The organism is Jongsikchunia kroppenstedtii DSM 45133, assembly GCF_000380485.1.
GTDB lineage: Bacteria > Actinomycetota > Actinomycetes > Mycobacteriales > Mycobacteriaceae > Jongsikchunia > Jongsikchunia kroppenstedtii.
In genome coordinates, this window is the sequence record NZ_AQYG01000038.1 from 57,672 (window position 1) to 110,148 (window position 52,477).

39 protein-coding genes (1 of these 39 running past the window's edge) are annotated in these 52,477 nt (G+C 67.5%); 13 read left to right on the top strand and 26 right to left on the bottom strand.

Going from position 1 to position 52,477, the window contains the following annotated elements:
- Both G341_RS0104030 and G341_RS0104035 read right to left on the bottom strand, forming a co-directional pair.
- On the bottom strand, positions 1-14,681 hold the 5' end (the start) of the coding sequence (locus G341_RS0104030; protein ID WP_018177826.1) for a non-ribosomal peptide synthase/polyketide synthase. 25,141 nt of this gene lie to the left of the window's left edge; the window shows 14,681 of its 39,822 coding nt (coding positions 1-14,681); its start codon is at positions 14,679-14,681; its stop codon lies beyond the left edge, outside the window.
- On the bottom strand, positions 14,678-22,795 hold the full coding sequence (locus G341_RS0104035) for an amino acid adenylation domain-containing protein (protein WP_081622417.1): 8,118 nt from the start codon (positions 22,793-22,795) through the stop codon (positions 14,678-14,680). Before G341_RS0104035 ends, G341_RS0104030 begins: the two co-directional genes overlap by 4 nt.
- Before the next feature lie 494 nt (positions 22,796-23,289).
- On the opposite strand from G341_RS0104035, the gene panD reads away from it, so the two are divergent.
- Entirely contained in the window at positions 23,290-23,718 is a 429-nt protein-coding gene (panD, locus tag G341_RS0104040) for an aspartate 1-decarboxylase (RefSeq protein ID WP_026303227.1), read from the top strand.
- A 205-nt stretch (positions 23,719-23,923) separates the two neighbouring features.
- On the opposite strand, the gene rpsQ is transcribed toward panD, so the two are convergent.
- Genes rpsQ through rpsJ form a run of 11 tightly spaced genes read right to left on the bottom strand, consistent with a single transcriptional unit; the run spans position 23,924 to position 29,295 of the window.
- A complete protein-coding gene (rpsQ, locus tag G341_RS0104045) occupies positions 23,924-24,217 on the bottom strand; it encodes a 30S ribosomal protein S17 (RefSeq protein ID WP_018177829.1) in 294 nt (97 codons plus the stop codon).
- Positions 24,214-24,444 (bottom strand): 50S ribosomal protein L29, encoded by a 231-nt coding sequence (gene rpmC / locus G341_RS0104050; protein WP_018177830.1) that lies wholly within the window; start codon positions 24,442-24,444, stop codon positions 24,214-24,216. The genes rpsQ and rpmC overlap by 4 nt, the downstream gene beginning before the upstream one ends.
- Positions 24,444-24,860: a 50S ribosomal protein L16 gene (rplP, locus tag G341_RS0104055; protein WP_018177831.1), complete on the bottom strand. Its 417-nt coding sequence runs from the start codon at positions 24,858-24,860 to the stop codon at positions 24,444-24,446. Before rplP ends, rpmC begins: the two co-directional genes overlap by 1 nt.
- Positions 24,861-24,863: 3 nt before the next feature.
- On the bottom strand, positions 24,864-25,679 hold the full coding sequence (gene rpsC, locus G341_RS0104060) for a 30S ribosomal protein S3 (RefSeq protein WP_018177832.1): 816 nt from the start codon (positions 25,677-25,679) through the stop codon (positions 24,864-24,866).
- Between the two features lie 3 nt (positions 25,680-25,682).
- Positions 25,683-26,096 carry a 50S ribosomal protein L22 gene (gene rplV / locus G341_RS0104065; RefSeq protein WP_018177833.1) on the bottom strand — a complete coding sequence of 138 codons (414 nt, stop codon included), beginning with the start codon at positions 26,094-26,096 and terminating at the stop codon, positions 25,683-25,685.
- Positions 26,093-26,374, bottom strand: a complete 282-nt coding sequence (gene rpsS, locus G341_RS0104070) for a 30S ribosomal protein S19 (RefSeq protein WP_018177834.1) — start codon at positions 26,372-26,374, stop codon at positions 26,093-26,095. The genes rplV and rpsS overlap by 4 nt, the downstream gene beginning before the upstream one ends.
- A gap of 12 nt (positions 26,375-26,386) precedes the next feature.
- Positions 26,387-27,223 (bottom strand): 50S ribosomal protein L2, encoded by an 837-nt coding sequence (rplB, locus tag G341_RS0104075; protein ID WP_018177835.1) that lies wholly within the window; start codon positions 27,221-27,223, stop codon positions 26,387-26,389.
- A 34-nt stretch (positions 27,224-27,257) separates the two neighbouring features.
- Positions 27,258-27,563, bottom strand: a complete 306-nt coding sequence (gene rplW / locus G341_RS0104080; protein ID WP_018177836.1) for a 50S ribosomal protein L23 — start codon at positions 27,561-27,563, stop codon at positions 27,258-27,260.
- Between the two features lie 5 nt (positions 27,564-27,568).
- Positions 27,569-28,276, bottom strand: a complete 708-nt coding sequence (gene rplD / locus G341_RS0104085) for a 50S ribosomal protein L4 (protein WP_018177837.1) — start codon at positions 28,274-28,276, stop codon at positions 27,569-27,571.
- Positions 28,273-28,929 carry a 50S ribosomal protein L3 gene (gene rplC / locus G341_RS0104090; protein WP_018177838.1) on the bottom strand — a complete coding sequence of 219 codons (657 nt, stop codon included), beginning with the start codon at positions 28,927-28,929 and terminating at the stop codon, positions 28,273-28,275. The genes rplD and rplC overlap by 4 nt, the downstream gene beginning before the upstream one ends.
- Before the next feature lie 60 nt (positions 28,930-28,989).
- Positions 28,990-29,295: a 30S ribosomal protein S10 gene (gene rpsJ, locus G341_RS0104095; RefSeq protein WP_018177839.1), complete on the bottom strand. Its 306-nt coding sequence runs from the start codon at positions 29,293-29,295 to the stop codon at positions 28,990-28,992.
- Positions 29,296-29,823: 528 nt separating this feature from the next.
- Between rpsJ and G341_RS0104100 the strand changes: the two genes are divergently transcribed.
- Entirely contained in the window at positions 29,824-30,309 is a 486-nt protein-coding gene (locus G341_RS0104100) for a hotdog fold domain-containing protein (protein WP_018177840.1), read from the top strand.
- Between the two features lie 63 nt (positions 30,310-30,372).
- Here G341_RS0104100 and G341_RS22895 read toward each other — a convergent pair whose 3' ends face one another.
- Together G341_RS22895 and G341_RS0104110 are read right to left on the bottom strand one after the other, a co-directional pair.
- Positions 30,373-30,789: a hypothetical protein gene (locus tag G341_RS22895; protein ID WP_018177841.1), complete on the bottom strand. Its 417-nt coding sequence runs from the start codon at positions 30,787-30,789 to the stop codon at positions 30,373-30,375.
- A gap of 261 nt (positions 30,790-31,050) precedes the next feature.
- Positions 31,051-31,470, bottom strand: coding sequence for a hypothetical protein (locus G341_RS0104110; RefSeq protein ID WP_155826762.1), 420 nt, complete (start codon positions 31,468-31,470; stop codon positions 31,051-31,053).
- A 252-nt stretch (positions 31,471-31,722) separates the two neighbouring features.
- Between G341_RS0104110 and G341_RS0104115 the strand changes: the two genes are divergently transcribed.
- The 3 genes from G341_RS0104115 (at position 31,723) to G341_RS20915 (ending at position 34,727) form a co-directional block, all read left to right on the top strand.
- Positions 31,723-32,679 (top strand): daunorubicin resistance protein DrrA family ABC transporter ATP-binding protein, encoded by a 957-nt coding sequence (locus G341_RS0104115; RefSeq protein ID WP_018177843.1) that lies wholly within the window; start codon positions 31,723-31,725, stop codon positions 32,677-32,679.
- A gap of 3 nt (positions 32,680-32,682) precedes the next feature.
- Positions 32,683-33,495, top strand: coding sequence for an ABC transporter permease (locus G341_RS0104120; protein WP_018177844.1), 813 nt, complete (start codon positions 32,683-32,685; stop codon positions 33,493-33,495).
- 410 nt (positions 33,496-33,905) lie between these two features.
- The gene (locus G341_RS20915; protein WP_051092640.1) at positions 33,906-34,727 is read left to right on the top strand and encodes an ABC transporter permease; all 822 of its coding nucleotides are present in this window, start codon (positions 33,906-33,908) and stop codon (positions 34,725-34,727) included.
- A gap of 7 nt (positions 34,728-34,734) precedes the next feature.
- Here G341_RS20915 and G341_RS0104130 read toward each other — a convergent pair whose 3' ends face one another.
- The 4 genes from G341_RS0104130 to mftE are packed head-to-tail and all read right to left on the bottom strand — an operon-like array spanning position 34,735 to position 38,853.
- Complete coding sequence (locus G341_RS0104130; RefSeq protein WP_018177846.1) at positions 34,735-35,370, bottom strand: class I SAM-dependent DNA methyltransferase; 636 nt, start codon at positions 35,368-35,370, stop codon at positions 34,735-34,737.
- A gap of 47 nt (positions 35,371-35,417) precedes the next feature.
- A complete protein-coding gene (gene mftG, locus G341_RS0104135; RefSeq protein ID WP_018177847.1) occupies positions 35,418-36,725 on the bottom strand; it encodes a mycofactocin system GMC family oxidoreductase MftG in 1,308 nt (435 codons plus the stop codon).
- Complete coding sequence (gene mftF, locus G341_RS0104140; protein ID WP_018177848.1) at positions 36,722-38,155, bottom strand: mycofactocin biosynthesis glycosyltransferase MftF; 1,434 nt, start codon at positions 38,153-38,155, stop codon at positions 36,722-36,724. Before mftF ends, mftG begins: the two co-directional genes overlap by 4 nt.
- Entirely contained in the window at positions 38,152-38,853 is a 702-nt protein-coding gene (mftE, locus tag G341_RS0104145) for a mycofactocin biosynthesis peptidyl-dipeptidase MftE (protein WP_018177849.1), read from the bottom strand. Before mftE ends, mftF begins: the two co-directional genes overlap by 4 nt.
- Positions 38,854-39,009: 156 nt before the next feature.
- On the opposite strand from mftE, the gene G341_RS0104150 reads away from it, so the two are divergent.
- The gene (locus tag G341_RS0104150; protein WP_018177850.1) at positions 39,010-40,101 is read left to right on the top strand and encodes a CaiB/BaiF CoA transferase family protein; all 1,092 of its coding nucleotides are present in this window, start codon (positions 39,010-39,012) and stop codon (positions 40,099-40,101) included.
- 66 nt (positions 40,102-40,167) lie between these two features.
- Here G341_RS0104150 and G341_RS0104155 read toward each other — a convergent pair whose 3' ends face one another.
- The 6 genes from G341_RS0104155 to mftA form a co-directional block, all read right to left on the bottom strand.
- Positions 40,168-40,977, bottom strand: a complete 810-nt coding sequence (locus tag G341_RS0104155; RefSeq protein ID WP_018177851.1) for an endonuclease domain-containing protein — start codon at positions 40,975-40,977, stop codon at positions 40,168-40,170.
- Between the two features lie 113 nt (positions 40,978-41,090).
- The gene (locus tag G341_RS0104160; RefSeq protein ID WP_018177852.1) at positions 41,091-41,894 is read right to left on the bottom strand and encodes a mycofactocin-coupled SDR family oxidoreductase; all 804 of its coding nucleotides are present in this window, start codon (positions 41,892-41,894) and stop codon (positions 41,091-41,093) included.
- Positions 41,895-42,012: 118 nt separating this feature from the next.
- Positions 42,013-43,194 (bottom strand): pre-mycofactocin synthase MftD, encoded by a 1,182-nt coding sequence (gene mftD / locus G341_RS0104165; RefSeq protein ID WP_018177853.1) that lies wholly within the window; start codon positions 43,192-43,194, stop codon positions 42,013-42,015.
- A gap of 129 nt (positions 43,195-43,323) precedes the next feature.
- Positions 43,324-44,553: a mycofactocin radical SAM maturase gene (gene mftC, locus G341_RS0104170; protein WP_018177854.1), complete on the bottom strand. Its 1,230-nt coding sequence runs from the start codon at positions 44,551-44,553 to the stop codon at positions 43,324-43,326.
- Between the two features lie 13 nt (positions 44,554-44,566).
- Positions 44,567-44,866 carry a mycofactocin biosynthesis chaperone MftB gene (mftB, locus tag G341_RS0104175; protein ID WP_026303233.1) on the bottom strand — a complete coding sequence of 100 codons (300 nt, stop codon included), beginning with the start codon at positions 44,864-44,866 and terminating at the stop codon, positions 44,567-44,569.
- The gene (mftA, locus tag G341_RS20920) at positions 44,866-44,955 is read right to left on the bottom strand and encodes a mycofactocin precursor MftA (protein WP_018177856.1); all 90 of its coding nucleotides are present in this window, start codon (positions 44,953-44,955) and stop codon (positions 44,866-44,868) included. The genes mftB and mftA overlap by 1 nt, the downstream gene beginning before the upstream one ends.
- Before the next feature lie 148 nt (positions 44,956-45,103).
- Here mftA and mftR point away from each other — a divergent pair, with 148 nt between their 5' ends.
- From mftR to G341_RS0104205, 5 genes are all read left to right on the top strand, one after another.
- On the top strand, positions 45,104-45,733 hold the full coding sequence (gene mftR / locus G341_RS0104185; protein ID WP_018177857.1) for a mycofactocin system transcriptional regulator: 630 nt from the start codon (positions 45,104-45,106) through the stop codon (positions 45,731-45,733).
- A 95-nt stretch (positions 45,734-45,828) separates the two neighbouring features.
- A complete protein-coding gene (locus G341_RS0104190; protein ID WP_018177858.1) occupies positions 45,829-46,866 on the top strand; it encodes a ferredoxin--NADP reductase in 1,038 nt (345 codons plus the stop codon).
- A 116-nt stretch (positions 46,867-46,982) separates the two neighbouring features.
- A complete protein-coding gene (locus G341_RS0104195) occupies positions 46,983-47,957 on the top strand; it encodes a DUF2804 domain-containing protein (RefSeq protein ID WP_018177859.1) in 975 nt (324 codons plus the stop codon).
- A gap of 82 nt (positions 47,958-48,039) precedes the next feature.
- Complete coding sequence (locus G341_RS0104200; RefSeq protein ID WP_018177860.1) at positions 48,040-48,876, top strand: SDR family oxidoreductase; 837 nt, start codon at positions 48,040-48,042, stop codon at positions 48,874-48,876.
- A 28-nt stretch (positions 48,877-48,904) separates the two neighbouring features.
- The gene (locus G341_RS0104205; protein ID WP_018177861.1) at positions 48,905-49,507 is read left to right on the top strand and encodes a TetR/AcrR family transcriptional regulator; all 603 of its coding nucleotides are present in this window, start codon (positions 48,905-48,907) and stop codon (positions 49,505-49,507) included.
- Between the two features lie 6 nt (positions 49,508-49,513).
- Here the strand turns inward: G341_RS0104205 and G341_RS0104210 are convergent, their stop codons facing one another.
- The gene (locus G341_RS0104210) at positions 49,514-51,175 is read right to left on the bottom strand and encodes an AMP-binding protein (protein WP_051092637.1); all 1,662 of its coding nucleotides are present in this window, start codon (positions 51,173-51,175) and stop codon (positions 49,514-49,516) included.
- A gap of 89 nt (positions 51,176-51,264) precedes the next feature.
- On the opposite strand from G341_RS0104210, the gene G341_RS0104215 reads away from it, so the two are divergent.
- Both G341_RS0104215 and G341_RS0104220 read left to right on the top strand, forming a co-directional pair.
- Positions 51,265-52,155 (top strand): oxidoreductase, encoded by an 891-nt coding sequence (locus G341_RS0104215; protein WP_018177863.1) that lies wholly within the window; start codon positions 51,265-51,267, stop codon positions 52,153-52,155.
- On the top strand, positions 52,152-52,477 hold a 326-nt coding region (locus G341_RS0104220), incomplete at its 3' end, for an SDR family NAD(P)-dependent oxidoreductase (RefSeq protein WP_018177864.1). The genes G341_RS0104215 and G341_RS0104220, both read left to right, overlap by 4 nt.

A 52,477-nucleotide genomic window follows, 5' to 3' on the forward strand; every position in this document is an offset into this window, starting at 1 on the left:
CCAAACGAGATGAGCTCACGCGCAAGGATATTGACCCGGGCCGCAAACTCTGCGTATGAAAGTTCACGACCGGAACACGTCACCGCCACGCGCTTCGGCGAACGAATCGCCTGCGCGGTCACCAGATCCGCCACCGTTCCTTGTGGCACTTCAACCGCTGGCCCGGTCGAAATCTCCAGCATTCGATCGGCCGAATCGTCAGACAGCCACAACGCGTCCCCGACCGGCACGGTCGGATCCGCCGTCAGTTCAGACAGCAACAAGACGAGTCGATCCATCATCGATTCGACCGTGCCGACATCGAAGAGATCAGTCGCAAAGATCGCCGAGCCACGCCAGGCGCCGGTAGCCGCGGTGGCTACCGTGACCGAAAGATCCAGTTGTGCCGGGACCATCGGCGGATCCATCGGTTCGACGCGCAGCCCTGCGACGGTGGTCGGCGCATCACCAGCCGATGCTGCCGGATCGAACGACAACATCACCTGTGCCAACGGCGAAAATGCTTCGGACCGCACCGGATCCAGGGCTTCGACCACAGACTCGAACGGAACGTCAGCATGCGCGAACGCATTCAGGTCGGTTACGCGAACCTGTTCAAGCAACTGGTCGAACGACCGCCCGACATCCACCCGCGCCCGCAGCACCAGGGTGTTCACGAACATGCCGACGATCGGGTCGAGCACCGCCTGGCCACGACCGGAGATCGGGGTGGCTACCGCGATGTCGTCCGTCGCGGACAGCCGAGCCAGCAACACCGCCAGCGCGCCATGTACCACCATGAACGGGGTCATCCCGTGCGCTTGTGCAACCTCGGTGATGCGGTCGACGACCTCCGCGGGGATCTCGAACGTGATGTCGTCGCCGCGATGCGAGGCGACGGCCGGCCGCGGACGATCCGCAGGCAGCTCCAATACTGCCGGGAGTCCGAGCAGCTGCGACTTCCAATACTCGACCTGTTGTGCAACAACAGAATTCGGGTCACTGACGGAACCGAGAACTCGATGCTGCCAGATCGCGTAATCGCCGAATTGGACTGGCATCGGCGAGAACTCCGGTGCGTCGCCCGAAACGCGGGCCGCGTACGCCGCCACCAGGTCCGAAATCAGCGGAGCCAGCGATTCTCCATCGGCACCGGCGTGGTGCACGACCACAGCAAGAACAGTCTCATTCGCGCTGCGCCGCCATACGCGCACGCGCAGTGGCCACTCTGAGGTGAGGTTGAAACCTGTTGTCGCGGCGGTCACCAGGTCTGCCTGCGAGGCGACGACATCGAATATGCCACGCCTGCCGTACTCGGCGAGGTCGCCGACCAGCTGTTGCGGCTCGCCGTCGAGCGCAGGGAACGACGTCCGCAACACTTCATGACGCTCAATGACGTCACGGACCGCGACGCGTAGCGCCGCAATATCGAGCTCACCCATCAGCTGCAGCACGGCGGGAATGTTGTATGTCGGCTGATCCGGCTCGAATTGGTTGATGAACCACATCCGCTGCTGTGCGAACGACAACGGAATCCGCTGCGGCCGCGGCGATACCGCGACGACGGGCGCCAACGCCGCCGCATTGCCGGCGACCTTGATCGCCAACTCACGCACCGACGGCGCCTCGAACACGTCCCGGACCGACACCTCGACCCCGAGCGCGTCAGCCACCCGCGCCGCCAGGCGCGTCGCGGACAGCGAGTTGCCGCCCAGGTCGAAGAAGCTTGTCGTCACACTGATCTCGTCGATCCCGAGCACATCGGCGAATACCTGCGCCACAACCGTCTCATCGGCGGTCGCTGGCTCGACGATCTCGTCGACCATGACAACCGCATCCGGCAGCGGCAACGCATCCCGGTCCAACTTGCCGTTCGCGGTCAGTGGCAGCATCGACACCGTCATGATCAGGTCGGGCACCATATAGCCGGGCACAAACCGACCCACAGCCGCCCGCACATCCGCCGAATCGGGCTCGGGTGCACCGGCTTCCGGAATCACATAACCGATCAGCTGCTCCCCCCGGCCGGGCAGCTCGACGACCCGAGCGGCGCCGGCCGTGATGCCGTCGACACTCAACAGCGCGGCCTCGATCTCACCGAACTCGATGCGATAGCCACGCAACTGAACCTGCGCATCGCCGCGCCCGAAGTATTCGATGTCATCGCCGACGCGCCGCGCGAGGTCACCGGTGCGGTACATCCGGGTCCCGGCCAGCCCATACGGCGACGCCACGAACCGGGTGGCGCTCAGTTCGGCGCGATCAAGATAAGACTGCGCCAACTGGCCACCGGCGACATACATTTCGCCGACGACGCCCTCGGGCACCGGCCGCAGGCGGTCGTCGAGGACGTGGATCGCCAACGACGACAGCGGCCGGCCGATGAAGCTCGCATCGTTCGCGCCGACCGTCGCCCGGTCGAGCGGCCGGTAGCTGACATGCACCGTGGTTTCGGTGATGCCATACATGTTGACCAACTGCGCCGTGTCCGCCGGGTTGTCGTCGAACCAGCGCCGCACCTGGTCGAAGCTCAGCGCCTCGCCACCGAACACGATGTAGCGCAACGACAGCGGCATCGCCGAGGCGCGTCGACGCGCCTCGGCGAGCTGATAGAACGCGGACGGCGTCTGGCTGAGCACGGTCACGCCCTCGCGCGACAGCAACGCCAGGAATTCCTCCGGCGCCCGCGCCACATCGCGGTCGATCAGCAGCAGCCGACCGCCGGACAGCAGCGGGCCCCACAGCTCCCACACCGAGAAATCGAATGCATAGGAGTGGAACATCGTCCACACGTCATCGGAACGGAACTCGAAGTCCTCCGCGGCCGCGTCCATCAGGGTGACGACGTCACGATGCGTGACTTCCACACCCTTCGGGCGACCGGTCGAACCCGAGGTGTAGATCACGTAGGCCCGCGAATCCGCGAGCGCCGCACTGCCTTCGAACGGCTGCGCCGCACCTTCGGCAACCAGGTCGGCCACCGTCGCGACCGCCACCGAACCGTCGAGCTCGCCCCACAGCCCCAGCCCGGCGGTGGACTCGTCCGTGACCACCGCGGTCGGAGCCGCGTCGGAGACGATGAACTTCAGGCGCTCGACCGGGTTCGTCGTGTCCAACGGCAGATACCCGGCACCCGCCCGCAGCACGCCCAGGATCGCGACGACCAGGTCGGCCGTGCGCGCCGGCGCCACCGCGACCAGATCGCCCGGCCGGACACCCCGACCGCGCAGCGCCGCGGCCGCGGCCGCCGACCGCTCCGACAGTTCGCGATAGCTCAGAGTGCGCACCGGATCGGTGACCGCGGGACTGTCGGCGAAGGCCTGCGCGCGCGCGTCGAACAGCTCGACCAGCGTCCGCCCCGAATGGGCGGTGTCCACGCGCGGAAGCGTCAGTGTGCGAACGTATTCGGCCTCGTCGGCGAGACTGATCGCCGACACCGTCGTCGCCGGATCGGTCGCCAGCGCCCGCAGAATCCTGACGAGTGCATCGGCGAAGATGCCGACCTGTCGATCGCTGAACGCGGCCGGTAGATACTTCAGCTTCAGCTCGAATCGGCCACCGGTGACACCGGTGACGAGATTCAGCGGATAGTGCGTGGCATCGGTCGCCTGCAGGTCCTTGACCTCCAGGCCGCCGACACCCCCGCTCTGCTTGAGGGATTCGGAGTCGACCGGGTACGACTCGTGCACCGCCAGGGTGTCGAACAATTGGCCGCCGCCGACCAGTGACATCAGATCCGGGATGCCGATGTGCTGATGATCGAGCACGGCCACCTTGGACGCCTGCAGCCGGTCGAGCACCTGCGCGATCGATGCGGTCGGGTCGACGTCGACCACCGCGGGCAGCGTGTTGATGAACAGACCGACCATCGATCCGACCCCGTCGAGATCGGCGGGGCGACCGGAGACGGTCTCTCCGAAGGCGACGACGCGATCACCGGTGATTCGCGACAGCAGGACGGCCCAGGCGAACTGCATGACCGTCGAGACCGTGACGCCGCGGGTCCGGGTGAGTTCCTCGATGGCATCGCTGAGCTCGGAGTCGAGCATCGTCGAGTGGTCGCGGGGCAGCTGGCCTGCGGTGGCCTCCAGGCCCGGCGCGACCAGGGTCGGCCCGTCGATGATATCGAGCACGGACCGCCAGGCCTCGATGCCGGCCGCGCGATCGGACCGAGCGATGTAACGCAGGTAGTCCGCGTAGTCGCCGCCGGCGCTGTTCATCGTGCCGGTGTATGTGCGGCCCGTCGTGTAGATCGCGAACAGGTCGGCCAGGATCAGCGGGCTCGACCAGCCGTCGATCAGAATGTGGTGACTGGTGACGACCAGTGTCGACTCGGATCCGTTGCGCACCAAAATGAATCGCATGAGGGGTGCGGATTCGAGGTCAAAGGGCAGCGCCCGCTGCGTCCGGGCGATCTCCTCGATCCGCGCCGCCGCATCGGCGTCGCCCGGATCGATGTCGACGATCTGCCAGGGCACATCCACCGACTCCGGGATCACGGCGACGACATCGCCGCCACCGACCCGGACATAGGAAGACCGCAGCACCCGATGCTCGACGAACACCTGCTCGACCGCGGCATGCAGCCGCTCGGCATCGACGACGCCGCCGAGCGTCAGGACCGCCTGCGCCACATAGACATCGACCGCGCCGTGCTGTCGACCGCCGGCCGCCAGCTCCGCCTGGAACTGCAGGCCGCGCTGCAGCGGAGACAGGGGCCACACATCCGCCCTCGGGAACCGCCGGGCCAGCTCGTCCAGGTCGTCCTGCGTCAGCTGCGCGCCGACCACATCGGACGGTGACAGACCCGGATCACCCTCGCGGACAACCGAATCGACCACGGCCGACAGCTCGCCCTGCCAGCGCTGCGCCAGATCGGCAACGGCATCGGCGTCCAGCACCGATGCCGGGAAGCCGAACTCGGCGCGGAACTCACGCCCCTGATCGGTGATCGTGGTACCGGCGTTGATGGTGATGATCGCCGGCACCACCATCGCGCCATCGACGCTTCCGGGCAGTCGCGGGGCGTCCGGGTCCGGCATGAAGTCGCCCGGGCCGTCCGCGGCGAGGTCTCCCCCGCCGGCGACGTTGCCGAGGTAGTTGAATGCGATACTCGGCAGCGGCCGCCGGGACAGCTCGGTGTCGGTGCTGTAGCGCAGCAGACCGTAGCCGATGCCGTTGTCCGGCTGCGCGACTCGTTCTTCCTTGGCGGCCTTCACGGTCCGGATGACGTCGCCGTCGACATCGATCGACATCGGCGCCACCGTGGTGAACCAGCCGACCGTGCGGGACAGATCGGCGCTCCGCGGTGCCGAGCCCCCAAGCAGTGCCTCCTCGTACCGGCCGTGGCCTTCGAGAAGCATGGTGACCGGCCGCTCGTCGGCGATGCCGCGATCGCGCTGCCACGACCGCACCGCCCGGGCCAGCGCAGCCACCAGCGCGTCGTTGACGTTGCCGCGGAACGCCGTCGGGATGGCCGACAGCAGCGGCTCGGTGATCTCGGCCGGAATCCGCTGCACGACGACGGACGCCGTCGCGGCGCGGTCGCGGCCGCGATCGATCTCGACGCCGAAGTCGGTCGGCCGTTCGGGCGACCGCGCGAGCCAGTAGCCGAGTTCGCCGCGCCGGTCGTCGGCCAGTTCGGCGAGCGCGCCGGCGAATGCCCGCTGCGACGTGTTCTCGGGCCGCAGGGCGTACTCCTGGCCGCCGAGCCGCTGACCCCAACCGGTCAGCAGATCTTCGATGATCGGGCGCCAGGAGACCGCGTCCACACCCAGGTGATGAATCACCAGAACCAGTCGCTGCTGTCCGGCCGGATCGGTGACCAGCACCGCCTGCACGAGACGACCCGCCGCCGGGTCCAGCCGGCCCGATGCCTCCACGAATGCGGTCTGCAGCACGTCCGCGAAGGAATCGCCGGACACGGCGATGTCGGTATGCATCTCCGTCACGGCGGCGGCCGCGTCGAACTCCGCTGCGCCGGAGACCAATTCCCATTCCGCACCATTGCGCGACAACGAGGCGCCGAGCATCGGGTGCACGGCGACGGCCGCGGACAGCACGTCCCGCAGGCCATCGAGTGTCAGCTCGCGCGGGGCAACGAGGACCATCGACTGCGAGAAGTCGGCGAAATCGGCTGCCGTATCGGCCTGTTCGAGCATGTAGTGCACGATCGGCGGCACCGGCATGGCGCCCGCGCCGCCGCCCTGCGGCTCCTCCAGCACCGGCACCGCGGCGCCACGGCCGCTGATCGCGCGCGCCATCGACCGAATCGACTTGTGCTCGAAGATGTCTCGGGGCGAGATCTCGATCCCCGCCGCCCGCGCCGCGGACGCCAGCTGAATCGACATGATCGAATCGCCGCCGAGCGCGAAGAACGACTCGGTGACGCTCACCCGTTCCAGCCCGAGCAGACCCGTCATGATCGCGGCCAGCTGCTGTTCGGCCGGGGTCTCGGGGGCGACGTAGTCGACGTCGACAGCGAGCTTCGGGGTCGGCAGCGCCCGCCGGTCGAGCTTTCCGACCGGCGTCAACGGCAGAGCGTCGAGCGGGGTGATGCTGCCCGGCACCATGTACAGCGGCAAGCGGGTTCCGACATGCTCGCGCAGGGCCGCCATGTCGACGTCGGACCGCAGCACAACATAGGCCGACAGCGTCGCCACGACCGACTCACCGCTTCCGGCGAGCTCACCGTCGGCACGGACGCCGACCACCACCGCGGTATCGACCGCCGGATGTTGACTGAGAGCGGACTCGATCTCGCCCAATTCGATACGCAGACCACGCAGCTTGATCTGATCGTCGCTGCGCCCGCCGTATCCGATCGACAGCACGCCGTCATCCGCGCGCATCCACCGCACGACGTCGCCGGTGCGGTACATCCGGTCGCCCGGTGCGCCATACGGATCGGTGACGAAACGCTCGGCGGTGAGACCCGGTCGATCGAGATAGCCGCGCGAGAGGCCCATGCCCGTCACATAGAGCTCGCCGAGGACGCCCACCGGCACCGGACGCAGGCGGTTGTCCAGCACCTGCAGGCCGATTCCGTTGATCGGCGGCCCGGTGAGGACCGGCGCCCCCTCGGTCATCGGCGGGCTGATCGTCACTCCGATGGTCGTCTCGGTGGGGCCGTACAGGTTCTGCAGGCGGACCGATCGGGACCACTGATCCTTCAGCGTCTCCGGAACCGCCTCGCCGCCGGCGTACACGGTTCGCAGCGCGGGCAATTCGGTGGGGTCGAGCGACGCCAAGACGGTCGGCGTCAGGAAGGTATGAGTGATCCGGCTCGCCTGGATGTACTCCTGCAGCGGCGGGCCCGCCACAGCGTCTGCCGGTCGGTACACCAGCGTGCCGCCCACGGTGAACGCCAGCAGATACTCCAGCACCGAGGCGTCGAAGCTGGGTGAGGCGAATCCGAGCACGCGCGACTGCGCGTCGGCCTGCGAACGGACCGCTTCCTCGACGCCGAAGTTGCGCAGTCCCCGGTGGGTGACGCTGACCCCCTTGGGCCGACCCGTCGAGCCCGACGTGTAGATCACGTAAGCGACATTGTCGATGCGCGGCTGTCCATGAAGATCGTTGGCCGCCACCGGTTCCGCCCGTTCGGCCGTGATGTCCGCGCTGATCTCCGGGGCGTCAAGCGTGATCCAGTCGAAGTGCGCGGTGACATCACCGGCGGCCGCGTTCGTCAGGCCGATCGTCGCGCCCGAATCCTCGATCATGTTCGCAACACGATCGGCCGGATAGTCCGGGTCGATCGGCACATAGCCGGCACCGCACTTGGCGACGGCCCAGATCGCGATCATCAGGTCGACCGATCGCGGAACCGCCAGTGCCACCAACGTTTCCACCCCGACACCGCGGCGCAGCAGATACCGGGCCAGCCGGTTCGACGCCTCGTCGAGCTCCCGATAGGTCAACGACCGCTCGGGATCCTCGACCGCCACATGCTCGGGCCTACGAAGCGCCGCCTCGGCGAAGATGTCGGCGAGCAGCTCCGGCGGCGTGCCCGCGACGTCGCCGACCGGCGTCAACCGCTCGACCTCCGCGGCACTCAGCAGCGGCGCATCGCCGATCGGACGGGTCACATCCGACGTCAGCGCCACCAAGATGTCGGCGAACCGATTCATCATCTGGCGAATGCTGTTCTCGTCGAACAGATCCGTGGCGTAGTTCGCCGTGCCGACCCACCCTCCGTCGCGGGCGCCGCGCAGGCCGACCGTCAGGTCCACCTTGGACGTGGTCTCCTCCACCTCCACGATGCCGACGGCGAGGTCGTCGAGGTCGGCCACCACCGCCGACGGATCGATCGTCGCCGGGGTGAAGGTCAGCAGCACCTGGACCAGCGGCGCGAAGGACTCTGAGCGGACCGGTTGCACCGCCTCCACGACGGTCTCGAACGGCGCCTCGCTGTGCGCGAACGCATCCAGATCGACGATCCGCACCTCGTCGAGGAGGTCGACGAAGGATTGCGCCGGGTCGACCGCGGTCCGCAGCACCAGGGTGTTGACGAACATGCCGACGAGCGGGTCGAGAACCGCGTCGCCACGGCCGGCGATCGGCGTGCCGATGGCGACGTCGTCGGTCGCGGCCAGCCGCGACATCAGCACGGCGAGTGCGGCATGCACCACCATGAACTCGGTCACGCCGCTGGACGCCGCGACCTGCCGGACGGCCTCGGCCGTCGCGGCCGGGATCTCGAACGGGATTTCGGCGCCGCGCATCGTCGCCACCGTCGGACGCGGGCGGTCGGTCGGCAGGGCCAGCACATCGGGCAGTCCGGCGAGTTGATCCCGCCAGAACGACAGCTGATGCGACACAACGGAATCCGGATCCGACGGCGATCCCAGCTCGCGCTGCTGCCACAGCGCGACATCGGCGAACTGCACCTCCAGCGGCGCGAACTGCGGCGCATTTCCGTGCGAGCGCGCCACGTACGCCGTCACCATGTCGCTCACCAGCGGACGCATCGACCCGCCGTCGCCGGCGATGTGATGCAGCACGATGAGCACGACATGCTCGAGGTCGTCGACCCGATGGATACGGACCCGCACCGGGCGCTGCACCGCGACGTCGAATCCCGCCGACGCCGCGGCGATCAGCTCCGACTCGTCCTCGACGATCGCCCAGTCGAGCTCGTCGGCGGAACTCTCACCGACGACCTGGCGGGCCGCCCCGTCGATCGACGGGAAGGTGGTGCGAAGCACTTCATGCCGATCGATCACGTCGACCATCGCGGCGTGCAGCGCCGCGAGGTCCAGCTTTCCGCTCAGCCGCAACGCGATCGGGATGTTGTAGGCGCCCGACGTGGTGTCGAACTGGTTGATGAACCACATCCGCTGCTGCGCATACGACAGCGGAACAGCATCGGGGCGTGGACGTTCCGCACGGATCGGCGGCAGACCGGCCTCGCGACCAGCGACGCGGAGCGCCAGCTCCCGCACCGTCGGCGCCATGAACAGGTCGCGCACGGCGACCTCGACGCCGAGCGTGGAACCGGCGCGGGCCGCCACCCGCATCGCCGCCAGCGAATTGCCACCCATGTCGAAGAACGACTCGACGACCGAAACCTTCTGGACACCAAGTACTTCCGACACCACCGCGGCGATGGCTCGCTCGGTGGGCGTCGCGGCCTCGACCATGGCGACCGCGACCGAGTCGGTGGACGGAGCCGGCAGCGCGCGGCGGTTGATCTTGCCCGCCACACTGCGCGGCATCGCGTCGAGGACGATCCAGGATGCCGGGCGCAGATGGCTCAGGAGACGACCGTTCACGAAGTCGCGCACGGCGTCGGTGTCGACCTGTTCGCCCGGGCGGCCGACCAGGTAGCCGACGAGCGAATCGCCCGCCGGGGTCGCGACGACCGCGGCCGCCGCCTGGGCCACCCCGGGGGCCGCCGACACGACGGCCTCGATCTCGCCGAGCTCGATGCGCTGGCCGTGCAGCTTCACCTGGAAGTCGGTGCGGCCGACGTACTCGATCTCGCCGTCGTTGGTCCAGCGGACCAGGTCGCCGGTGCGATACAGGCGATCGCCCTGCGTACCAAAGGGGTTGGCGATGAACCGCTCGGCGGTCAGCGCCGGGGCCGACGCGTAGCCGCGCGCCATCTGCACGCCGCTCAGATACAGCTCACCCGGAACCCCCGGCGGCACGGCGTGCAGTCGCGAGTCGAGGATCTGCGCCGCGACATTCGGCGCCGGGCGGCCGATCGTGACGACATCGACCGGCTCGGTGATCTCCTGCATCGTGACGTCGACCGTCATCTCGGTCGGACCGTACTGGTTGACCACCACACCGCCGGGCATGGCCGCCAGCGCCCGCTGCACCACCGCCGGCACCAAAGCCTCACCGCCGGTGAGGATCTGCCGCACCGATGTCAGCGCGGAAGCGGCGTTGAACGACTCGTCCAGGAAGACCGCCAGCAGCGACGGGACGAACTGCACCATCGTCACGCCGCTCTCGGCGATGACCCGGCCGAGGTAGGCCGGGTCCCGATGGCCCTCGTCCTCGGCCACCACCGCGCGCGCACCGACGACGAACGGCCAGAACAGCTCCCACACCGACGCATCGAACGTGAACGGGGTCTTCACCAGCACTCGCTCGTCGCGGCGGTCGGCGCCCGACGGCCCGAACCAGCCGAGCATGTTCGCGATGGCGCGATGGCTGACGGTCACGCCCTTCGGGCGGCCCGTCGAGCCGGAGGTGAACAGGGTGTAGGCAGCGTTGTCGGAATGCAACGGCGCCAACCGATCCCGGTCGGTGATCGGCGCCGCGTCCGCGGCGGCCAGTGCCGCCGGATCGATCGTGATCACCCGGAACTCGCTCTCGAGGCCGGCCAGCCACTCCGGCTGCATGCCGGCGGGCACCACGATGACGCGCGCACGTGAGGTCTCCAGGACATGCCGCACCACGGTCACCGGCGCGGCCGGGTCGACCGGCACGTACTGGCCACCGGCGACCACCGCGCCGTGGAGGGCGACCAGCATCTCCGGCGACCGCGGCACGCACACTGCCACGGCGACATCCGGGCCCACGCCGAGCCCGATCAGCTGGCGGGCGAACGCGTCGACGAGTGCCCCATGTTCCCGATAGGTCGTGGTCCGGCCGTCGGCATCGACGGCCACCCGGTCGGCGTTCTCGACGAACGCCGCGGGCAGCGCGTCGGCCAGCGTCGCGGTCTCCGGCGCGCGCCGCACGCCCGCGGTCCAGCCGGACACCACCGACGCCTCAGCATCGGTCAGCACCGGCGCCTCGCCGACGGCGACATCCGGCTCGGCCGTCAAGGCATCGAGCACCCGGACGAAACGGTCGGCGAACAGCCGCATCGTGTCGACGTTGTACAGGTCGGTCGCGTAGACGACCGAGGCGCGCCAGCCCTGTCCGGTATCCGAAATAACCAGCGTCAGATCGACTTTCGTCGGGACCTCGGCCGGCTCGATCGGCGTCACCCGCAGCCCGCCGGCCTCGTCGACCGACAGCGTGTCGGACGCGAGCGCCGCGATCGACGACTGATCGAACGACAGCCACACCTGGGCCAGCGGCGCATACGCCTCGGAGCGAACCGGGCTGACCCGCTCGACGACCGCCTCGAAGGAGATGTCAGCGTTGGCGAATGCCGCCAGGTCGGTCTGGCGCACCAGTTCCAGCAGATCGGTGAAGCCGGCCTGCTGATCGATTTCGGTGCGCAGCACCAGGGAGTTGACGAACATGCCGACCATCGGGTCGAGCACCGACTGGCCGCGGCCGGCGATCGGCGTACCGACCGAGATGTCCTGCGTGCCCGACAATCGCGCGAGCAGCACCACCAGGGCCGCGTGCGCCACCATGAACGGCGTCAGCCCGCGATCGCGGGCCATGCCGGTGACCCGGGCCGACAGATCGGCCGGCACCTCGAATTCGACCCGCGCGCCGTGCTGCGACGCGACGGCCGGCCGGGGACGATCGGCGGGCAGCTCGAGGACATCGGGCACGCCGGCGAGTTGCTGCGCCCAGTACGACAGCTGCGCGCCGATCAGCGACGACTCGTCATGCACCGATCCGAAGACCCGCTGCTGCCAGAGCGCATAGTCGACCATCTGCACCGGCAGCGGCGTGAAGACCGGCGTCAGACCGTTCGCCCGCGACGAATACGCGGTGATCAGGTCCGCCATCAGCGGCGCCAATGACTCACCGTCACAAGCGATGTGGTGCACCACCAGCTGCAGGATGCGATCGGTGTCGGACACCGTCACCAGGCGCACCCGGACGGGCAGCTCGGCGGTGAGGTCGAATCCGGCGAGCAGCACGCCCGGCAGATCGTCCTGGGTCATCTCGCGCCAGTCGAGTTCCTGATCGACGGCACCGCGTTCGAGCACCCGCTGGAACGGCACACCCTCGACGGCGGGGTAGATCGTCCGCAGCACCTCGTGCCGGTCCATCACGTCGATCAGCGCCTCGCGCAGGGCGAGCTCATCGACCTCGCCCTGCAGCCGGAGCACCATCGGGATGTTGTAGGCCGGGGACGCCGGATCGAAGCGGTTGATGAACCACAACCGCTGCTGCGGCAACGACAGCGGCGGCTGCGCGGGCCGCTCGACGACGGGCTCGATGGGCGGCAGACCCGGGCGCTTGGATCCCGCGGCGATCGCCAGATCCCGCACGGTCGGCGCATCGAACAGGTCGCGCACCGTCAGGTCGACGCCGAGCGTCTCCGCGGCGCGACCGACGATCCGGGCCGCGAGCAGCGAGTTGCCGCCGACATCGAAAACCGATGCCGTGACGCTGATCTCGTCGAGCCCGAGCACTTCGAGGAAGATCGCCTTCAGCGTCTCTTCGGTCTCGCCCTCGGCCGGAACGATCTCACCGTCGGCGGCGAGCACCGGCCGCGGCAGCGCGGCGCGGTCGAGTTTTCCGTTGCGGGTCAACGGCAATTGGTCGATGGTGGCCACCACATCGGGGACCATGTATTCGGGGACGGCCCGTCCCACCCGGCGCCGGATCTCCTGCGCGTCGAATTCCGCGTCGCCGTCCACGACCACGTAGCCGGCGAGGATCTCCCCGCGATCATGCATGTCGACGACGTTCGCGGCGGCCTCGACGACGCCGGGCACGCCCAGCAACGCGGCCTCGATCTCGCCGTATTCGATTCGGAAACCACGCAATTGGACCTGGGCGTCGCCACGGCCCAGATATTCGATGTCATCGCCGACCCGGCGCGCCAGGTCGCCGGTGCGGTACATCCGGGTGCCGGACCGGCCGAACGGATTCGGCACGAACCGCACCGACGACAGCTCGGCACGATTCCGATATCCCTGAGACACTTGGGATCCGGTCACATACATCTCGCCGATGACGCCCTCGGGCACCGGCCGCAGCCGCTTGTCGAGGATATGAATCTCGAGCGACGACAGCGGGCGGCCGATGAACGACACGTCGCCCGCGGAGACCGTGGCGCGGTCGAGCGGCCGGTAGCTGACATGCACGGTCGTCTCGGTGATGCCGTACATGTTGACGAGTTCGGCACGATCGGCCGGGTTCTCGTCGAACCACCGGCGCACCTGCTCGAAACTCAACGCCTCGCCGCCGAAGACGATGTAGCGCAAGGAGAGCTCGACCGGACGACGGCTGCGAGCGGTGACGAGCTGATAGAAGGCCGACGGCGTCTGACTCAGGACGGTGACCCGCTCGGCGGCCAGCAGGTCGAGGAACCGCTCGGGGTCGCGCGTGGTGTCATGGTCGACCACGATCAGCCCGCCACCGGTCAGCAGCGGACCCCAGATCTCCCATACCGAGAAGTCGAAGGCGTACGAGTGGAACAACGTCCAGACGTCCTGCTCGCTGAACGTGAACTCCTCGCAGGCGGCGACCATCAGCGCCACCACTTCGCGATGCGCGATCACCACGCCCTTGGGCGTGCCGGTCGAGCCCGAGGTGTAGATCAGGTAGGCCGGCACCCGATCATCGACTCGCGCGGGCAGCGCGCCGGCGGCTGGGTACGCCTCGAGGAGCTCGGCCGGGGTGGTCACCCGAGCCCCGAGTCCGCCCCACTCCCCGACCAGCTTCTCGTCGGCCAGCAGCACCAGCGGCGCGGCGTCGTCGACGATCGCCTGCACGCGGGCCGCGGGCTGGCTGCGGTCGATCGGCAGGTAGGCGGCGCCGGTCTTGACGACCGCCACCAGGGCGACGATCAGGTCCGCATTGCGCGGCAGCGAGATACCGATCAGCGTGCCGGGTCCGGCGCCGGCTGCGGCGAGCGCGCCGGCCAGCCGCTCCGACTGCTCGTCGACGTCGGCATACGTCAGGCTCCGGCCGTGCTCATCGGTGACGGCGGTCCGCTGCCCATGCCGGGCGACCGACGAGCGGAACAGGCCGGGCAGCGACCCGAGGTCGTCGCTGCCGATGATGTCGAGCGCCCGCCGGCGAGCGGTGCCGATCGCGCGCTGGGTCGCGTCGGCGATGTCGGCGGGCGCGGTGCCCTGCGCCATGAGCGCCTGGGTGATTCCGGCGCCGACGGCGGCCTCGGTATCCATCCCCTGCGCCTCGAACACGCCGGCCATCGCCGACACCCGGGCATTCAGCGTGGAGAAGGTGATCGGGCCCGCGACGGCGTCGACGGCGGTGGCTTCCGGCGCGGCAACGGCGGCAAAAGCGAGCAGGGCGAGGGTGGAAGGGCGAGGGCCCCAGGTCCGTGACATGTCGGAGGTCATCGAGTCGACATCGGTCACGTCTGAGTCATTCCTTCGCTTGTGGGTGTCTTGGATTCGCCGGCCGCTGTCAATGCATTGACTCGGAGCTGCCCCAGCACCTCCCCGAGGGTGTCCGGGCCGGATGCGGCCACCTCGGGTATCAAGCTCATCAACGCCGTCGTCAACGCCGAATCGGCGTCCGGCAGCGTCCCGACCATCGCCTCGCTAATCGACGACAGGACGGCAAACGTGACATCGGTGCCGTTGTGGCTGGTCGCCACGCGGTCCGGCACCGCACTGGCCGCGAGTCGCACGAGTTCGGGCAGCGCCAGCTGCTGGTGCCCGTTCGGCGACTGCACACCCGACCGCTGATCGGCGGCCTCGGACTCGGTCGCGATGGAGATATCCCCGACCAGCACATGCGGATTGTCCGACACCTCTTCGAGCACCCGCAGATAACGCTTCGCGTACAGCTCGACGGTGTTCTGGGTGAACAGGTCGGCCGCGTAGATCAACTGACCCCGCATCGAGCCGTCGCCTGTTGCGGCGAATCCGCCCGAGTCACCGGGGAACACCGTGAGCTGCAGGTCCACCTTGGCGGTGATCAGCTGTTCGGACACCGGGGTGATCGTCAGGTTCTCCAGGTCAAGGGTGGGAACGGTGAAGTTCTGGTACGCGAACATCACCTGGTAGATGGGGTTGTAACTGATCGGTGGCGACTGCAGCACCGATGCCACGATCGTATCGAATGGGACATCGGCGTTCGCCATGTCGGTCAGGTCGTCGTCGCGCACGCGTTGCAGAAGTTCGGCGAACTTCTCGTCGTCGTGCAGCTGGGTGCGCAGCGCCAGCGTGTTGACGAACATGCCGATGACGCCCTCGAGCTGCGGCTGGCTGCGCCCGGCGAACGGCGTGCCCACGACGATGTCGTGCTGCGCCGTCAGCCGGCTCAGCAGTACGACGAGCGCCGCCTGCATCACCATGAAGACAGTGGCGTTGTTGTGCCGGGCGACCGCATCGAGCTTGCGCGCGAGTTCGGCATCGACCTCGAAGGTCACCTCGCCGCCGGCGAAGCTCGGGGTCCGCGGCCGCACCCGATCGGACGGCAGTTCGAGCTTGGCGGGGGCGTTCGCGAGCCGCGACACCCAATAGCCGAGCTGCCGCTTCTCCTCACTGACGTCGTCGGCGGCGACCGTGTCCAGCCAGCCGCGCTGCCAGACGGCGTAGTCCGCGTACTGCACCTCCAGCGGCCGCCAGCCCGGCTCGGTGTCGTGCACGCGCGCCGAATAGGCCGTCATGATGTCGGCCGCCAGCGGCAGCATCGACGAACCGTCGGCGGAGATGTGGTGCACCACGAACACCAGGATGTGCTCGCCGGGCGCGACCGCCAGCAGCACCATCCGCAGCGGCGGCGCGACCGTGACGTCGAAGCCGCGCTGCGTGAATTCGGCGATCACCGCCTCGGGGTCGCGGCCGCTGACGTCGACGATCGGGCGCTCGATCAATGCCAGCGCCTCGGCCGTATCCAGCACCAGCTGCACCGGCTGGCCGTCGACCATCGGGTACCGGGTGCGCAGGGACTCGTGGCGGTCGATCAGATCCTCGATGGCCCGCTGGATCACCGACCGATCCAGATCACCGCTGAGCCGCAACGCCATCGCGAGGTTGTAGACGGGCGAGGCCGGGTCGGCGCGGTTCAGCAGCCACATGCTGCGCTGGACGCTGGACAGCGGCGCGGTCGCACCACGCTCGGCCGGCACCAGCGGCGGCCGGCGGTGCGGGGTGTCCATCTGGCCGGCCAGCTCGGCCATCGCCTCGACCGACGGCGCATCGAAGAGAGCGACGACCGGGACCTCGACGTTCAGTTCGGCCGACAGCCGCGCGGCGACCTTGGTCGCGCTCAGCGAGTTGCCCCCGAGGTCGAAGAAGGATTCGACGACGCTGACCCGGTCGACGCCGAGAACATCGGCGTAGACGCCGGCGATGACGGCCTCGACCTCGGTGCGCGGACCGACGAACGGCGCGGTGGTCAGGACCGGTTCGGGCAGTGCGCGGCGATCGACCTTGCCCGCCGAACTGACCGGCATCGACTCCAGCGGCATCCAGATCGACGGCACCATGAACTCCGGCAGGTGCTCGACGACATGCGCCCGAACGGTTTCCGGCGCCACGGACGCCGGCGAGTAGTAGGCGACCAGGCTCTGCCCGCCGGCCAGATCGGCGACGGTCGCGGCGGCGTGCACGACACCGGGCACGGCCATCAGCGCCGATTCGATCTCGCCCAGTTCGAGGCGCTGGCCTCGCAGCTTCACCTGGAAATCGTTGCGGCCCAGGTATTCGATCTCTCCGGCGCTGTTCCAGCGGGCCAGGTCGCCGGTCCGGTAGAGGCGGTCGCCCGGCGCTCCCAGGGGATCGGCGACGAACCGCTCGGCCGTCAAGCGCGGCCGGGACGCGTACCCGCGCGACAACTGGATGCCGCCGAGGTACAGCTCGCCGGGCACACCGGCCGGCAGCGGACGCAGGTGCTGGTCGAGCACATGGGTCGTGGTGTTCTGCACCGGCGCACCGATCGGGATCACGGTATCTGACTGGTGCACTTGGTATTCGGTCACGTCCACGGCCGCCTCGGTGGGACCGTAGAGATTGTGCAGCCCGACGGTGGGCAGCGACGCCAGCACCGCCTGCGCGGTCGCGGCGGCCAGCGCCTCACCGGAGGTGAACAGATGCCGGATCGAGCGCAGCGCGGCGACGTGCGCCGGTCCGAGAACATCGACGAACGCCGACAGCATCGACGGCACGAAATGCAACGTCGACACCGATTCCCGCTCGATCAGATCCGCCAGATAGCGCGGATCGCCATGCCTACCGTGCTCGGCGATTGCGAGGGAGGCGCCAACGGAGAAGGGCCAGAACAGCTCCCACACCGATACGTCGAAGGTGATCGGCGTCTTCTGCAGCACCACGTCGGTCGGGGCGAGGTGATAGTGGCGCTGCATCCAGTCAAGTCGGTTGATGATCGCGCGGTGCGAGACCGTCACGCCCTTCGGCTGCCCGGTCGAGCCGGACGTGAAGATCGTGTACGCGGCATGTTCGGGGCGCAGGACGGCGAGCCGTTCCGCGTCCGCCACCGGCGGGGTGCGCGGATCGACATCGACCGACGCGTCCACGTGCACCACCGGGAGCCGATCGGCGAGCCCCGCGACGACCGCGGGCGCCTCTCCCCGACCGACGAGAACTGCACTCACGCCGGCCGTTTCGGCCATGTATTCGCCGCGGTCGAGCGGCGTCTGGGTGTCGACCGGAACGTATTGCCCGCCCGCCACGATGACCGCGTGCACGGCGACGAGAAGCTCCACTGAGCGCGGAATGCATACCGCGACAGCGCTGTCCGGACCGATCCCCAACGAGATCAGCTGTCGCGCAAGCTGATGGACCCGAGCGCCGAACTCCCCATACGTCACCTGGCGCGAACCGAAGACCAGTGCCGTCAGGTCGGGGTCGGCGGCGTAGTCGTCGAAGAACAGATCCGGCAGCACGGTGCCATGACTCTCGACGTCGGGACCGGCCGACCAGCCCTGCACCGTGGCCAGTTCCGCCTCGGGGAACCGGAACAGTTCGTCGACGGTCGGCTCGAGCCCCGGCACGGAGTCGCACATCGTCGACAGCACCTGCTGGAAGTGGCCGGAGAACCGCTCGATCGTGGATCGGTCGAACAGGTCCGTCGCATAGGAGAACGACAGGCCGATCTCGTTGGCGTTCCGGCCGGTGTCGGCGAACTCGATAATGCTCAGGGACAGATCGTATTTCGCAAACGGCGGGCGGGCATCGATCAGCTCGATCCCGGCCTCGTCGCCGAGCCGGCGCATGACCTGATCGTGCTGCATCACCAGTTCCACCTGGAACAGCGGCGAGTGCGAACGTGATCGCCGCGCCCCGACCGCGCTGACCACCTGCTCGAACGGGACGTCGGCATTGCTGAGCGCCTGCGCGCGGGTGTGATGCACCGAGTGGAGCAGCGTCGACAGATCGTCGTCGGGGTTCACCCGCGTGCGCAGCACGAGCGTGTTGACGAACATCCCGACCAGGTCCGCCAGCTCCATCTCGTCGCGGCCGGCCACGGCCGTTCCGACGGCGATATCGGTGCCGCCGCTGACGCGCGCCAGCACCACCGTCAGCGCCGCATGGAACACGGCGAACATCGTCACGCCGTGTTCGGCGGCCAGCATCCGCAGCCGCTGCACGCTGTCGGCCCCCAGGACGAGGTCGAGGTACTCGCCGGCGCCGTCGCGGTTGGTGGGGCGCGGCCGATCGGCCGGCAGCGCGATGAGTTCGGGCATCCCCTGTAGTTCGTTGCGCCAGAAGGTCAATTGCTGACCGGCCGCCGAGCCCTCGTCGCTCTCGTCGCCGAGCACCTCCCGCTGCCACAGCGTGAAGTCCGCGTACTGCACCGGCAGCGGGGACCACTGCGGCTCGGTCCGCTGCGCACGGGCGGCGTAGGCGGTCAGAACATCCGTGATCAACGGCCCCAGCGACGCACCATCGCTCACGATGTGGTGCATCACCAGTACGAGCACGTGATCGACCGCGCCCTGTGCATCCACCGAGCGGAGCAGCCGCACCCGCAAGGGCAGTTCGGTCGCCAGATCGAAGCCGAGCGCCGAGATCGCCCGGATCCGACGGTCGATGTCGCCGGCCGGCACATCCTCGATCACGAAGAGGTCCGCCGACGCGATCGCATCGACCGGATGAATCAGCTGATAGGTGTCGCCGTCGTCGTCCGGGAATGTGGTGCGCAGCGGTTCATGCCGGACCGCCACGTCGTGGACGGCGTCCCGGATCGCGTCGACATCGACGTCCGGACCCAATCGCACGGCGCCCGGGATGTTGTACGCGCCGAGCGTCGGGTCGAGACGATTGATGAACCACAGTCGGGTCTGCGGGGCCGACAACGGAATCCGATCGGGCCGGGTCACCGCCGAGAGGTCGGGCCGCTGCCGACCGAACCCGTCCACCGGCTTGGCCGCGTCGATCAGATCCTCGATCGTCGGGCTGTCGAAGACGTCGGCCAACGTGACCTCGAGCCCGGTCAGCCGGCGGAGCCGCGACACCAGTCGGGCCGCGACCAGCGAATCGGCGCCCAACGTGAAGATGTTGTCGCGCAAGCCGATCCGCTCAGCCCCCAGCAGCTCGGAGATCAGCGCGACGACCTCGATCTCGAGCGGGGAGGTCGGGGCGACATACGGCGTGTCGTCGGACCAGACGAGGGTCGGGGCAGGCAGCGCAGCGCGGTCGAGCTTGCCGGAGTTGTTGACCGGGAAGTGCTCCAGGACCACCACCGCGGCGGGCACCATGTGCGAGGGCAGCCGGCGCCGGCACCATTCGATGACGGAGTTGAGGCTGATCTCGCCGCCGCCGGAGGTCAGGTACGCGACGAGGCGCGGGGCGGCCGACGCCTCGGTCTGCGCGATCACTACCGCGCCCTCGACCTCCGGCATCTCCGTGATGACCGTTTCGATTTCGCCGAGCTCGACGCGCTGACCGCGGATCTTGATCTGGAAGTCCGAACGGCCGAGATACTCGATCTCGCCATCTTCGTTCCACCGCACCAGGTCGCCGGTGCGATACATTCGGCCGCCGGGCTGACCATATAGGTCGGCCACGAACCGGTTCGCCGTGAGTTCGGGGCGGCTCACGTAGCCGAACGCCAACTGGCAACCGGCCAGGTACAGCTCGCCGGCGACGCCGGTCGGCACCGGGCGCAGGGCCGGATCCAGCACGTAGACATGCGAATTGGCGACCGGTCGGCCGATCGGCACGACCGTGGCGCGCCGGTCCACGACATGTTCGGTGATGTCGACGGCGGCCTCGGTCGGACCATAGAGATTCACCAGCTCGGCGGCGGAGTGGTCCAGCACCTTGTCGGCCAGCTGTCGCCCGATCGCCTCGCCCGATACGAAGATACGGCGCACGAACTCGGGGAAGAGCTCCTTCGTTCCGTCCAGCAGCGTGACGTCCACATAGGCGTGCAGCATCGACGGAACGAAATGGAAGACGCTCACCCGCTGCGCCCGGATCAGCTCCGCGAGGTACTCGGGGTCGCGGTGCCCGCCGGGGCGCGCGATGATCATGCGCGCTCCGATCTGCAAGGGCCACAACAGCTCCCACACCGACACGTCAAAAGTGAACGGCGTCTTGTAGAGAACCCCGTCGGCGGCGGCGAGCGGATAATTCCGCTGCATCCAATCCATCCGGTTGACGATCGCGGCGGTGCCGACCTCGACGCCCTTGGGCATGCCGGTGGAACCCGACGTGAAGATCACGTAGGCCGACGCATCCCCGCTGGGCGACAACGTAATCCGCGACGCCGACCGATCCGGGACGCCCGCACGATCGGCGAAGCCGACACGCTCCAGATAGGCGTCGTCGATGATCAGCGACGGCCGCGCCGTGTCGACGATGTACTTCTTGCGCTCGTCGGGGAACGCCGGATCGACCGGAACATATGCGGCGCCGGCGCCGAGCACGGCGTAGATCGCGCAGACCTGACGGAAGCCGCGATCGAGCGCGACCACGATCCGGTCACCCGGACCGGCGCCGTCCGCAATCAGCTGATGCGCCAACGAGTTTCGCAGCCGATCGAGTTCGCCGTACGACCATGCCGTGTCGTCGAAGACCACGGCCGTGCGGCTCGGGTCCTCGTCGACGCGGGCCTCGAACTCGCCGAGCACCCCGCGGCGCGGGACGGCGAACTCCACGTCCGCTCCCCGTCCCACGGCGAGCAGGCCGTCCTGCTCGCCGGGCAAGAGGAGGTCGATATCGTCCACCCGGACATCGACGTCGCCGATGAAGCGCTCGAGGAACCGCGCGAATCGCCGATGGTGCGCGGCCATCTGTTCGTCGGTGTACAGATTCGGGTTGCCGTGCAGATCGACGACGAGCGGCGCACCCGGACTCGACTGATAGAGATTGATCAGCAGATCCTCGAGGATTCCCGAGCTGAGGATCCGGTACTCCATCGTCGTGCCGTCGATCGCGACCTCGTTGTCGAAGAAGACCATGTTGATGGTCGGGCCGAACGACACCGATCCGCCGTCGAGCCCGGCATCGCGGCGAATGTCGTCCGACCGATATCGCTGGTGGCGCAGGGCGCCGGTCAGTTCCAGCTGGGCGTCGCGAACCAGTTCCCGCACCGTCCGCGACTGCACGCCGCGAAGCCGGATCGGGAGGACGTTGGAGACCATGCCGCCCGACGCCTTGATCTTCGCGGTGGCCCGGCCGGTCACCGGCAGGCTCATGACGATGTCATCGGTCCCGGTCATGCGGGACAGGAAGGCGCCGAACGCCGACGTGAGGAGAACGGCGATCGAGCTGTTGAGCTCGGTTGCCAGCTCTTCCAGGGCCGACTGCAGTGCCGGGCGCAGTTCCTCGCCGGCGACCTTGTTGTCGAACGAGAGCGGCGCAGTCGATGCCGACTGCGCCAGCGTGACCCGTTCCGGCAGATCCGCGACCCGCCGCAGCCAGTGCTCGCGGTCGGTCTCGCGGCGGGAACTGCGCTGGTACGACTCCTCGTATTCGACGATCTCCGCCATGTCGGCGGACGGCTTCTCCTTGGGCTCCTGGCCGCGGCGGATGGCGTTGTAGCGGTCGACCGTCCGTCGCATGATCGACAGCGCCGCATACCCGTCGAGAATGATGTGGTGCGTGCGGTTGTACCAGAAGGTTCGCTCATCGGAGATCTTCAGAATCGAAATGACGATGAACTGGTCGGTCAGCAGATCGACGGGCCGCCGGTATTCGGCCTTCATCCACGTCATCGCGGCGGCTTCGGGATCCGCGTGGGCCCGGAAATCGATGACGTCGACGTGCTGGTCGTATTCGAGGTCCACATACTGCACGGGCACACCGTCGACCTCGGCGAGCCGGACGTAGCCGAACTCGCTCGCCTTGCCCACCTCGTAGACGCACTGCTCGAGCAGCGCGTAATCGAGGCCTCCGGGTTCATGCCGGATATCGACGTACTGGGCGATGTTGACCGAGTAGTCGGGTGAGAGCGTCTCGGCGAACCACATTCCCCGCTGCGCGGCGGTCAGGGGCAAGACATCTCGACGGTCGGCAGCGACTATTTCGTCGCCTCGCTGACCAGCCGTAGCCATCTCGCCTCTACCTCCGTTCGCACGTCTAAGCACCTCACCGTCCGCCGGGTAAGTGTGCCATTCAGACCCCCGCCCAGCGCAAAGGCGCCCCGCACATGCCCGCACTCTCGCGGACCGCGCTAGGCGCCGACGCATGCCTGTGCTGTCCCACAACGTTCAATTGTGACTCACCTGATACTCCTGTTGCACATGAACGACGGCCGTGCGACGGATTACCACATAGCTACGTCGCAACCACCGTCACGGGCGTTACAGGATCAGCCGCCATCCGGGCTGGTGAAGCCCGGGCTGACCTGCCCGGACACGCGCATCGCTAACACTGCCCCGGCCCCCGCCGATACGTAGCAAGCACCGTTATTGCAAACGATCGTGTCCATGTCAGTCAAACGACCGGCATACCGGCCAGACCCGCCCACCGGCGCTTCGGCAAATCGCGATCGCGGACCACAACATGTAAGATTCACAGGAAATATGAGGAAGGTCCCACCACAGTCATGCTCCGAACAATGATGAAGTCGAAGATCCACCGTGCGGTAGTTACGCAGGCCGATCTCCACTACGTCGGATCTGTCACCATTGACGCGGACCTCCTCGATGCCGCCGATCTGCTCGAGGGCGAGCAGGTCTGCATCGTCGATATCAACAACGGCGCACGCCTCGAGACCTACGTCATCGCCGGCGAGCGCGGCACCGGCGTCATCGGCATCAACGGCGCCGCGGCGCACCTGGTGCACCCGGGCGATCTGGTCATCATCATCGCCTACGGGATCATGAACGAGTCCGAGCTCCGCGAGTACTCACCAAAGGTCGTGTTCGTCGACAACGACAACCGCGTCCTCACCAGTGGCAGCGACCCCGCCGACGTACCGGCCGGCTCAGGTCTCCGCGACCCACGGCAGCTGGTCCAGCTCGTCGACGCCTGAGTCAAGCAACGCATACAGCGCGGCCGCAGGAACCCGATCCGGGACCTGCGGCCGCGCTGTTTCTATCTGGGGCCGTTCCCTGGCCGTATCGCGTTGGCGGTTGTGTCACCAGCACTCCCGGACACCGGGAACCAGCCATCGGACGAACAAAAGCGGCTCAGCCTCCTTACGGGGGCTGAGCCGCTTCGTCAGATGATGACCGGTCTTACTTGGCCTTCTCCAGGACCTCGACCAGACGCCAACGCTTGGTGGCCGACAGCGGACGGGTCTCCATCAGCTGCACGCGGTCACCGACGCCGGCGATCTCCTGCTCGTCATGCGCCTTCACCTTGGTGGTGGTGCGGATGATCTTGCCGTACTTGGGGTGCTTCACGCGGTCCTCAAGCTCGACGACAATGGTCTTCTGCATCTTGTCCGAGACGACCAAGCCGACCCGGACCTTACGACGGCCGCGCTCTTCTGCAGCGTCTGCGGTCACGTTGTTCTCCTCGTTGCTCATGCGTCACCGTCCGGGGCACCGGCCAGGCCGAGCTCGCGCTCACGCATGACGGTGTAGACACGGGCGATCTCGCGGCGCACGGTGCGCAGCCGACGGTTGTTGTCCAGCTGCCCGGTCGCCATCTGGAAGCGCAGGTTGAACAGCTCTTCCTTGGACTCGCGCAGACGCTCGAGAAGCTCTTCGTCGGTGAGCTCACGCAGCTCCGACGCGGCGATTCCGATAGCCATCAGAACTGCTCCTCTCGGGTCACGATACGGGTCTTGATCGGCAGCTTGTGCTGCGCGCGGCGCAGGGCCTCGCGAGCGGTCTGCTCATTCGGGTAGCTCATCTCGAACAGCACACGACCCGGCTTGACCGGGGCGACCCACCACTCGGGCGAACCCTTACCGGAACCCATGCGGGTTTCGGCCGGCTTCTTGGTCAGCGGACGGTCCGGGAAGATGTTGATCCACACCTTGCCGCCACGCTTGATGTGCCGGTTGATGGCGATACGAGCGGACTCGATCTGCCGGTTGGTGATGTAGCCCGACGACAGCGCCTGGATGCCGTAGTCACCGAAGGTGACCTTGGTGCCGCCCGATGCGGTGCCCTTGAGGCTCGGGTGGTGCTGCTTGCGGTGCTTGACTTTGCGAGGGATCAGCATGTCTTAGCTCTCCTCTGTGGTGGCGGCCGGAGCCTCGGCAGCAGCCGGGGCCTCAGCCGTGGCGGTCGCGGCGCGACCGGCCTCGGTGCTGGTCGCCGTGGTGCCCGAGGCACCGCTGCGACGCGGACGGGACGGACGACGGTTACGACGGTCATCGCTCGGCGCAGCCGCGGCGGCCACCTCACGACGGCCACCGACGATGTCGCCCTTGTAGATCCACACCTTGACGCCGATCCGGCCGAAGGTGGTCTTGGCTTCGTACAATCCATAGTCGATGTCGGCCCGGAGGGTGTGCAGCGGCACCCGACCCTCGCGGTAGAACTCCGACCGGCTCATCTCGGCACCGCCCAGACGACCCGAGCACTGCACCCGGATGCCCTTGACGTTCGGCTGCCGCATGGCCGACTGAATGGCCTTGCGCATTGCGCGACGGAATGCCACACGGTTCGACAGCTGCTCGGCGACGCCCTGCGCCACCAGCTGAGCCTCGGACTCGGCGTTCTTGACCTCGAGGATGTTCAGCTGGACCTGCTTACCGGTCAGCTTCTCCAGGTCACCACGGATGCGCTCGGCCTCCGCGCCGCGGCGGCCGATGACGATGCCCGGCCGGGCGGTGTGGATGTCGACGCGAACCCGGTCACGGGTGCGCTCGATCTCGACCTTGGCGATGCCGGCGCGCTCGAGGCCCGTCGACAGCAGTTTGCGGATCGCGACGTCTTCCTTCACGTACTCCGCGTACTGCTTGTCGGCGTACCACCGGGACTTCCAGTCGGTGGTGATACCGAGCCGGAAGCCATGCGGGTTGATTTTCTGACCCATGAATCAGGCTCCCTTGCTAGCAGTTTTACGAGCGTTGCGTCGATTGCCCGCGGCCTTCTCGGGCAGGCTCTCGACGATCACGGTGATGTGGCTGGTCCGCTTGCGGATCCGGAACGCGCGGCCCTGTGCCCGCGGCTGGAAACGCTTGAGCGTGGCGCCCTCGTCGGCGTAGGCGGTGCCCACGACCAGACTGCGGCGGTCCAGGTTCAGGTTGTTCTCCGCGTTCGCGACGGCGCTGGCGAGCACCTTGGCGACCGGCTCGCTGGCGGCCTGCGGCGCGAACTGCAGGATGTCCAGAGCCTCGTCGATGTTCTTGCCCTTGATCAGCGCAAGCACCCGACGTGCCTTCATCGGCGTGCAGCGAACGTGCTTGGCAGTCGCCTGTGCGGTGGGGTTCTCGGTGGTGAATGCGCTCATCGCCGCTTAGCCTTCCGATCGTCCTTGATGTGGCCCTTGAAGGTCCGGGTCGGCGCGAACTCGCCGAGCTTGTGCCCGACCATGTTGTCCGAGACGAACACCGGCACGTGCTTGCGACCGTCGTGGACGGCGAAGGTGTGGCCGATGAAGTCCGGGGTGATGGTCGAACGCCGGGACCAGGTCTTGATGACCTGCTTGGTGCCCTTCTCGTTCTGCACGTCGACCTTCTTCAACAGGTGGTCGTCGACGAACGGGCCCTTTTTCAAGCTGCGTGGCATGTGGGTCGCTCCTTATCGCTTGTTCTTGCCGGTGCGACGACGGCGCACAATCAGCTTGTCGCTTGCCTTGTTCTTACGGGTACGGCCCTCCGGCTGACCCCACGGGCTGACCGGGTGGCGACCACCCGAGGTCTTGCCCTCGCCACCACCGTGCGGGTGGTCGACCGGGTTCATCACGACACCACGGACGGTCGGGCGCTTGCCCTTCCACCGCATACGGCCGGCCTTGCCCCAGTTGATGTTGCTCTGCTCGGCGTTGCCCACCTCGCCGACAGTGGCGCGGCAGCGCACGTCGACGCGACGGATCTCACCGGACGGCATACGCAGGGTCGCGTGCTGACCCTCCTTGCCCAGCAGCTGGATGCCGGCGCCGGCCGAGCGAGCCATCTTGGCGCCGCCGCCCGGACGCAGCTCCACCGCGTGCACGGTGGTACCGGTCGGGATGTTGCGCAGCGGCAGGTTGTTGCCCGGCTTGATGTCGGCGGTCGGGCCCGACTCGATGATGTCGCCCTGCGAAATGCCCTTCGGCGCGATGATGTAGCGCTTCTCGCCGTCCAGGAAGTGCAGCAGTGCGATCCGCGAGGTGCGGTTCGGGTCGTACTCGATGTGCGCGACCTTCGCGTTCACGCCGTCCTTGTCGGCACGACGGAAGTCGATCACGCGGTAGGCGCGCTTGTGGCCACCGCCCTTGTGGCGGGTGGTGATGCGGCCGTGAGCATTTCGGCCACCGCGGCCGTGCAGCGGGCGAACCAGCGACTTCTCCGGATGATCACGGGTGACCTCGGCGAAGTCCGATCCGCTCGAGCCACGACGGCCCGGGGTGGTCGGCTTGTACTTACGAATAGCCATGAGTCTTTGTCCTTATCTGAAGATCCAGTCGGGGTCAGCCGACCGGGCCTCCGAAGATCTCGATGGGCTTGCTGTCGGCGGAGAGCGTCACGATCGCGCGCTTGGTGCTCTTGCGCTGGCCATAGCCCGTGCGGGTGCGCTTGCGCTTGCCCTGCCGGTTGGCGGTGTTCACCGAGGTGACCTTCACGTCGAAGATCTTCTCGATGGCGATCTTGATCTGCGTCTTGTTCGAGTCCGGGTGAACGATGAACGTGTAGACGTTGTCCTCGATCAGTCCGTAGGACTTCTCCGAGATCACCGGCGCGAGGATGATGTCGCGCGGATCTGCCTGGGTAGCCATGAAACTCAGGCCTCCTTGTCTGCTGCAGTCGCGACGGTGTGCGATGCCAGGAACGCGTTCAGCGCCTCGACGCTGAAGACGACCTCGTCGGCATCGAGCACGTCGTAGGTGTTGATCTGATCCGGCGCGATCGGCAGCACGTGCGGCAGGTTCGCCACGCTCTTCCACGTGGTGACGTCCTCACGGCCGACGACGACCAGGAACTTCTTCCGGTCCGACAGCTCGGCGAGGAAGGTGCGCGCCGACTTGGTCGACGGCGTCTGACCGGCGACCAGTTCGGTGATCACGTGGATCCGGCCGCCTCGGGCCCGGTCCGACAGAGCGCCGCGGATGGCGGCGGCGATCATCTTCTTCGGGGTCCGCTGGCTGTAGTCACGCGGTTGCGGGCCGTGGACGACGCCACCGCCGGCGAACTGCGGGGCGCGGGTCGAACCCTGACGGGCACGGCCGGTTCCCTTCTGGCGGTAGGGCTTACGGCCACCGCCGCGGACCTCGCCGCGGGTCTTGGTGGCATGCGTGCCCTGTCGCTTCGCGGCCTGCTGGGCCACGACGACCTGGTGCAGCAACGCGATGTTGGCCGGGGCGTCGAAGATCTCGCCCGGCAGCTCCACGGTGCCGTCGGTCTTGCCGCCGGCGACCTTCACGTCGACGGTGCGGGTCACGCGCTCTGCGGCAGCGGTCCCGGCCTTCTTGTCTGCGCTAATGGCACTCACTGTGCGCCACCACCTTTCACTGCATCGCGAACGATCACGATGCCGCCCTTACGACCGGGGACGGCGCCCTTGATGAGCAGCAGTCCGGCCTCGGCGTCAACCTTGAAAACCTTCAGATTCTGGGTGGTCACCCGGTCATTACCCATCCGGCCGGCCATCCGCATGCCCTTGAACACGCGGCCCGGGGTGGCGCAGCCACCGATCGAACCCGGAGCGCGGTGCACGCGGTGCGCACCGTGGCTGGCACCCAGGCCGGCGAAGCCGTGGCGCTTCATGACGCCGGCGTAGCCCTTGCCCTTGCTGGTGCCCGTGACATCGACGACCGCGCCGTCGGCGAAGATCTCGGCGGTGAGCTCCTGGCCCACCTCGTACTCCGAGACATCCGGGACGCGCAGCTCGGCGACGTGGCGGCGCGGGGTCACGCCGGCCTTCGAGAACTGACCGGCGACCGGCTTGGTCACCTTGCGCGGGTCGATGGCACCGTAGGCGACCTGAACGGCGGTGTAGCCGTCGGTCTCCTCGGTACGGATCTGGGTGATTACGTTCGGTTCGGTCTTGACGACGGTGACCGGAATGACCCGGTTCTGATCGTCGAAGACCTGGGTCATGCCGAGCTTGGTGCCCAGCAGGCCCTTGGTTTGATGCTGTGTCATCTGGCTTCTCCGCTAATGAACTCTGTGGCTAGTGGCGCGTGCGTCCCTGGGGGTCGAACGTCACTGAATGTTGACGTCGACGCTGGCCGGCAGGTCGATGCGCATGAGCGCGTCCACCGTCTTCGGCGTCGGATCGACGATGTCGATCAGGCGCTTGTGGGTGCGCATCTCGAAGTGCTCGCGCGAGTCCTTGTACTTGTGCGGCGAGCGGATGACGCAGTAGACGTTCTTCTCGGTCGGCAACGGCACCGGCCCGACCACACTGGCGCCGGTACGGGTGACCGTCTCGACGATCTTGCGCGCCGAAGCGTCGATCGCCTCGTGGTCATAGGCCTTGAGCCTGATGCGGATCTTTTGTCCCGCCACGGGTGTCCTCTTCCCTATCGCGTACTACTACTGGTGCCGTCAGGCAGACGAACACACGACTGCGCACTTCACGTGCGTGCTACACCGCTGTTCATCTGTCGTTGTGCGTGGCCCGCGGGCTGCGAGCCGTGCCCGTCCTCCGGTCCACGCGGTCGGGCGTGTCGCGCCTGCAGCACATGATCGTGCGACGGGCATTCCTCTCCCTGACGGGCGGAACCGGGGTCGTGCTGTTGTTTGTGCGATCTCTGCGCCTACGCGTTTCGGGCCAGTTCGTCTCCGCTTAGCCCGAGGTGCCAGGAACCTCGATCAGCTGCCCGGCGTGAGCGCGCGTGAACGCGCGATAGCCAGAAGGCAACCTGAACAGTATGCAGCATGCGGCCACCTGCGCCAAATCCAGCAGCGAACCGCGCCCGCAGACCAGAACTTACCGCAGAGTAAGATCCTCGACATGAGCTCGTGCCAGCGAGCGAATCATTCGACACAGCGCACATGCGCCTCATGTGCGCACGGAACGAAATGAGTACGTACATGAGCACATCGACCGGCGTCAGTCCCACCTATGCCCTCCGCAAGCGACTGCCCGACAACAAGCTCGGCAAGACCCTGTTCTCGGTCGGAATGGTCGCCCGGGTCCCCTATTTCGCCGGCATCCTGCCGTATGTCAACAAGATGGAACCCGGCTACTGCGAGGTCACTGCACCCAAGTGGTTCGGCGTCTACAACCACATCCACACCTTCCACGCGATCGCGGCCTGCAACCTGGCCGAGACGGCGATGGGCATGCTCATGGAGGCGAGCACGCCGAGCAGCCATCGCTGGCTGCCGAAGGCGATGAACACCCAGTACCTGGCCAAGGCCAACACCAGCCTGCGCGCCGTCGCCACCTTCGCCGAGCCGATCGACTGGGATTCGATCACCACCGGCACCGACGTCGTGGTGAACATTCGCATCACCGACCGCGACGACAACGAGGTCGTGCACGCGGACATCACCACCTGGGTGACCCCGGCCTGAGGACCCGCAGAAACGAAACACCCCGGACGAGTTCGTCCGGGGTGTTTTCGGTAGGTCTTCAGATCACGCGGAACGCCGGGTTCCCACCCGGGCCGCGACCGCGCGGTAGTCGAGCTCGCCGGTTGCGGTCGGAACGGTACGACGCCGCACACCGTCCTGCACCGCCGGGTCACGAAGCACGTGCAGCATCACGGCGTCGACCTGCTCGGCCTGCTTGCGCGGATCTCCCGACACCGCCAAGGACGGCGCGCAATGCATCACGGCGGCGACGACTGCGGCGGAGTTGCTCATGCCCTGCCCGCGGGTGACCAGACGCATGCCGTCGATCGCAGCCCGCAGCTGTCCGTACGTGGTGCGCTGATCACGCACCTGGAACGCGATACGCCGCGGGGTGCGCTCAGCGATCCGCGCGACACCATCCACCAGGTCATCGATGGCAACCATCGGGGATTGCGCGACCTGGCGAGTCATCACCGTCATGTTCGCTCCCTGAACTAGACGCATTACTAACAGTCGCCAGCATGGCAGCTTCAGCACGGTTCCGGTAGCCGGAGAGGGCCTTCGTTACAAATTCGCCGTGTGACACTTATCACAGTGAATCATTTGTCCAGATCCCGCTGGTCAGGGCGGGTTGTCAAATCAAACGGCTGATTTACGTAGGATAACTATGAGAACTCCGCGTGTCGGTGTAGTGCGATCCAGGGCACACCGCGGTCCGACGAATCAGACAGGCGGAACCGATCAGTTCGCGCGCGACGACGGCGCGCAGCCGACGAGCCGATCGCGCAGCTGCTCCATGGCCGCTGCCATGCCGTCCGGCCCGGAGGCACACAGCGACGGAACCTCGGTCATCACGGCCATCATGAGTGCCGAGTCGGTGTCCGATCCGCACGACGCCACGGCGCCGGCCATCAGATCCATTGCCGCGGCGAGCTCTCCGACGGTGACGACGGAGTCGTCGACCGTCAGCGCGATTGCCGACCCCTCGGCGGCAGCAGCAGAGCGCAGCAGTTGCGGCAACGATTCCGTGGCCGGCCGAGACACCGTGCGCTCGCGGAAATCGACCTCAATGACTGAACCCATCCGTCCATCGACAGATTGCTGCCGCGCACGGTCGCGTCGAACCACGCGCTCCAGCACCACGACCGGCATTTCCGTCATCAACGACTCCCCAGGTCAGCCAACAGGACGCGATCTGCATCCATACGATTGTCGGTACGGCGCGTCAGGACGTTACACAGACCGTCAGAAAAATTTGATCAGTGCGACACGGCCCCCCGATCGGCCCGGTCGGAAACCTCCCTATCAGCCCCATAGCCTAACCTGGCAGGCCGTCCAACCGTGGTAAACATGTCCCCATCCACACCGGGTTTCTCCGCTTTCGCGAGGACCCGCCATCCGAACAGGGAGCCCATGACTGCAGGCGCACCGCCGGCCATCGTCGTCGACTCATTGCGGAAGACGTTCGGCGATTTCACGGCCGTCGACGGGGTGTCGTTCACCGTCCCGTCGGGTTCAGTGCTCGCCGTGCTCGGCCCCAACGGCGCGGGTAAGACGACCACGGTCAACATGCTGTGCACGCTGCTGCGCCCCAACGGCGGCAGCGCTCAGGTCGCCGGCTTCGACGTCACGAAAGACGCTGCCGCCGTACGTCGCTCGATCATGCTGACCGGTCAGTTCGCCGCGCTCGACGAATCGCTCACGGGCAAAGAGAATCTGATCCTCTTCGGTCGGCTGATGGGCCTGAACAAGACCGACGCCACCGAGCGCGCCCTCGGTCTGCTGCGCACCTTCAAGCTCAGCGAATTTGCCGACCGCCGCATCGCCAACTACTCCGGCGGTATGCGCCGGCGCATCGACATCGCGTGCGGCCTGGTCGTCAAGCCGAAGGTCGTCTTCTTGGACGAGCCGACCACCGGTCTCGACCCGCGCAGCCGCCAGGAGGTCTGGCGGCTGATCTCGCAGCTCAAGACGCTCGGCGTCACAGTCCTACTGACGACGCAGTACCTGGAAGAAGCCGACCTGCTCAGCGACAACATCGTCGTGATCGACAGAGGCAGGGTCATTGCCGAGGGCACCGCCGATCAACTCAAGACCCGAATGGGCGGAGTGTATTGCGAAGTCATCCCGCTCGACCCGAATGAGTTCCGGCAGGCCATGGACCTGTTGTCGGACCTGCATCCGAGCCTCAGCAGCGAAGACTCCGCGATCCTCGTGCCGGCGCCGCACGGTTCGGCCACGCTGGTCGAGGTCGTCACCCGACTCGCCCACGCCCGGATCGAGCTCGCCGATGTGGGCCTGCGGCGGCCATCGCTCGACGAGGTGTTCCTGCATCTGACCGGATCGACCACGTCCGCGCCGGGCGCATAGGTTATGGCGACCACCGCTCCCGACATCACCGCTCACGCACTCCCCCCGATATCGGCGGTGGAACAGTGGCGAGCACTGACCCAGCGATCCATCGTGGCCGCGATGCGCAGCGGCGAGATCGTCGTCGCCATCGTCTCTCCGGTGTTCCTGGCGATCTGCTTCTACCTGCCCCTGCGCACGGTGATGAACATGGCTCCGGGTATGAACTACGCCCAGTTCCTGATGCCGATCATCTGTCTGCAGTCAGTGGGCTTCGCCGGCACTTCAGCGGCGATGCGCGCAGCGATGGACGAGTACCACGGGATCTCGACACGATTGCGCACGATGCCCGTCCCCGGCTGGGTGCCGGTGCTCGCTCGACTCGGTGCCAACGTGGTGCTGCTGCTGGTATCGCTGCTGTGGGCGACCATCGCCGGATTTGCGATCGGCTGGCGGCCCGGCGACGCCGGACTGTGGGGCACCATCGGCTTCTTCGGCGTGACGCTCGTCGTGGGCCTGCTGCTATCGGTCGGCGCCGACGCGCTCGCGCTGCTCAGTAGTAGCCCGCAGGCCACCAGCCAGACGATGGCGCTACCGCAGCTGATCCTCGGCATGGTGTCGACCGGATTCGTCCCCGAGGAGAGGTTCCCGGACTGGATCCGGCCATTCGCCCGCAATCAGCCGGTCTCTCAATTCGTCAGCGCCATGCGGGGATTCAACGAGGGACACGTCAGCTGGGCCGTGATGGGCCCACCGGTCTACTGGACCATCGGACTGACCGCATTGGTTTCGCTGATGGTCGGCCTGGCCGTGCGTAAGCGGAAGCGAGAACGATAGTGGCCTGGGAGACCTCGAACACGGTCCGGATGCGAGCCGCCGACCGCAGTGGCCGCCATCGCCGTGACCTCGATTCCGAGTATTACGAGCCGGGCTACGAGCCGGACGCATCACGCGCGGCCGAGAGGCCACCGTCGGTCGGCCTCAAGGCCGGCACGGTACGCACGGTGGTGGAGAGCTGGCGACGGTCCGATCGGCCATTGCAGTCCACGCAGTGGGCCGACGAACAGATCCGCGAGCAGACCTACGCTCCACTGACTTTCGACGGCGACGACGCCGAAACCGTGATGTTCCCGGCTCTGCGCGAGGTCGTCGATCCGGGCCGCGATGCACTCGCGCATGCCGTCTCCGAACACATCGACACCGAATCGCGGGCGGCGCTGGTCGATGTCCCGCTCAGCGATGACGACATGGCCAGCGTCACCGACTTCCCGGAGCCGGTGCACACAGCCGCGGGCGGTATCACCGCGTGGTGGCGACACAGCGGACTGCTCCTGGGCCGGCAGATCAAGGTATGGCTGCGCGATCCCGGCACCCTCGGGCAGAGCATCATCTTCCCGGCCCTGAGCATGGTCATGTTCAAGGTCGTGCTGGGCGACACCATCGGCCAGGCCACCGGCCAGAACAGTGCCTACAGCACTGTGCCCCTGGTGATCCTGGTCGGCGCGATGTTCGGTGGCATGGCCACTTCGGTGCGACTGAGCGTGGAACGACGCACCGGTCTGCTCGCCCGGCTCTATGTGATGCCGATCCATCGTGGCGCCGACCTCACGTCGCGGATCGTCGCCGAATTGCTGCGCATCCTGCTGACGTCGATCGTTCTGGTGGCGGCCGGATTCCTCATCGGGTTCCGGTTCACCCAGGGCCCGTGGGCGGCTCTCGGCATCCTCGGGGTGCCACTGCTCTACGGTGCCGCGTTCTCCATCATGACGCTGGCGCTGGCGGTCAACTCGTCGCGAATCCCGTTGGTGCCCATACTCTCGCTGTTCTGCAGCCTGATGATGTTCTTCAATTCCGGTTTCGCACCGGTGGAATCGTTCCCCACTTGGCTGCAGGGCGTCGTGAAGTACCAGCCGATGAGTTGCGCGATCGAAGTGATGCGTTCGTTGGCGGCCGGTGGTCCGATCACCGAAAACTTGATCCGGACGGCCATCTGGGCCGGCGCGATGTTGGTGATCTTCACGATTCCCGCGTTGATCGGCTACCGGCGCGCGGCGACCGCCCGCGACTGATCGGCGGTCAGCGCGCTTTGCGCGCGAGCACGAACGCCTGATTCGCCGTCTCCCCCGCGTCGATGTCGCGCTGGCGCACGGTGATCGAATCGACGGCGAGGCCGGCCTTGCCCAGCGCGCGCGAGACCCGGTCGGTGTCGTGGCGCAGGTACGTCAGTGTGACCGGCTTGCCGAAGGGTTCGGCCAGCGTCAGATCGGGCGCTTCGGTCTGGAAGGCCAGCAGCAGCCAGCCGCCGGGAAGCAGCATGCGCGCGAACTCGGCGATGACACCGGGCAGCGCGGCTGGCTCGGTGTGCACGAGCGAGTACCAGGAGCAGATCCCGGCCACCGAATCGTCCGCCAGGTCCAGCTCGCGAAAGTCGCCGACCCGAAAGTCGATGTCCGGCAGCCGCTCCTCGGCGATCCGGATCATCTCGGCCGATGCGTCCACCCCGATCACGTCGAGGGCCGCCTTGGCGAGCATCGTCGTCGCCGTGCCCGGCCCGCATCCGACATCGAGGACCGTTCCGCCGCGCCGGCCGACCAGCGCGATGAACACCTCCAGGAGGGCGAGGTCGACCGGCCGACCGAAGAGTTCGTCGGAGAAGCGAGCGGCGTAGTCGTCAGCGATGATGTCGTAGGCAGCACCAGGCGAATCGAACATACGTACGACCATAACGTGACGCGGCCCGCATTCGCCAGTGGGTCGGGCTATCCGGCCAACCGATTGCCGATGACCGCCGCCACGGCGGCGATCGTGGCATGCGGACCCGCCGACCCGCCCGTCGGTAGCACCGATCCGTCGGCCACGAATACCCCGGCGTGGTCGCGGAGCTCGCCATCGTCGGTGGTCGCGGTGCCCAACGGAGTTGTGCCGCAGGCATGTTGGCTGGTCCCGAGCGGCTCGTCCGCGGACGCCGAGCCCGGTTCCGCGACGCCTTTCAGCTCGGTCCCCGCCAGCAGCTCGCGCACGGTCCGCACCCCGGCATCGATCCGCCGGCGATCGTCGGCCGTCGGAATCGGCAGCGCCACCCGCAACTCGCCGTCCGGATCCAGGGTCAGCCGGCCGCGGCTCTGTGGTCGCATCAATGCCACGCCGACGGCCGCGGCATCCGGCTCGACGCCGGGGATGTATGACGCGAAGCCCCCGTTGTAGGGCCGCAGCTCGACCCCGTCGGCGAGATGGATCACGGTGTGCAGCAACGCGGTCGCGGGCGGCGCCGCGCCGCGCACATGGTATCGGACCAACTGCTCGCGGTGCTCGATGAATTCCAGTTCCGGTCCGTCGACCAGGTTGGACCGCAACAAGATTCGCGCGGTTCCCAACGTTCCGGCCGCCAGCACCACTGTGGGTGCCGAATAGATTGCGGAGTCCGTCGCCACCGCCCAGCCCGGGCCCACACGCTCAATCCGATCGACGCGGGCACCGCCATGCACCGCGACATCGCGCAGCGGTTCGATCGCATCCCACGCGGTCCAGCGATCGCCGCCGCGACGGTTCAGACGCAGTCGATTGACCCCGACGTCCGACCACGGGCCGGCGACCGCGGGAAGGCCGGCAGCCGTGGCCGCGTGCTCGAATGCGGCGGCGATCGGCGATAGCTCGTCGTCGGCGACCCGGCTCGCGCGCAGCCAGCCCGCCGCACCGCCGCCGTCGACCAAATCATATGCGCGAGCGACGGTTTCGATAGGCCACGGCCAGCCGCCGAAGTCCGCCTGATGCCAGCGCAGGAAGTATCCGGCATTGATGAGGGCCGACCCGCCCGGGCCTCGTCCGCGCGGCAGCAGGCCGCCGTCGCCGGTCGAATACCAGCGCACCTGCGGACCGTCCGTCAGCGGCAACCGGGACAGCGGGCCGACCGCCGAACCGGCACCCTCGTCGAACAATGCGACCGTGCGCCCGGCGTTGGAAAGCTCCTGCGCAACAATGCATCCAGCGGTTCCGGCACCGATGACGATCACATCGGACGACGGGCCGTGCGATGCTCGACCGGGTCGTCGCCGGCCGTGGTCGCTCACTGCGTCGACGTCGCCACCGCCGCCCCGCGGGCGCCGATCACCGGCTTCAACGCGGTGACCTGTCGCTCGACGGCGACTCCCTGCCAGAGCCCGGTGCCGTACGCCAGATCATCGAGGCGCTTGAGGAGCATGAACCGCCACAGCCCGACGCGCTCCACCGGTTCCGGATTGAGCAGTTCGCGACGCACCCATTCGACCAGTCCGTCCGCGACCGCCGCGATCAGCAGCATCAGCCGGAATCGCTTGGACAACAGGGCCAGCACGATCGAGATGGGCCAATAGTGGCGACACAGTGCCGATGCGGTCTGTGCCAGACCGAAGCCGAGCGACTGCGCGGTCAGCCGGGTCGCCGTCGCCACCGCGTCCGGCATCTCCCCCACGCGCTGATGCAAGCGCTGTCCACGCGCCAGCATGATGATCACCGCGATGGCCGCGCCGATCCGCGTCCGCGTCGCGAGGGCCGCCATTGCGACCGCCATCGGCACGGTCAGCACCAGCGGTGCGCCCGCCTGCGGATGCCGGCCGGACAGCAGGGCCGCCCCGGTCCCGTAGTAGCGGCGCCGGTTGAGCGCCGACGCGAGCCGGGCCCGATGCTGGTGCGCCACCGCCGCGATCGGCTCGTACCGCACCGACCACCCGGCCTGCACCAGGCGCCAGCACAGGTCGACGTCCTCGGCGACCTGCATGTCCTCATCGAATCCGTCAAAAGCACTGCGCCGCACGATGATCGCAGCGCTGGGCACGTACGAGATCCGGGTACCCGGCACCACCGGACCTTCGCGCCGGCCCATGTCCAGCGACGAGCAGAGCCCCTCGTATCGGGTCACCGTGCCGCCGCTGGTCTCGAGCGGGACGATGCGCGGCGCGACCATGCCGACCTCGGGATCCGAGAAATGACTGAGCAGCGGCCACAGCCAGCCCCGATCGGGCACGACGTCCGAATCGAGGAATGCGATGAAGTCGGTCGTCGCGATGGCCGCCCCGGCGTTGCGTGCGGCGGCCGGCCCGGCGCTGGCCTCGTGGCGGATCACGGTCGCGTCGGGCGCCTCGATCGGCACCGTCGAACCGTCATCCACCACGACAACCGTCATCCCGTGCAGCCGACCCAGCAGCCGGTCGACCCCGGACTGGTTGTCCCGCACCGGAATAACGACGGTCACGGATTCGGCGCCAGGGCCGAACATCGGCCGCGGCTGGGCGACCCCGGCGCGCAGCAGCCGACGTACCAGCAGCGCCGACTGGCGATCCCGCACCACCAACCGGCCGTCGGCGCCCACCAGTTCGCGGGCCACCGGCGACAGCTTCAGCATCCGGGTCGGCGAGCCGCCGACGATATGGCCGTGATCGGCCGACACGATGCACTGCGGGTCGATCTGCGCCTGAAATCCGATGGGCAGCAATTGTTCCTGGTCGAGTGTCGTTTCGGTCATTGCAGCCTGCCCTGAACGTCGGGCTGCCAGTTCTGCACGGCGGCGACCACGTCGTCGGTCAGCGACTCGAACATCTCCCGGCCCGCGGCGGCGGACGCGGTCATCGGGTCGCCGAGCACGCCGTTGGCGCTGACCGCCCCGACCCCGCCGAGCACCATCGTCTTCATCAACTGCGCGACCGGGGTGGTGTTGCCCGGTTTCAGATTTTCGGTCCGCACCGTGAGCGGGGCGATATGCATCAGCAGCGACGTCTCGGCATGACCCGCGTGCGCATCGTAATCCGGTGCGGCACAGGCGATCCATGCGACATCGCGACCCTCCTGGCGCAACTTGGAGACCGCCGCGCGCAGGGTCCGCACGTTGCCGCCGTGGCCGTTGACGAACAGCAGACGCCGTGCCCATCGGCAGGCGCTGCGGCCGTACTCCAGCAGGAGCACGGTCAGCGCGTCGTGACCGAGCGAGATGGTCCCCGGGAAGCCCTCGTGCTCGCCGCTGGCGCCGTAGCTGAGCCCGGGCGCGATCAGCCCGCCGAATCGGGGCGCCGCAGCCTCGGCGACCGCCGTCGCGATGCGGATGTCGGTATCCAACGGCAGATGCGGACCGTGCTGCTCGATGGCCCCGAGGGGCACCACGACGGTCGAGTGACGCTCGTCCAGCTCGGTCCACAAGCGGATGCCGAGGAGTCCGGAAGAGGTCATTCCAAGCATGCTAGTCGGGTGCCGACGAACAGTCTCTGGCTTCTCCCGATCCGAACAGGTAAGTATGACCCGTCCCGCTACAACGCGCTTCACATGCGGCGGGTAGCGTCACTTTGACACCATCTTCGCCATTCGTCTCAACCAGTGAGGTAATCGATGTCCAACAGCAAGAACGGGCCGCTCGCGGGCGTCCGCGTCGTCGAGTTCGCCGGCATCGGCCCCGGACCCCATGCCGCAATGTTGTTGTCTGACTTGGGTGCCGATGTCGTGCGGGTGCAGCGTCCGGGCGATCTGCCGACCAAGAAGGCCGACCAACTGTTGCGGGGGCGCACGATCGTCGAGGCCAACCTGAAGGATCCGGCCGACAAGGAAAAGATCTTCAGCCTGCTGGCCAAGGCTGATGTTCTGATCGAGGGTTTCCGCCCCGGAGTCATGGAACGGCTCGGTTTCGGGCCCGCGGAGACCGAGAAGGTGAACCCGCGGCTCGTGTACGGCCGGATGACCGGCTGGGGCCAGGAGGGCCCGATGGCCGACCGCGCCGGACACGACATGAACTACATCTCGTCGACCGGCCTGCTGCACGCGATCGGCCGCAAGGGCGAGCGCCCGGTACCCCCGCTGAACCTGGCCGGCGACTTCGGCGGTGGGTCGATGTTCCTGGTGGTCGGCGTGCTGGCCGCGCTGATCGAGCGCCAGCAGTCCGGCAAGGGCCAAATCATCGACGCCGCAATGGTTGACGGTGCCAACGTGCTCGGCCAGATGATGTGGGCGTTCCGCGGAACCGGCTTCTGGAAGGACGAGCGGGCCTCCAACCTGCTCGACACCGGCGCACCGTTCTACGACGTGTACGAGACGTCCGACGGCAAGTACATGGCTGTGGGCGCGATCGAGCCGCAGTTCTACGCCGAGCTGCTCAAGGGGCTGGGCCTGGACAACGACCCCGACCTGCCGCATCAGCTGGACATGCCCCGCTGGGACGACATCAAGGCCCGGTTCACCGAGGTGTTCGCCACCAAGACCCGCGACGAATGGACCGCGATCTTCGACGGCACCGACGCCTGCACCACCCCCATCCTCGACTTCCGCGAGGCGCCGAACGACGCGCACATGAAGGCCCGGCAGAACCTCATCGAGATCGACGGCGTGATGCAAGCAGCTGTGGCACCGCGTTTTTCGCGCACCGTCCCGGACGTGCCGAATGCGCCGAGCCGCGAGGCCACCGACGTCGCGGACGTCTGGAACGACTGAGTCTCCGCTGGAACCATGTGACATACGGCCCGTCGAGGAAGATCACTCCTCGACGGGCCGTATTCGTCACGGTTTCCTCGGCTTCCGCCGGTGCTCGCGCCGCTTGACCAGGTCCAGAATGTCGGCGAGTACCGCATCCCACCGGTACAGGATGTCGTTGTAGGTCAGCCGGATGGTGATATACCCGTCGACGGCAGCTCGGCGATCCCGGTCGCGGTCGCGTTGATAGTTCTCGGCACCGGTATGGAACGCGACACTGTCGCATTCGACGATGAGCCGCTCGCCGATCAGCAGGTCGACTATTCCGATCCCGGTGATCCGAACCTGCACTCGGACCTTGATCCGGGCCTTCCGAAATCGCACGCGGGCAATCGATTCCGTGCCTGACTGTGCCCGGCCGTCGCACCGATCCAGCAGCCGGGTGATCCGCTGCGGAGCGGCGGACAACGCGCAGCGAAGATCGGCGATCTCCAACGGAGTCGTATTGAGAATCGAGTCCGAGACCGCGACAAAGCCCTCATCATCGAGACAACGGGCCGCGCAGCAGTACGCCGCCAGCACGGGATCGATGGCCGTGTCGATCGGCGGCATCCGGCCGAAGCCCCGGCAGGACCGTCGATTGTGCCTGTCTTCCAGAGGGAAGCGCACATGCACCCGGCTATCCGGCGGGACCCAGATCCCGTGTTTGCCGAGTGCGGAGACACAGGACAAGACGCCGCCGGTACGAACCGCCTCGACCGTCTTCTGGTCTGCCAACCGGAGCGCATACCAGCCGCGGCGGATCGGCAACAGATCACCGGTCGTCACCTGCTGCCTGATGTGCGCGTCGGACAGTCCCCGCTGTTTGAGCTCACACGTCCGGTAGACACCAGTCACCCTGTTAGGACGCCCGCGCCGACGATCCGGATCCCACTGGAAACCTGACGAATACGGCCCGTCGAGGAGACATTCTCCTCAACGGGCCGTATTCGTCAGGTTTCCAGCTACGGCTACACCTTGATGGCGCCCGCGTCGATGGTGTAGGTGGCCGCGGTGATCTTCGATGCGTGGTCGCTGAGCAGGAACAGCACCGAATCGGAGATGTCGTCCACCGAGGACATCGCGTCCTCGAGGATCGGGGTGAAGTGCGGCAGGTAGCCGTCGAACACCGCCTGGGCGGAGGTGTCCTCGAGCACCATGCGGGTGGTCACGCCGTACGGGTGGATCGTGTTGACCCGAATCCGGTGCTTGCCCAACTCCTTTGCCGCCGTCTGCGCCAGACCCACCACGCCGTACTTGGACGCCGAGTACGACGCCTGCAGCGGCATCGCCTTGAGCCCGGCGACCGAACTGACCAAGACGATGGATCCGCCCTTGCCGGCCTCGATCATGTGCGGGACCGTCGCCTTGAGGGTGCGCCAGGCGCCGGACAGGTTGATGTTGATCAGGTCGTCCCAGGCCTCTTCGGAGAGCTCGTGGACAGCGCCCCAGGTCAGCGCGCCGGCGTTGGCGATCACGAAATCCAAGCCGCCGAACAGCTCAATGCCCTCGTCGACGATGTCCTGCTGGGCCTTCAGATCACGCACATCCGCCTGCCGCGCAAGGATTTTGCCACCGGCCTCCTCGACCAGCTTGATCGTCTCGGCGAGGTCTTCGGGAGCCGACGGCGGGTAGGTCGTGTGGTCGGCGATCGGTCCGGCGATGTCGATACCGATGATCGACGCGCCCTCCTGCGCCAGCCGTACCGCGTGGTTGCGGCCCATGCCCCGGGCGATACCGGTGATGTAGGCGACTTTGCCATCGAACTGACCCATGCGGGTACCCCTCACTCGTCAAACAATTGCTCCGCCGAACGATAACACGTTCTACTTATCGCGGAAGGCCTGTTTTCCCGGTCACCGGACCGGACTCGGCGTGGTCGCCGAGCCCGCTTCAGTCGATGCCGTAGGCCCGCTCGAACCCGTCCGGGATGATCAGGTCAGCGCGCGACAGCTCGTGAACATCCTTGTGTCCCACGCCCATCAGCACGCTGTCCAGACCCATCCGCAGCAGATCGAGGACGTTCTCGACGCCCGCCTGCCCGTTGGCCGCGAGGCCCCACAGATAGGCGCGACCGATCATCACGGCGCGGGCGCCCAGGGCCAGCGCCTTGGCCACGTCACTGCCGCGACGGATGCCGCCGTCCAGCAGCACCTCGACGTCGCCGCCGACGGCGTCGGCGATCGGCCCGAGCAGGCGGATCGTGCCGGGCGTGCCGTCGAGGTTGTTGCCACCGTGGTTCGAGACCGAAATCGCCGTCGCCCCAATGTCGACCGCACGCTTGGCGTCGTCGATCCGGGTGATGCCCTTGACCATGAACGGCCCGCCCCACTGCTCACGCAGCCACTGCAGGTCCTCCCAGGTGGGCGGCGGGGTGTTCATCCACTCGCCGTAGGCGCCGAAGAAGGTCGGGCCGGTCTCCCCCTTGGCCGTCAGGTTGGGCGCGGTCAGGTCCGGGATGTTGACGTGGCCGCGGTTGAACCACCGCAGCGCGTACCGCGGCCGCACCGCGATCTCGGGCGCCATCTTCAGCAGCGCCTTCACGTCGACCTTCTCCGGGATCTCCGGGCTGCCCCAGTCGCGACCGACGTTGAACACCCAGTCGGTGGTGACGATGAGGCCCTTGGCCCCCGCCGCCCGCGCACGCTCGGCTCGGGCCAGAATGTCCTCCCGCGAGCCCAGCCAATAGATCTGGAAGAAGATCTTGTCGTTGACCGCGGTCACCTCCTCGACCGCGTGCGAGGCGAAGCTGGACAGTCCCATGGCGGTGCCGCGCGCGGCGGCGGCCCGCGACACGGCGACCTCGCCCTCCGGGTCGACGGCCTGCACACCGGTCGGCGAGATCATCACCGGGAACGAGATCTCCTGCCCCATCACCGAGGTGGCGAGGTTGCGTTCCGGCTGGGCCCCGACGACGTGCGGCGCGAAGCCGAGTTCGTTGAAGGCCTCCATGTTGTCGTTGACCGTGATGCCGGCCTGGGTGCCGGCGACCAGCGATGCGTAGACCGACTTCGGCAGCCGCTTCTGGGCGCGTCGCTGCGCCTCAAGAACCGTCTCGAACCAGGGGTTGACCATGTGATTACTTCTCCTGCTTGGTTATTGGATTGGGGCTAGCCGGTGATCAGGTGGGCGATCCGGCAAGGCTTGACGGAGTTTCGCGATAGTGCGGTCCTATGCGGAACTCCGTCAAACGCAGCCGGTCGTTCACCTGGCGCCAGTGAACCCCGCGAGCGGGTTCTCGTCGCAGGCCTTGCTCGGCGCCGCCGTCGGCGGCTGCCACGAGTCGGGCACCCGGGTCATCAGCGTCAGCGGGATGCCGCGCGAGTGGTCCTTGTTGGCCGTCGGCTTGTCGCGCTCGCCGGCCAGCAGGTGCTCGCCATGGCCCTGGACACATTCCGGGTCGGGTCCGTCCATCGGCAGACCGGTGAAGAACTTCGCCGCCATGCAGCCGCCGCGGCACGCGTCGTAGTGGTTGCACGAGGCGCAGGCGCCGCCGCCGGTCGGTTCGCGCAGCTGCGTGAACAGGTCGGAGTTCTTCCAGATCTCGGCAAACCCGCCGTCCGACAAGATGTTTCCGGCGAGAAAGTTCTCATGGATGGCGAACGGGCAGGCGTACACGTCGCCGACCGGGTCGATCAGGCACACCACGCGACCCGCGCCGCACAGGTTGAGCCCGGGCAGGGCCTCGCCGTAGGCGGAGAGGTGGAAGAACGAGTCGCCGGTGAGCACGCCGTTCCCGTTGGCCACGAGCCAGTCGTACAGCTCGCGCTGCTGGCTCGGCAGGGGGTGCAGGTCGTCCCAGACGTCCGCGCCGCGCCCGGACGGGCGCAGCCGGGTGATGCGCAGGGTGGCTCCGTACCGATCGGCCAGTGCCTTGAATTCGTCCAGCTGCGAGACGTTCTCCCGGGTGACGACGACGCTGATCTTCGCGTCCTGGAAACCGGCCTCGTGCAGGTTCTCCAGGGCCCGCACGGCCATGTCGAACGAGCCCGGTCCGCGCACCGCGTCGTTGACCTCCGCGGTGGCACCGTCGAGCGAGATCTGCACGTCGACGTAGTCGGACGCGGCGAGCCGCTGCGCGACGTCGGGGGTGATGCGTAATCCGTTGGTGGAGAACTTGACTCCCACCTGATGGCTGGTGGCGTAGTCGACCAGTTCCCAGAAGTCCGAGCGTACCGTCGGCTCGCCGCCGCCGATGTTCACGTAGAACACCTGCATGCGCTGCAGCTCGTCGATGATCGCCTTGCACTGCTGCGTGCTGAGCTCGCGGGGATCCCGCTTGCCGGACGACGAGAGACAGTGCACGCACGCGAGGTTGCAGGCGTAGGTGAGCTCCCAGGTGAGGCAGATCGGGGCGTCCAGGCCCCGCTCGAACTGGTCGACGAGGCGGCCGACCGGGGCGGGCTGGGCCGGTCGAGAAAGCGTTGAGGTCAAAGCGATTCCTAAATCAGCGGGGAACGATCATCCCGGACTCGGCGAGACTGGCCAGCGCGCGCAGATAGGGCGCCTGACCCGATTCGTCGACTCCGGCCGCGGCGATGGCGGCCGCGGCGGTGGGCTGGGCTTCGAGGCCGCGAACGATCTCGAGCACCGTCAGGTTCTTCAGGAACGACAGCTTGCGGGTGCCGAAGTGATAGAGCAGCGCGCCGAACGGCTCTGGCCGGACGGCGACTTTCGGGTTGAGCCGCCACGGCCCGGACACGTCGAACGACGCGGCCGGGTCCGTGGCAGAACGTGCTGCAGAAATCAGTACACCCCGCACATGCCGTCGATCGAGACTTCCTCGACCAGAGCCTCTTCGACCAGATCGGTCCCGTCGATGTGGGTGTCAGCCATAGCGGTCTCCTTCTGAGCTGTACGACGCACAGCGCACGTCGCAGTGATAAAACGTGACACGAGTCACGGCTGCACTATAAATGCACTCGGTGCATAAATGCTAGCGGTTCGCCGGATTTCCCCGTCCCGATAGCGGTAGGTTGGCCTCGTGACCAGCCCCGGCCGCCGCCCCAGCACCACCAAAGCGCAGCTCAGCAACATCGCGATCGATTTGTTCAGCGAGCGCGGGTTCGAGCGCACCAGCGTCGACGACATCGCCGCGGCGGCCGGGATCGCGCGACGCACGCTGTTCAGCTACTACCCGTCGAAAAATGCGATCGCCTGGGGCGAATTCGATGAACGCATCGCCGAGATGCGCGAGCACCTCGCGGCAGCGCCGGGCGATCAGCCGCCGGCCGACGCGATCCTGCAGGTCCTGATCGAGTTCAACCACATCGATCCCGGGCACGTCTCGCATCACCGCCGGCGCATGGAGCTGCTGCTCGGAGTGCCCGCGCTGCAGGCTCATTCGATGCTGATGTACGCCGAATGGCGGCATGCGATCGCCGAGTTCGTCGCCGCGCGCACCGGCGATCGGCCCGACGCGCACCTGCCCCAGACCGCCGGCTGGCTGGTCCTCGGCGTGGCGCTGGCGGCCTACGAACAGTGGCTGGCCGATGACGACGCCGACCTGGCCGACCTGCTCACCGCCGGCATGCGCACCCTGGTGAACCCGGCTCCTATCACAGGCGTCCACCCAGTGGGCGGGAAATTCGCTACCGGATACGACGCCGAGTAGCGTTGACAAGGCAACGCTAAACTAGAACATGTTCTAGTTTATGGACCGGCGACGTCCCGCTCGTGTGACCGCCCCGTACGAAAGTTAGAGAGAAGATGGCCGACGACCTCGCCCCGCACGGCTCACGCAGCCTGATCGTGACTGTGGCCGACGTGATCGACGAGACCGCCGACGCCAAGTCCGTCACCTTCGACGCAGACTTCGACTATGCGCCCGGCCAGTTCATCACCCTGCGCATCCCCAGCGATCAGACCGGATCGGTCGCCCGCTGCTACTCGCTGTGCTCCAACCCGTTCGGCGACGAGAAGCCGCGCGTCGCGATCAAGCGCACCGTCGACGGCTACGGCTCGAACTGGGTATGCGACAACCTCAAGGTCGGCGATCAGGTCGAGATCCTGCCGCCGTCAGGCCATTTCACCCCGTCGGACCTGGGGGCGCACCTGCTGCTGCTCGCCGCCGGCAGCGGCGTCACCCCGGTGATGTCGATCCTCAAGGCCGCGCTCGCGAAGGGCAGCGGACGCATCGTCATGTTCTACGCCAACCGCAGCGAGGCCGACGTCATCTTCGCGCGGGAACTGCGCGAGCTGCGCGCTGCACACCCGGACCGGCTCAACGTGATCCATTGGCTGGAAACGGTTTCCGGCCTCCCCGACGCCAAGGCGCTGGCAACCGCCCTGCGCCCGTACAAGGCCTACCAGGCATTCATGTGCGGACCCGGTCCGTTCATGGATGCGGTGCACGCCGGCCTCGAGGGCGCCGGCTTCGCGCATCACCAGGTGCATGCCGAAATCTTCAACTCACTGGCGGGCGACCCGTTCGAGGACGTCGCAGTCGAGGAGGCCACCGACGAGGAACTCGCCGACGCCGCGTCGGTCGAGATCGAGCTCGACGGCGACACCCATGAGCTGCAGTGGCCGCGCAAGCAGACCCTCGTCGACGTCATGCTGTCGGCAGGTCTGGATGTGCCGTACTCGTGCCGCGAGGGCGAATGCGGTTCGTGCGCCTGCACTCTCACCGAGGGCACCGTCGAAATGGAGAACTCGGGCGCTCTCGACCCGGACGACATCGCCGACGGCTACATCCTCGGCTGCCAGGCGCGGCCCACCTCGGACACCCTGAAGATCGAGTTCTAACAGGCCCAGTTGCCGCCTGCCGGTGTTCTCGGTCGGTCAACATAGCTCCGCTATAGTCGACCTCCCTCGGCCTTGGCAGATCGGCAACTGGATCTCTGCTAGCGGAAGGCAACGTCATGGCACAGGAGATCGTCGAACCGGCTGATCTCTGCCTGCCGCGCGGTCATGTCGACCCGGATGCGGTCGGGTGGACCCGACATCCGTTGCACCGTGCCAACCTTCGCGGCTGGGGCCGACGCAAGCGCTGGGAATACTGGGGCATCGTCACCCCGCGCCACATCATCGGGCTCACCGCCGCATCCCTCGACTACGCGGGCATCCTCGGCATCTACGTGCTCGACCGCGCGACCGGCCAGGAGTACGAGAAGAACGCCGCGACCCCACTCGGGCGGGGTGTGTTGATGCCCTCGACCAGTGGCGTCGGCCTGGCCCGAGCGTCGGCAGACGGCGCGGTGATCGCCATCGATCAACGGTCGTCCGGCAGCGCGATCCACGCCGCGGCTCCGGGGTTCCAGCTCGACGTGGAGATCCCGCTGGCCGAGACGCACGAATCGATGGGCGTGGTCGTCCCCTGGAGCGCCCGCCGATTCCAGTACACCGTCAAGGACCTCGGTCGGCCGGTGCGCGGAACGCTGCGCCTGCACGACGAGACCTTCGACATCGATCCGGGTGAGTCATTCGGCGTCCTCGATCACGGCCGGGGCAAGTGGCCGTACTCGATGGCCTGGAACTGGGCGGCCGGCAGTGCGCCCGGGCGCGCGATCCAGCTCGGCGGACGCTGGACCGATGGCACTGGCATGACCGAGAACGCGCTGTTCGTCGACGGCGTGCTGCACAAGATCGACGAACCCGTGGAGTGGCAGTACGACCGGTCGAATTGGCTTGCGCCCTGGCGGATCACCGGGCCGCGGGTCGATGTCACCTTCGAGCCGTTCCATCTCCGCGCGACGCGCACCTGGCTCTGGGTCCTCGGTAACGACACCCATCAGTGCTTCGGGACGTTCAGTGGCCGAGCCCAGACCGACGACGGCGGCTGGGTGGAGCTCACGGGCCTGACCGGGTGGGCCGAGGACGTGCGCAACCGCTGGTGATTTCTCATCGCCCCCTTGTGGCCTCGCCCGGCCCGCTATACAGTCACTCCAGACTGTATAGCGAGTAACTGAAGGAGCAACGATGGCGAACCTGGCAGGACGAACGATTCTGATGTCCGGCGGCAGCCGCGGCATCGGTCTGGCGATCGCGCTGAGCGCGGCGCGCGACGGTGCCAACGTGGCGATGCTGGCGAAGACCGCCGAACCGCACCCCACCCTGCCCGGGACCATTTACACCGCGGCCGAGGAGATCGAGCGGGCGGGCGGAACCGCACTGCCGATCGTCGGTGACGTGCGGGACGACGACGCGGTCGCCGATGCCGTGGCGCGCACCGTCGACACCTTCGGCGGCATCGACGTGGTCGTGAACAATGCCAGTGCGCTGAACCTGACGCCCACCGAGTCGATGCCGATGAAGGCCTACGACCTGATGCAGGACATCAACTGCCGGGGCACTTTTTCGCTGTCACGGGCCTCGATCGGTGCGCTCAAGAAGTCGTCCAACCCGCACATTCTGACGCTGTCGCCGCCGATCACGCTGGAGCCCAAGTGGTTTGCGCAGACCACCACGGCCTACACGATCTCCAAGTTCGGCATGTCGCTGGTCACACTGGGTCTCGCCGCCGAGCTGGCGTCGGACGGGATCGCAGCCAACTCGCTGTGGCCGCGGACCACGATCGACACGGCGGCGGTTCGCAACGTGCTCGGCAGCGAGCTGGTGGATCGGAGCCGCAGCGCGGCCATCGTCGCCGACGCCGCGTACGTGATCCTGACGCAGCCGGCGGCCACCACCACCGGCAACTGCTACATCGACGACGAAGTGCTTGCGACCCAGGGAGTCAGCGACTTCAGCCAGTATCGGACCGCTGCCAGCGAGGCGGACCTGGAACCCGACTTCTGGATGGAACCCCTCGCCTAGGCCGCGGACTGACCGAAGGACGCGACTCATGGTGGCGACACAACGCTCGGAACAGGCACGCAGCCGCGATACCCAGCGGAAAATCCTGGACGCCGCGCTCGACACACTTGTCGGTGAGGGATATTCGGGCGCAACGACATTGCGGATCCAGAAGGCCGCAGGCGTCTCCCGCGGCGCGCTGCTGCATCATTTCCCGTCCCGGGACGACCTCCTGGTCGCCGCAGTGCACCACCTGGCCGCCGACAGCATGCGACGGCAGGTCGTACGCAGCGATCTGCCGGAGCAGTCGGCCGAACGGATCGACGCAGCGGTCGAGGGTATGTGGGCCAACTACTCTCAGCCGTACTTCTGGGCCTCGATGGAGCTATGGCTCGCGGCCCGGAATCATCCGGGCCTACGGGAAGCGCTGGTGCCGCTCGAGAAGACGGTCGGCAGCCTCATCCGCACGGCCACCGACAACTTCTTCGGGCCGCCCCTGACCGCCCGGAGCCGCTACCCGGACCTACGGGAGTTGTTGCACACCAGCATGCGCGGCGTCGCGATGACCTACGCCATCGACCCGCGGGACCCGACCACCGATCCGCACCTGCCGCAATGGATCGCGTGGTCGTACGACCACCTGCTGGACTGACGCCGATCAGCCGATCGGCTGGTACGCCCGCGCGAGCTCGGCGAGCGTCGCGTTGGTGACCTTTCCCGTAGCGGTCCGCGGCAGCTCCGGCACCACGATCACCTCGCGCGGCATCCGTGATCGCGAAAGCTCGTTGGACACATAGGTCTTGATCTCGTCCAGGCCGATGGTGGCGCCGTCGCGCGGCACCACGAAGGCGCGCAGACGCTGCCCGAACTCCGGGTCGTCCACGGGCGCCACCTTGACGTCGGCGACGGCCGGATGATTGGCCAGCACCAGCTCGACCTCCTCCGGAAAGACGTTCTCGCCGCCGGACACGATCATGCCGTCGGACCGTCCCTCGATGAACAGCCGACCCGCGGCGTCGAGCCGACCGGTGTCGCCGGTCTTCATCGCACCGTCGATCGACTCCTTGGTCTCGCCGTTGGTGTAGGTGCCGGTGACCATCGCGCTGCGCACATAGATATCCCCCACCTCGCCGACCGGGACCGGCGCGCCGTCGCGCAGGATGCGTACGCTCACGCCGATCGGCGCCGATCCCGCCGTCTCCGGATGGGCGACAAGGTCTTCCGGCGTGGCGATGGTGATGAACGACGCCTCCGTGGCCCCGTACAGATTGTGCAGCACCGGCCCGAACTCGGTCATGATCCGCTCGACCAGCGGTACGTCCAGTCGCGCGCCGCCGGATCCGATGATCCGGATCGCCCGATGATCGATTGCGGCGAGCCGCTCCGGGCCCAGATCCATCAGCCGGCGCAGCGTCGTCGGCACGCCGATGATCGCGGTGACCCGATGCTCGGCGGCGAGCGCGACGCTGCGCTCGGCATCGAATCGTCGGTCCATCACGAACGTCGATCCCAGCAGTAGCCCGCTGAACATGACGATGGCACCCCAGCCGTGGAATGCCGGGGCGTTCAAGAGGATCCGGTCGGTGCCGCGCAGCGGGATCTTCTGGAAGAATCCGGCCAGCGTCGCCAACGACGGGCTGGCCGCTCCCTTGAGGCGGCCGTGATTGGACCGGCCTTTGGGCGTGCCGGAACTACCGCTGGTGAGGATCACCATGTCCGGCATCCGACGGGTGAATCGCGGGGCGCGCGGCGAGCCGGCGCGGATCACCGCGTCCACGGTCTGGGCATCTTCGGGCGCGTCCCCGTCCACCCAGGCGACCAACCGGTCGACCGAATAGTCCAGCTGCGCAAGCGATCCGGTGAACTCGTCGTCGTAGATGATGAGCCCGACCTGCTCGCGGGCGCAGACGTCCGCGAGCTGGCGCGGGCCCATGTCGGTATTCATCAGGACCACCTTGGCCCCGATGCCCGCGCTCGCCAGAAAGGCCATCGGGGTGTAGCGACTGTTGCGCACCATGACCGCAATCGTTGGTCGACCGCCCCCGACCCGGTCGGCCAACGCGTTCGTGAGGGCATTGGTCGCATGCCCGAACTGCCGGTACGTGAGCGTGCCGTGCGCGTCGATGATGGCCGGAGTGTCGCCGTGCTGCGCGCCCAGTGTCGCCGCGAGACCGGCCGGACCGGATCGTCCGCAGTGCCGCAGCAGCAGCGCGGTGTCGCGCAGGCCCGGGATCATCCCGGCCTCACGGAGAATCCGCGCAGCGTGACGCTCCTGAGCCAGAGCAGAGCGAGCGCTCGCTAAACGGTCGGCGACGGCCATGTGCCACTCCCGGGGTTGACGTTGACGAGAGTCTCCTTTCTAGCATAGAAACAAATTCGTATCCATGTTCCAACATGAAAGTAGATCGCATGAGCGACTGGCAGCAGACCCTCTCCGACCAATCCGGCAAAACGGTGTTGATCACCGGCGCCAACGGCGATCTCGGGGCGGAGGTGGCGCGCCAGTTGGCCGCCCGCGGCGCCCGCATCGTCCTCGCCTGCCGCAACACGACGACCGCCCAGGCGGTGGCAGGCACCCTCCCGGGCGACCCGGTCGTCGAGTCACTGGACCTGTCGAGCCAGCAGTCGGTGCGCGACTTCGCGGACCGGTACACGGGGCGGATCGATACGTTGATCAACAACGCTGGCATCATGATGGTGCCGTGGTCCCGGACGCCGGACGGATTCGAAAGCACCTTCGGCACAAATCATCTCGGACACTTCGCACTCACCGGGCTGCTGCTGGACCGGATTCGCGAGCGCATCGTGACCGTGTCCAGCGGCGCCCACACGATGGCCACCCGAAAGGGCTTGTCGGACCCGAACTTCCACAACCATCGCTACGACCGGCGTGTCGCCTACGCGAACTCCAAGATGGCGAACTTGCTCTTCGCCCGAGAGCTGCAGCGCCGGCTGTCGGCAGCCGGTTCCCCGGTCCTGTCGGTCGCCGCACACCCCGGAGTCGTCATGACCGGCCTCTACGACCACACCGAGAGCAGGCTGTTCGACTCTGTGAAGTTCGTCGGCAATCTGATCGCCGGTTCGGTCACCGAGGGAGCCAACCCGATCGTGTTGGCGGCCGCCGGATCGGCCGTGCGCGGGGGCGAGTTCTACGGCCCGCGTTACCTGTCCCGCGGTCGCCGCCCGGCCACATCGCCGTCGACCCGGTTGTCGCGCGATCACGCCGAGGCCGAACGGCTGTGGGCGTATTCGGAAGAGCAGACCGGCGTGCGCTATCTCGAGACGGCAGGCCTGCGATGAACAACCCGTTCCGGCGCACGGCCACTCGAATCGACGGCAAGGTCGTCGCCATCACCGGCGCCGCCCGCGGCATCGGATTCGCCACCGCCACCACCCTCTTCGACGCCGGCGCCACCGTCGCCATCGGCGACATCGACGCCGACGCAGTCGACAAAGCCGCCGCCGACCTCGGCATCACCGGAATCGCACTCGACGTCACCGACCGCGACTCGTTCCGGGCATTCCTCGACCAGATCGAGGCCGCGCACGGGCCGATCGACGTGCTGATCAACAACGCCGGCATCATGCCCACCGGACCACTCCTCGAGCACAGCGACCGGCT

What these genes read in the sequence shown, in the direction of transcription:
- G341_RS0104035 (WP_081622417.1), bottom strand. Translation starts at nt 22,795, where the DNA reads ATGGCTACGGCTGGTCAGCGAGGCGACGAAATAGTCGCTGCCGACCGT.
- panD (WP_026303227.1), top strand. Translation starts at nt 23,290, where the DNA reads ATGCTCCGAACAATGATGAAGTCGAAGATCCACCGTGCGGTAGTTACG.
- rpsQ (WP_018177829.1), bottom strand. Translation starts at nt 24,217, where the DNA reads ATGAGCAACGAGGAGAACAACGTGACCGCAGACGCTGCAGAAGAGCGC.
- rpmC (WP_018177830.1), bottom strand. Translation starts at nt 24,444, where the DNA reads ATGGCTATCGGAATCGCCGCGTCGGAGCTGCGTGAGCTCACCGACGAA.
- rplP (WP_018177831.1), bottom strand. Translation starts at nt 24,860, where the DNA reads ATGCTGATCCCTCGCAAAGTCAAGCACCGCAAGCAGCACCACCCGAGC.
- rpsC (WP_018177832.1), bottom strand. Translation starts at nt 25,679, where the DNA reads ATGGGTCAGAAAATCAACCCGCATGGCTTCCGGCTCGGTATCACCACC.
- rplV (WP_018177833.1), bottom strand. Translation starts at nt 26,096, where the DNA reads ATGAGCGCATTCACCACCGAGAACCCCACCGCACAGGCGACTGCCAAG.
- rpsS (WP_018177834.1), bottom strand. Translation starts at nt 26,374, where the DNA reads ATGCCACGCAGCTTGAAAAAGGGCCCGTTCGTCGACGACCACCTGTTG.
- rplB (WP_018177835.1), bottom strand. Translation starts at nt 27,223, where the DNA reads ATGGCTATTCGTAAGTACAAGCCGACCACCCCGGGCCGTCGTGGCTCG.
- rplW (WP_018177836.1), bottom strand. Translation starts at nt 27,563, where the DNA reads ATGGCTACCCAGGCAGATCCGCGCGACATCATCCTCGCGCCGGTGATC.
- rplC (WP_018177838.1), bottom strand. Translation starts at nt 28,929, where the DNA reads ATGACACAGCATCAAACCAAGGGCCTGCTGGGCACCAAGCTCGGCATG.
- G341_RS0104100 (WP_018177840.1), top strand. Translation starts at nt 29,824, where the DNA reads ATGAGCACATCGACCGGCGTCAGTCCCACCTATGCCCTCCGCAAGCGA.
- G341_RS22895 (WP_018177841.1), bottom strand. Translation starts at nt 30,789, where the DNA reads ATGACGGTGATGACTCGCCAGGTCGCGCAATCCCCGATGGTTGCCATC.
- G341_RS0104110 (WP_155826762.1), bottom strand. Translation starts at nt 31,470, where the DNA reads ATGACGGAAATGCCGGTCGTGGTGCTGGAGCGCGTGGTTCGACGCGAC.
- G341_RS0104115 (WP_018177843.1), top strand. Translation starts at nt 31,723, where the DNA reads ATGACTGCAGGCGCACCGCCGGCCATCGTCGTCGACTCATTGCGGAAG.
- G341_RS0104120 (WP_018177844.1), top strand. Translation starts at nt 32,683, where the DNA reads ATGGCGACCACCGCTCCCGACATCACCGCTCACGCACTCCCCCCGATA.
- G341_RS20915 (WP_051092640.1), top strand. Translation starts at nt 33,906, where the DNA reads ATGGCCAGCGTCACCGACTTCCCGGAGCCGGTGCACACAGCCGCGGGC.
- G341_RS0104130 (WP_018177846.1), bottom strand. Translation starts at nt 35,370, where the DNA reads ATGTTCGATTCGCCTGGTGCTGCCTACGACATCATCGCTGACGACTAC.
- mftF (WP_018177848.1), bottom strand. Translation starts at nt 38,155, where the DNA reads ATGACCGAAACGACACTCGACCAGGAACAATTGCTGCCCATCGGATTT.
- mftE (WP_018177849.1), bottom strand. Translation starts at nt 38,853, where the DNA reads ATGACCTCTTCCGGACTCCTCGGCATCCGCTTGTGGACCGAGCTGGAC.
- G341_RS0104150 (WP_018177850.1), top strand. Translation starts at nt 39,010, where the DNA reads ATGTCCAACAGCAAGAACGGGCCGCTCGCGGGCGTCCGCGTCGTCGAG.
- G341_RS0104160 (WP_018177852.1), bottom strand. Translation starts at nt 41,894, where the DNA reads ATGGGTCAGTTCGATGGCAAAGTCGCCTACATCACCGGTATCGCCCGG.
- mftD (WP_018177853.1), bottom strand. Translation starts at nt 43,194, where the DNA reads ATGGTCAACCCCTGGTTCGAGACGGTTCTTGAGGCGCAGCGACGCGCC.
- mftA (WP_018177856.1), bottom strand. Translation starts at nt 44,955, where the DNA reads ATGGCTGACACCCACATCGACGGGACCGATCTGGTCGAAGAGGCTCTG.
- G341_RS0104190 (WP_018177858.1), top strand. Translation starts at nt 45,829, where the DNA reads ATGGCCGACGACCTCGCCCCGCACGGCTCACGCAGCCTGATCGTGACT.
- G341_RS0104195 (WP_018177859.1), top strand. Translation starts at nt 46,983, where the DNA reads ATGGCACAGGAGATCGTCGAACCGGCTGATCTCTGCCTGCCGCGCGGT.
- G341_RS0104200 (WP_018177860.1), top strand. Translation starts at nt 48,040, where the DNA reads ATGGCGAACCTGGCAGGACGAACGATTCTGATGTCCGGCGGCAGCCGC.
- G341_RS0104205 (WP_018177861.1), top strand. Translation starts at nt 48,905, where the DNA reads ATGGTGGCGACACAACGCTCGGAACAGGCACGCAGCCGCGATACCCAG.
- G341_RS0104210 (WP_051092637.1), bottom strand. Translation starts at nt 51,175, where the DNA reads ATGGCCGTCGCCGACCGTTTAGCGAGCGCTCGCTCTGCTCTGGCTCAG.
- G341_RS0104215 (WP_018177863.1), top strand. Translation starts at nt 51,265, where the DNA reads ATGAGCGACTGGCAGCAGACCCTCTCCGACCAATCCGGCAAAACGGTG.